Origin of the sequence: Bradyrhizobium vignae, assembly GCF_004114425.1 — a bacterium.
Taxonomy (GTDB): Bacteria; Pseudomonadota; Alphaproteobacteria; order Rhizobiales; family Xanthobacteraceae; genus Bradyrhizobium; species Bradyrhizobium vignae.
The window spans coordinates 114,478-171,217 of the sequence record NZ_RDQF01000012.1 but is presented as its reverse complement, the minus strand read 5'-3'; the positions used below and the strand labels follow the sequence as shown (position 1 = coordinate 171,217).

Genomic DNA, 56,740 nt, shown 5'->3' with positions numbered 1-56,740 from the left:
ATGTTTTGCCGCCTCAAGGACTTCAGGCGGATTGCGACCCGCTACGACAAGCGAGCCGACAACTTCCTCTCGGCCATCCTCTTGGTCGCCGCCGTTACTTGGTGGATCAATTGAGTCCGGACCCTAGATCAAAGTTTCGAATGCATCAGAGTTTGCCCTCTCGATTGAGAGAAAGAGGACGAGGCGAAGAATCCGCTCCTAGCCATCGCGTCGTTCCGCCTCTGTGCGGGATTCAATCGCTACCAGGGCGTAACGGACATTTGGCAAGCCTACTGCTATCGGCCGCCGCCGCCCTGCGATCTTCCGACGCAGGCAGGTTCAAGAGAAATCCTGCGTCAGGGTGGTGGCGAGCCGTTCCAGCGCCCAATCGACCTGGTCGCTTGTGATCACCAGCGGCGGAGCGATGCGGATCGTTTGCTCATGAGTATCCTTGGCGAGGATGCCTTTGCTCTGAAGCGCCTCGCAGTAGCGGCGGGCGCGGCCGGCCTCGGGATGCAGCTCGACCGCCAGCATCAGGCCGCGCCCGCGCACCTCGCGAATCGTATTGGCACGAATGTCTTTCAGGCCTTCGAGAAAGCGCGCGCCCTGCTTGGCCGCGTTCTCGACCATGCCTTCCTCGACCAGCACGCGCAGCGCCGCGCGCGCCACTGCGCAGGCAAGCGGGTTGCCGCCGAACGTCGAGCCATGCTGCCCGGGTCTCAAGGTCCCGAGCACGTCGTTGTTCGAGAGCACGGCCGAGACCGGGTAGAAGCCGCCGGACAGCGCCTTGCCGAGCAGCGTCACGTCCGCCTCTATGCCCTCGTGCTGTTCAGCGAGCAGCTTGCCGGTGCGGCCGAGCCCGGTCTGGATCTCGTCGAGCACCAGCATCACGTTATTGGCGGTGCAGAGCTGGCGCACCTTCGTGAAATAGCCGGCTGGAGGAATGATGACACCGGCTTCGCCCTGGATCGGCTCGACCAGGAAGGCGACCGTATTTGGCGTGATTGCCTGCTCCAGCGCCGCGGCGTCGCCGAACGGGATGATCTTGAAGCCCGGCGCGAACGGCCCGAAATGTGCGCGGGTCTCGGGATCGGTCGAAAAGCCGACAATGGCCAGCGTGCGCCCGTGAAAATTGTTGGCGCAGACGATGATCTCGGCCTGGCCGTCCGGCACGCCCTTGACCTCATAGCCCCATTTGCGCACCGACTTGATCGCGCTTTCGACTGCCTCCGCGCCGCTGTTCATCGGCAGCACCTTGTGGGATCCGGTGAGTGCCGCGATCTCCTCGTAGAACAGGGCGAGCTGGTCGTTGTGGAAGGCCCGCGAGGTGAGCGTCAGCCGGCGCGCCTGTTCGACCATGGCGGCCAGGATCTTGGGGTGGCAGTGGCCCTGGCTGACCGCCGAATAGGCCGACAGGCAATCGAGATAACGGTTGCCTTCGGTATCCCAGACCCAGACACCTTCGCCGCGCGACAGAACGACCCCGATCGGCTCGTAATTGCGGGCCCCAAAGCGTGCTTCCGTTGCGATGAAATCAATGACCGACGAGCTCATTTGTCGTCACTCCATTGCCGCGCACGGGGCGTCAACCGACGGCACCAGCGGCCTTCAGCTTGATTTGGGTATCAACCTGCCGCCTTGGAAGCCTGCATTCACCAATGGCGTGGTGCGGCCCGATTTATCCTTGATGTCAGATAGTTCTGCCGAACCGCAGGGCCTCGTCCGTCGACCCGGCCTCTACTGTGCATGGGGTTGTTTTCGCAATTTTTGTTTTGAGGCTTCATCCGATCGAGCAGGGCACGCTCGAGAACCCACGAAACCGCACCCGTCCGCCCCGCACCGGCTGGCCGCTGACGGCATAGTTCGGGAAGCGCGCCAGGAAGCGCCAGATCGCGATCGCCCCTTCCAGCCGCGCCAGCGCCATGCCGGCGCATTGATGTGCGCCTGTGGCGAAGGCGAGGTGCCGGTTCGGCGTGCGCGCGATGTCGAAACGTTCAGGATCGGGAAACTGCGCGGGATCCCGGTTGGCTGCCCCGATGCACAGCGTCACCGATGTGCCCGCCTCGAGCATGACGCCGCCGAGCTCGACCTTCTCCGTGGTCATGCGGTTGCCGAGCTGGTTCGAGCTCTCGTAGCGCAGCATCTCCTCGACCGCGGTCTTGATCAGGTCGGGGTTCTCGATCAGCCGCTGCTTCTGGTCGGGATGGCGGTCCAGCGCGACGAGGCCATTGCCGATCAGATTGGTGGTGGTCTCGTGGCCGGCATTGAGCAGGAAGATGCAATTGTGCAGCAGCTCCTTCTCGGTCAGCCGCTCGCCGTTCTCCTCCCCCTGAATGAGTCGCGTCAGCACGTCGCGCTCGGGATTGCCTGGCTTTGCACGCCGCCGCGCGACCAGCGTTTCGAGATAGGCAAGGAAGTCCGTCACCGCCTTGTTGCCGCGCGCAGCCAGGTCAGGCGACACCACGGGTTCGAGCGCGCCGAGGATCGCCAGCGACCAATCGCGCAGCGGCCCGCGTTCGCCATGGGGAACGTCGAGCAGATTGCCAATCACCTCGATCGGAATCGAAGCGGCGAAATCCTCGATCAACTCGCAATCGCCCTTGGCCGCGATGGCATCGAGCAGACTGTCGACGAGCTTGATAAGATCGCTCTCCATCCCCGCGATCGCGCGTGGCGACAGTGCGCCCATGATCAGGCGGCGCACCCGGGTATGAGCGGGCGGGTCGTTGAAGACCAGGCTGGTGGTGTGGTGCTCGTAGAGCGGGGTGTCGCCGTATTTCGGCGCGAACTCGCGCTTCTTGTCCGAGCTGAACGACTTCGTGTTCTTGTAGGTGGTGACGAGATCGTCATAGCGGGTCAGGAACACCGTGCCGTTCGGCAGGCGCTTGACCGGCTCGTTCTCCCGCAGTGCACGATAAGTCGGATAGGGGTTGTCGTAGAATTCCGGCGTCAGCTTCTCGAGGTCGAAGCTTGCCGCCAGCGCCTTCGCATCTGCGTTCATCCCGTTATACTCGCCGGTTAAAGCCGTTATGCCGTTTTTGTTGTTCTGGTCGGCGCGCGCATGCGCCTACAGTCTTTGCACCTTGCTAGCCGACCGGACGGGAAAATGCACGCACGCGCTGACGCTGCCGACACGGCGCCGAACTGGCCCGACGATATCTTCGCGACCTTGCAACGCTTCGACGTGCGACAGGTGCCTTACGTGCCTGACGCCGGTCATTCGAAGCTGATCCAGCGCGTGCTGGATTCCTCCACCATGCGCGGCATTCCGCTGACGACCGAGGAGGAAGGCGTGGCGCTGCTCGCCGGCGCGTGGGCCGGCGGACAGCGTGGCGTGCTGCTGATGCAATCGAGCGGCGTCGGCAATTGCATCAACATGCTTTCGCTGATCCCGATCCTGCGCTTTCCGTTCCTCACGCTGGTGACCATGCGTGGCGAGTGGGGCGAGTTCAATCCCTGGCAGGTGCCCATGGGTTCGACCACGCAAGGCGTGTTCGAGCTCTCCGGCGTCCAGGTATTGCGCGCCTCGCACGCAGCCGAGGTGCCGGCGGTGTTAGAGGCCGCCGCAGCCCAGGCCTACAACGCGCTTACGCCCACCGCCGTCCTTCTGTCGCAGCGCCTGATCGGCGCCAAGGTTTTCACCAAATGAGCAAGGCCAATCTCCTCGACCGCCGACAGGTGGTCTCCACCCTGCTTGCGAACCGCAAAGACGTCGTTGCGATCGGCGGCCTCGGTGCCTCCACCAACGACATGTGCGCGGCCGGCGACCATGCCCGCAACTTCTATCTCTGGGGCGGCATGGGCGGTGCGGCGATGATCGGGCTGGGTCTGGCGCTAGCGCAGCCGAAACTGCCGGTGCTGGTCATCACCGGCGACGGCGAGATGCTGATGGGCTTGGGCAGCCTCGCCACCATCGGGCTGCAGAAGCCCGCCAATCTCTCGATCGCCGTGCTCGACAACGAGGCCTATGGCGAGACCGGCGGCCAGACCAGCCACACCTCGGCTGCCGCCGACCTCGTCGGCGTCGCCCGGGCCTGCGGCATCGATGACAGCCGGGCCGTCACGACCATGGCGGAGGTCGAGGCCTTCGCCAAAGCCATCCATGAGGTGTCGGGGGGCCCGCGATTTGCCAATGTGAAGATCGATAGCGCCAATCTGGAGCGAATTCTGCCGACCCGGGACGGGACCTACGTCGTCAATCGGATCCGCGCCGAGCTGGGCTTCCAGCCGATTTAGGCGGTCCGCCCCATCCTTTGCATCCTCTGCATCCTTTGGCATCTGTCCTGCACGCGTGCCGTGCAGGCTGGATATTCTCCACTAGCTTCACACCGCATGCAGGTTGCGATGCAACATAGTGCTTGACTTCTGCGTGGGTGAGTGCTTACTCACCCAGCATGAGCTCATTGCGTATGACGAGCGACCTGAGGCGTCAATTGATCCTCGGCGCCGCAAAGCGCTGCTTTGCCCGACACGGCTATAACGGCACCACGACGAAGAGCGTGGCGGCCGCCGCTGCCATTTCCGAGGCGTTGCTGTTCAAGCATTTCCCGTCCAAGGCGGCGCTCTACGCCGAAATCCTCAGCGACGAATGCGAGGCGGATCCGGCTTTGATCGAGCTGCTCGAGCGGGAGCCGTCGACCGCCACCCTCGTCGAAGTGATCCGTGGCATGGTCGAGCATTTCCTCGAGATCGTCGAGGGGCCGGACCAGGAAGAGGCGCAGCGCCTGCGACTGATGGCCACGAGTCATTTGGATGATGGCGAATTCGCCCGTCTGCTATATGCCAAGATCGAGAAGCTGATCGGGGCTGTCTTCGTCGCCTCGCTCGAGCGTGCGGTCGCCAGCGGTGACGCGCGGCCATTCAGCGGCGATCCGCTCAACCTGTTCTGGTTTGCACATCACACGGTGATGACGGCTGCGCTGACCAGGCTGCCGGCCACGCCTTGCCTCGCGTACGGCAAGGCTGGCGACCTCGAGCGGCAGCTCTGTGAGTTTCTCCTGAGGGGTATCGGACTTAACGACGCCGCAATTGCTTCGCATCTGGGCCGCAATCAGGCCGCAGGTGCTGGCAAGGCCGCGATTGCAGAAAGTGCATGACATGAACATCGTAGCCGAACACAAGATTTCGGGCGAACCGATCGACAACAAGGCTCCCAAGCGTCCGGTCCGGCCGGTGCGCTGGTTCATCATCGTCGGCACGCTGCTGGCCGTGCTCGTCGGTGGCCTCGTCTGGTTCAATTACTTCCGCGGCCAGATGATCAAGCAGTTCTTCGCCAACAACAAGCCGCCGCCGACGGCCGTCAGCGCAGCCGAGGCGAAGTCCGAGGTGGTGCCGAACCTGCTCACTGCGGTCGGCAGCCTTGTCGCGGTGCACCAGGTCGACGTCAGCGCCGACGTCAACGGTCGCGTCACCGAGATCAAGTTCGAGCCGGGCACGCATGTCGAGGCCGGCACGCCGCTGGTGCAGCTGTTCGACACGCCCGAGCAGGGCGACCTAGCCAGTTACAAGGCGCAGGCGACCGTCGCGCAGCTCTCGCTCGACCGCGCCAAGCAGCTGGCCTCTCGCCAGTTCGGCCCGCAGGCGACCGTCGACCAGGCGCAGGCCGCTTACGACCAGGCGCAGGCGGGCATTGCCAAAACCGAGGCGCTGATCTCGCAGAAGTTGGTGCGCGCGCCGTTCTCCGGCGATCTCGGCATGCGCAAGGTCGAGGTCGGCCAGTATCTGACGGCCGGCACGGCGATCGTCTCGTTGACCGACCTGTCGGAGCTGTGGGCCAACTTCACGGTGACCGAAAAGGATTCCGGCAGTCTCAAGGTCGGCCAGACCGTGCGGCTCAAGGTCGACGCCTATCCTGGTCGCACCTTCGAGGGCAAGATCACCACGATCGAGCCGCAGATCGCAGCCGACACCCGCAACATCCGCGTGCAGGCGACGATCGCCAATCCGGAGAAGATCCTGAAGCCCGGCATGTTCGTGACCACCACGGTGGTGCTGCCGGACAAGCCGGCGGTGATCACCGTGCCTGAAACCGCGGTCGACTACACGCTCTACGGCGACTCCGTGTTCGTGATCACCGAGAAGAAGGAAGCGGACGGCAAGACCAGCCTCTCGGCGGTACGCACCTTCGTGCAGACCGGCAACCGGGTCGAAGGCCGCGTCGAAATCGTCAAGGGCTTGAAGGCGGGCGACAAGGTCGTCGCCGTCGGTCAGCTCAAGCTGCAATCGGGCGCGCCGGTGTCGATCTCGACTGACCCGACCCCGGCAATCCCGGCGCAGGCGCCGCGGTACTGACACCTAACATTCGCGTGATCCGGCCAAGCCGGATCACGCTTCTTGAGACATAGAAATCGAGATCGCCGCGATGGCCTTTACCGATATTTTCATCAAGCGCCCGGTCCTGTCGGTCGTCGTCAGCCTGCTGATCCTGCTGATCGGACTGCGCGCGGCCATGGTGCTGCCGATCCGGCAATATCCGAAACTGTCGAACACGGTCATCAACATCACGACCGTCTATCCCGGCGCGTCCGCGGACCTGATCCAGGGCTTCATCACCACGCCGATCGAGCAGGCGGTCGCCTCTGCCGAGGGCGTCGACTACATCACCTCGTCCTCGGTGCTCGGCACCTCGACGATTCAGGTCTACATCAAGCTGAATTTCGATCCGAACCAGGCGCTCACCGAGGTGCTGGCGAAGACGAATTCGGTGAAGTACCTGATCCCGAAGGAGTCGAACGATCCGATCGTCACCAAGACAACGGGTCAGACCACGGCCGTGATGTATCTCGGCTTTTCGTCCGAGGAGCTGTCGGGCTCGGCCATTTCCGACTATCTGACGCGCGTGGTGCAGCCGGTGCTGTCGACCGTCGACGGCGTCGCCTCGGCCGACATTTTGGGCGGCCAGACGTTTGCGATGCGGCTGTGGCTCGATCCCGTGAAGATGGCCGGCCGCAACGTGTCGCCGGCCGACGTTGCCGCTGCCATTCAGGCCAACAACTTCCAGTCTGCGGCGGGTCAGACCAAGGGCTATCTGATCGTCTCGAACGTCTCGACCAATACGGGCCTGACCAATGTCGATCAGTTCAAGAAGATGATCGTGAAGGCCAAGGACGGCGGCTTCGTGCGGATGGAAGACATCGCCACCGTCGAGCTCGCGGCCCAGAGCACGGATGCCAGCGTCGCCTTCAACGGCGAGCACGCGATCTTCATCGGCGTGCAGGCAACGCCGCAGGGCAACCCGCTGACGCTGGTCAAGGGCGTTCGCGCGCTGTTCCCCGAGCTGGAGCGCAATTTGCCGCCCTCGATGAAGATGAAGGTCGCCTATGACTCGACCAAATTCATCCAGTCCTCGATCGACGAGGTGGAGAAGACGCTTGGCGAAGCCGTGATCATCGTGATCGTGGTCATCTTCCTGTTCCTGGCCTCGCTTCGCTCGGTCATCATTCCCGTCGTCACCATCCCGCTGTCGATGATCGGCGTCTGCACACTCATGCTGGCGCTGGGTTTCAGCTTCAACCTGTTGACGCTGCTCGCGATGGTGCTCGCGATCGGCCTCGTGGTCGACGACGCCATCGTGGTGGTGGAGAACATCCACCGCCATCTGGAGGAGGGCAAGTCGCCGGTCCAGGCCTCGCTGCAAGGCGCGCGCGAAATCGTGGGACCGGTCATCTCGATGACCATCACGCTCGCGGCGGTGTACGCACCGATCGGGTTCCTCGGCGGCCTCACCGGTTCGCTGTTCCGCGAATTCGCTTTCACGCTCGCGGGCTCGGTGATCGTGTCGGGCGTGATCGCGCTGACGCTGTCGCCGATGATGTGCTCGGTGCTGCTGAAGAACACCGAAGAGGGGCGCTTCGCCAAGCTCGTGAACCGGGTGTTCGGCGCGATCACGCGCTGGTACGGGCGCAAGCTCGATCGCTCGCTCGACTACAAGGCCATCACCGGCCTGTTCGCGATCACGATCCTCGGCCTCGTCGGCTTCCTCTACATGCACACATCGAAGGAGCTGGCGCCTGAGGAAGACCAGGGCATCGTGTTCGCGGTGACCAAGGCGCCGAAATACGCCAACATCGACTATCTCGATTTCTATGGCGAGAAGCTCGACAAGGAATTCGCAAAGTTCCCCGAGACCGATCTGCGCTTCGTGCTGAACGGCATCAACGGTCCGCAGGGCGGTATCGCCGGCATGCTGCTCAAACCGTGGGACGAGCGCAAGCGCTCGTCGATCCAGCTGAAGCCGCTGGTGCAGGCCGAGCTCTCCAAGATCGAGGGCGTGCAGGCCTTCGCGTTCAACCTGCCGCCGCTGCCGGGCGGACCGGGCGGCCTGCCGATCCAAATGGTGATCAACTCCACGGCCGGGTTCCAGACGGTCTATGAACAGATGGAGAAGCTGAGGGACGCCGCGCGCAAGAGCGGCATGTTCATCGTCTCCGACAGCGATCTCAACTTCAACCAGCCGAACGTGAAGGTGACGATCGACCGCACCAAGGCGCAGGACCTCGGCGTCAACATGCAGAACCTCGGCTCGACGCTCGCGGTGCTGCTCGGCGGCAATTACATCAACCGCTTCAATCTCGAGGGCCGGTCCTACCAGGTGATCCCGCAGGTGCCGCGCGCCAAGCGGCTGTCGCCGGAATCGCTCGGCGGCTACTACGTGACGACCAATACCGGTCAGCAGCTTCCGCTGTCGACCGTGGTGTCCATCGAGACCAAGACCGACCCGAATTCGCTGACCCACTTCAACCAGCTCAATTCGGCGACGTTCTCGGCCGTGCCGATGCCCGGTGTGACCGTCGGCGCCGCGGTGGACTTCCTCGAAGGCGAGGCCAAGAAGCTGCCGCAGGGCTTCAGCCACGACTATCTGGCGGACAGCCGTCAATACGTGCAGGAAGGCAACCAACTCGCGATCACCTTCGGTTTCGCCCTGATCATCATCTTCCTGGTGCTGGCGGCGCAGTTCGAGAGTTTGCGCGATCCGCTGGTCATCATGATCTCGGTGCCGATGGCGATCGTCGGCGCGCTGATCCCGCTGTTCTTCGGCGTGGCGACCATGAACATCTACACCCAGGTCGGTCTGCTCACTCTGGTCGGCCTGATCACCAAGCACGGCATCCTGATGGTGGAGTTCGCCAACGAGCTCCAGGTCAATGAACGGCTCGACCGCCGCTCGGCCATCGAGATGTCGGCCCGCATCCGCCTGCGGCCGATCCTGATGACCACGGCCGCGATGGTGACCGGCCTGATCCCACTCCTGACTGCAACCGGCGCGGGCGCCGCCAGCCGATTCTCGATCGGCCTCGTGGTTGTCGCCGGCATGTCGATCGGCACGCTGTTCACGCTGTTCGTGCTGCCGGCAGTCTACGTGGTGCTGGCGACCGACCATCGCGCGGCGGCCGATTCCGAGCGGAACAAACAGGTCAACGAACTCGACCTTGGCACAAAGGTGTTGCGGCCGACCTGAGGCGCAACGCAAACCGGTCCCGAGGGCGGCAGCGGTCATCCGCTGCCGCCCTTTTCGTCGTGTCCCTGTATGGGCGGCATGCGGCTGCAGCCTCAGCCGCGGGACGGTTCCTTAGCCCGCTTGCGAGAGGGAGCGGTTCTTCTTGCTGAAGCGCGAGATTAGGGTGAGTCGTCATTCGCGCTTTAGGTTATTGTCTTGGACATGGTCTTTTCGGAGAACCGCTGCGCACTTTTCGGGGGCATGCTCTAGGCTCACCGCGGACGTGAACACCAAGGCAGGTGTAGTTTCCAAATCATGACGCTGCCGCGCATGATCGCGGCGGGCCGAACTACTGGAGGCAAGACTTGAACGTTTACATCCTGGTCGTCGACGACGAGCCGGACGTCGAAGCGCTGTTCCGGCAGCAGTTCCGGCGCGACCTGCGCGCCGGCCGCTTCCAGATGGAGTTCGCGCTCTCGGCCCCCGACGCGCTCAAGCGCGCCGCCGAGGTCCGCGATCCCTCGCTGATCCTGATCCTGTCGGACGTCAACATGCCCGGCATGAGCGGGCTCGACATGCTGCCGAAGGTGCGCGCCGCGCATCCGGACGTACCCGTCATCATGATTACGGCCTATGGCGACGCCGAGACGCGCCGAAAGGCGATCGAGCGCGGCGCCGTCGGCCTTCTTACCAAGCCGATCGACTTCGCGCTGCTGCGACAGGAGATCGACACGAGGCTCGAGCAAGCCGCATGACTGCGACCATCCTTTTCGTCGACGACGAGCCGGACCTCGAGGCGCTGATCCTGCAGAAATTCCGCAGGCAGATTCGCGATGGGCAGCTCGCGCTCATCTTCGCGCGCGACGGCCTGGAGGCGCTGGAATCGCTCGAGGAGAACCCGCATGTCGACATGGTGGTCTCCGACATCAACATGCCGCGGATGGACGGGCTGTCGCTGCTGGCAAAGCTCCAGGAGACCGAGGACAAGAAATCGACCGTCATCGTCTCCGCCTATGGCGACATGAGCAACATCCGCACAGCCATGAACCGCGGCGCGTTCGACTTCCTGACCAAGCCCATCGATTTCGCCGATCTGGAAGCGACGATCGATAAAACCATTCGCCACGTGGAGATGCTGCGAGAGGTGCGGCGCCGCCAGGTGGCGGCAGAGCGCGCCCATGCTGCGCTGTCGCGTCATTTTTCGCCTGAGCTCGCCAAGCGCCTGGCGGCCGGTGGCGAAGGTGAGGGGATCGAAGTGCAGTGGCGCAACGTCGCGACCATCTTCACGGATATCACCGGCTTCACCTCGCTCGTCGAAAGCGCGCCGCCCGAGACGCTGGGCGAGCTTCTCAACGAGTATGTCGGCGGGATGACCGAGATCGTCTTCGCGCACGAGGGGACCGTTGCCAAGATCATCGGCGATGCGATCCAGGTGCTGTTCAATGCGCCCGGCGATCAGCCGGACTATGCGACGCGCGCGGTTGCCTGCGCCCATGATCTCGACGCCTGGGCACAGGATTTTTGCGCGCGGCAGAAGGCCAAGAGTGTGAACATCGGCACGACGCGCATCGGCATTCACGCCGGGCCGGCGCTGGTCGGCAATTTCGGCGGCAACCGCTTCTTCGACTACACGGCCTATGGGGACTCCATCAACATCGCGGCGCGTCTCGAAGCAGCCAACAAACATCTGGGCACCCGCATTTGCGTCAGCGCCAGCGTGGCCGAAGCGGCCGAGAATTTTCAAGGGCGTCCCGTGGGCGACCTGATACTCCGTGGCCGCAGCGAACCGCTGCGCGCGTTCGAACCGCTGCCGCGGGCCAAGTTCGAAGCGCCGGAAACCGCGCTTTATTCCGAGGCTTTCGCCAAGATGGAGGCGGGCGATGCCGGTGCCATGCCGGCCTTTGCCGCACTGGTCGGCATGCACGCCGACGATCCGCTGGCCGGTTTTCACCTGAAGCGCCTGCTCAACGGCGCCAAGGGCACTCGCATGCAATTGGAATAGGAGTCCGTCATGACGCGCGAATTCTCCGCCGGCAACTACCGTTTCATTCCTTCCGTGTTCCAGTATTCCGCGGGCGCCGTCGCGGATGAGGGCTACGAGATCGAGCGCGTCCGCTTCGATCGCCTGGTGCCGCTCGCGGAAGGTTTTGCGCTGGCCGCAAAATTCATCCAGGAGGCGGGGCGTCCGCTGACGGCGTTCTGCGCCTGCGAGCTGCGCTCACCGGCGGCCTTCAGCGAGGAAGGCTTCCGCGCGTTCAACCTGCACTATGTGAAGACGCTGTCGGAATGGGGTATCTTCGATGGTACCAGCAATCCGGTTGCGCGCAGCAATGTCTGTCCGGAAATCGATCCACCATCCGAGCCGTCCTTCTATGCGTTCTCCTTCACGCGCCCGACGCGGTCAAACTTGCCGAGCTTCGTCATCGCCGGCGGCGCGGAGGCACGCGAGGGCAGCGGCACCTATGTCGAGCGCACGGTGCGCTACCGCGACCTCAGCCCCGAGGGGCTGCGGGAGAAGGTGCGCTTCACCACGACGTCGCAGATGGAAAACCGGATGGCGGCCTTCGGCTTCGGCTGGAAGGACACGACCGGCGTGCAGGCCTATTCCGTGCACGACTTCCACCATGCGCTGGTGGACGAACTGGTCCGCCGCGGCGCGCTCCGCTCCGGCCTGACCTGGCACTTTGCGCGGCCGCCGGTGGTCGATCTCGAATACGAGATGGATTGCCGCCGCGTGATGCGCGAGTTGGTGATCTAGCGCTGCCTCGGGTCGAGCGCGTCGCGCAGGCCGTCGCCGAGCAGGTTCAGCGACAGCACGACAAGGAAGATCGCGAGGCCCGGCCAGATCGCCATCCAAGGCGCCTGGGTCAGGAAGCGTTGTGCCGCATTGAGCATGCTGCCCCAGGACGGCGCCGGCGGCTGCTGGCCGAGACCAAGGAAGGAGAGGGCGGCTTCGGCAATGATGGCGGCGGCGATCGAGAGCGTCGCCTGCACCAGCAGCGACGGCAGGATGTTCGGCAGGATGTGCGAGAACGCGATCCGCCAGGGCGGGTTGCCGAGCGCTCGCGCGGCCTCGACATAGTCTTCCGCCTTGACGCTCAGCACCTGGCCGCGGGTCAGCCGGATGAAGATCGGAGTTGCGGAGATGCCGATCGCAATCATGGCATTGCCGAGGCTCGGGCCGAGGAAGGCGGCGAGCGCGATCGCCAAAATCAGGAACGGGCAGGCCAGCATGGCATCGGTGATGCGGCTGATCAGCGCATCGGTGAAGCCGCCGCGATAGCCGGCGAGCAGGCCCAGCGGCACGCCGATGCCGAGCGCGATCGCGACCGAGATGAGACCCGCGAGCAGCGAGGCGCGCGCGCCGTAGACGACGCGGCTCAGGATGTCGCGGCCGAGCTCGTCGGTGCCGAACCAGTGCGCCGCGGTCGGCGGCTTGCGTACCAGGCTCCAGCTCGTCGCGATGGGATCGTAGGGCACAACGATGGGCGCAAAGACGGCAAGCGCGATGAACATCGCGATCACGACAAGCCCGAACACGGCTGCCTTGCGCTTGAACAGCCGCCGCCGCGCGCGGCGCGCCGGGCTGTCCAGCTCATAGACTGGCGTGGTGGGGTTGGCTGGGAGCGTTGTGTCCGTCATCGCCTAGCCCCTCAGCCGCGGGTTGACGAGGATATAGGCGACGTCGGCGACGAGGTTCAGCGTGATGTAGACGGTGGCGGTCACCAGCACCACGCCCTGGACCACGGCGTAGTCACGGTTGAAGACGGCATCCACGATCAGCTTGCCGAAGCCGGGAATGGAGAAGATCTGCTCGGTCAGCACCGCGCCGGACAACAAGGTGCCGAGCTCGAGCGCGCCGAGCGTGATGATGGGCGTGAGCGCGTTGCGCATGGCGTGCTTGAGGATCACCACGCGCTCGGAAAGCCCTTTCGCGCGAGCCGTGCGGACGTAGTCGCTTTCCAGCACCTGGAGCATCGCGCTGCGGGTATGTCGCATCAGGATCGCGGAGATCGCGTTGCCGAGCACGAAGGCCGGCATGATGGTGGCGGCGAGACTCGCGCGCCAGTCCTCGGTGAGCGGCACATAGCCCGACGCCGGCAGCCAGCCGAGCTTGATCGAGAACAGGAAGATCAGGAGGATTCCCAGCCAGAAATTCGGCGTCGAGATGCCCCAGAGGGCGAACAGATTGGCACCATAATCCCATGCCGTTCCCTTCTTCACGGCGGAGACGATGCCGGCGGAAATGCCGATGAAGAACGCGATCAGGATCGCCATCGAGCCGAGCTGCAGCGTCACCGGCAGCTTCTGCGCGATCAGCTCGCGCACCGGCATCTTGTTGCGCAGCGACTCGCCGAAATCGCCCGACAGAACGCCCTTGAGCCAGTAGACGTACTGCACGGGAATTGGCTGGTCCAGCCGGTGTTGCCGGCGGATTTGCTCGATCACGGCGGGATCGCGCTCCTCGCCGGCCATCACCAAAGCGGGGTCGCCGGGCAGCAATTGTTGCAGCGAGAAGATCAGCACCGACACGAAGAACAGTGTCGGCACGATCTGCGCAATCCGGCGAGCGAGGAAGTTCAGCATGATGCCCCACGTGTGCCGGGCGCCGCGCAACATGCCATGTTGCGCCGCTGAACCGGGACCCAGCGGCCGCGGTTCGCCGTCGCCATGGGCCCTGGCTCACCGGTGCAGCGCTTGTGCGCTGCGCCGCGTCCGGGACGCGCGCACATCGCCAGCTCCATCACTTGAACTTCAGCCCGACCACGCGCACCAGCCCGTCGGGCATCTGCCGGTAGCGCTCGAGCTTCTTCGTGTGCGCGATCAGGAGTTTGCGGTGATAGATGTAGATGATCGGCAAGTCGTCGAGCAGGATTTTCGCCAGCTTCTCGTAGATCGCCTTCCGCTCCTCGACATTGGACGTCATGCGTCCGTCTTCCATGAGCTTGTCGGCGTCCGGGTTCGAATACACGCCGTCGTTCTGCGGCGCCTTGCTGCGCATGAAGATGTAGGAATTGCCGTCGGGATCGATGCGGCCGCTCCAGTTGATCTGGAATATCTGGAACTCACCGGCCTGCGCCTGCTTGAACGTGGTCGCGAACTCGACGGCGCGGATCTTGATGTCGAAGCCCGCTTCCGCAGCCATCGACTGGATGACCTGTGCGACGGCCTCGTTCTCCGCCCCCTTGGGAATCATGTAGTCCACCGTCACAGGCGTGGTCACGCCGGCTTCCTTCAACAGTGCCTTTGCCTTCGCGATGTCGCGACCGTGGACCGGAAATGCCTTCTGATAATATGGATGCGTTGGGCTGACCCATTGATTGCCGGGCGTGAATTCGCCGTTGAAGACCACCTGATTGAGCGCTTCGCGGTCGATCGACAGATCGAGTGCCTGGCGGACCTTGGCCGACTGGCTCAGCGGTCCCTTGCTCTTGTCGTTGCCGATGTTGACGGTGAGGCCGTAATAGCCGAGCTCGGGCGCGGTCGACAGCACGAGCCGGGAATCGGCGCGCACGTCCTTGATGTCGGTGGCGAGCACGCGCTCGATCAGATCAAGCGCACCGGATTTCAGATTGGCGAGGCGCACCGTCGCGTCGACGATCGGCAGGAAGACGACGCGGTCGATATGAATGTTGTCCTTGTTCCAATAGTCGGCGAATTTCTCGAAGACCATGCGGTCCTGCTGGACGCGCTCGACGAATTTGTACGGGCCCGCGCAGACCGGATGCAGGCCGAACTTGTCGCCGGCTTCCTTCGCCGCTTTGGGCGACACCATCATGCCGGACCGATCGGTGAGCTGGGCGATCAGGGGCGAGTAGGGAGTCTTGAGCACCAGCTTGATCGTGAGGGGATCGACCAGCTCGACATGGTCGACGCTGGCAAGCTCCGACTTGCGGAACGAGGTCGGCAGCGTCATGTGCCGCTCGAGCGAGAATTTTGCGGCCTCCGCATCCAGCGGCTCGCCGTCGTGGAATTTGACCCCCGGGCGGAGCTTGATCGTCATCTCCTTGCCGTCGGCCGAGGTCTCATGGGAGAGCGCGAGCTGCGGCACGATGTTCAGCTTCTCGTCGATGTCGAACAGCTTGTCGCAGACCGCGGAGAACACGATGCGACCGACATAGGTGCGGCCGACACTCGGATCGAGGATGTCGGGGTCCTCGGCGATGCCGATGCGAAGCGTTGTCTGCGCCTGGGCCGTGCCCACGAGCGACGTCAGCAAAGCCGACGCCAGGATTGTCAAACGCATGAAGCTCATCGCTCTCAACCTCTGTTCTATGGCTGCCGGGTCTCGTCCTCTACGAACTAACCCCGCCGCTGCGTGCTGCTTCCGGGCCGCTGCTGAACGCGGCGACCAATTTTTCCAGAACCGGCGAGAAGCCGCCGTCGGACGGGACGATCGCCGCGGAAGACGGCAGTTCCGACGTTCGGTGGCAGGCCGTTGCATGTCCGGTGCCATCCGGTACGAGCTGCGGCATTTGAGTGCGGCAACGCTCGATCACATAGGGGCAGCGGGTGTGAAAGCGGCATCCCGTCGGCGGATTGAGCGCGCTGGGAATCTCCCCCTGCAGCACAATCCGGCTGCTCTTTGCCCGCGGTTTGGGCACGGGGATCGCGGACAGCAGTGCGCGGCTGTAGGGATGGCGCGGCGCGGCGAACAATGCGTCCGCCTCCGCGGTCTCGACGATCTGACCGAGATTCATCACCGCGACATGGTCGGCGATGTGCTTGACCACGGCGAGATCATGCGAGACGAAGATGTAGGCGAGACCAAGCCGGTCCTGCAGCGTGCGCAGCAGGTTGAGAATCTGCGAGCGGATCGAGACGTCGAGTGCCGAGACCGGCTCGTCGCAGATAATGAGCTTGGGTTCAACGGCGAGGGCGCGGGCAATCGCGATGCGCTGCCGTTGACCGCCGGAGAATTCATGCGGATAGCGCCGCGCCAGCCGCGGCTCCAGCCCGACCAGCCGCAGCAGCTCGGCGACCCGCGCGGCCCGCCGCGCCGCTGGAACGAGATCGTGCAGTACCAGCGGCTCGGTCAGGATCTGGCCGACGGTCATGCGTGGATTGAGCGAGGCGTAAGGATCCTGGAAGATGATCTGCGCTTCGCGGCGGAAGGCGCGCAAGCCGCCCGCGTCGAGCGAGAGCAGATCGCGGCCGCCGAAGCGAATCTTGCCGGCATCCGGCTCGATCAGCCGCAGCACCAGCCGGCTGACGGTCGACTTGCCGCAACCGGATTCGCCGACGAGCGCCAGCGTCTTGCCGGCTTCCAGCGAGAAGGACACGCCATCGACCGCTTTGACATGCGCCAGTGCCCGGCCGAACAGCGAGCGCTCGGCGACGAAATGCTTGACCAGGCTCTCGACCTCGAGCAGCGCGGTCATCGCGTCTGCTCCTTGCGGACCCAGGTCTCGTGTCCCGGGCGCGGCGCAACACGCCTGGAGATGCGAAGCATCGTCCAGTGTGTTGCGACGCTGAACCGGTACCCAGCCTGCCGCGACGTGGGCCCCGGTTCAGCAGCGCACCACGGCGCTTCGCTTGTGCTGCGCTGCGCCCGGCGCACGAGAGGAGAGAGCCGCGCCATCACGACACCAACGGTTCGAGCGGCGCGCGGATGCAGCGCGAGAGATGGCCCGGGCTGATCTCCACGAGCGGCGGCGGCGCCTTGGTGCAGGCGTCCAGCATGAAGGGACAACGCGCGGCGAAGCGGCAACCGGCGGGCGGCTGGGCCATGTTCGGCACCATGCCCTCGATCGTTGCCAGCTGCTCGGCGCGATGGTCGAGCCGCGGGATCGAGCCGAGCAGGCCGACCGTGTAGGGATGCTGCGGCGCGGAGAACAATTCATCCACCGGTGCGCGTTCGACGATCTCGCCGGCATACATCACCGCGACCTCGTCGCAGACCTCGGCGACGACGCCGAGATCGTGGGTGATCAGGATGATCGCAGCACCGCTTGCCGCCTTCAGCTCGCGCATCAGCTCCAGGATCTGGGCCTGCAGGGTGACGTCGAGCGCGGTGGTGGGCTCGTCGGCGATGAGGAGGCGAGGGTCGCAGGCGAGTGCCATCGCGATCATCACGCGTTGGCGCATGCCGCCGGAGAGCTTGTGCGGATATTCGTCGATGCGCCGCTCGGGCGAAGGGATGTGGACCCGGCGCAGCAGCTCGATTGCCCGCTCGCGTGCGCTCTTCCGCGACCCGCCACGATGACGCAAAATGGTCTCGATGATCTGGTCGCCGATCGTGAAGCTCGGATTGAGCGAGGTCATCGGCTCCTGGAAGATCATCGCCAGCCGATTGCCGCGCAGGTCGCGCAGCGTCTCGTCGGGCGTCGTCAGCAGGTCGAAGCCGTCAAAGCGGATCGCGCCTGATATCTCGGCGCTCTGTTTCGGCAGCAGGCCCATGATCGCGAGCGACGTCACGCTCTTGCCGCAGCCGGATTCGCCGACGAGACCGAGCGTCGCGCCATTGGCGACGCTGAGATCGACGCCGTCCACCGCGTGAGTGACGCGGCCGTCGTCGCCATGAAAGCGAATGCGCAGATCGCTGATCTCGATGAGAGGGCTGGCGCTCATGATCCTCTCGCGCGCGCCGCAGCGATGCTGGCGTCGATGACACTGCGATCGGTATTGCCCCCGGGATTCCGGCGCGTCGGCAGCGAGTCGCGAAAATGCACCCAGAGCTCGTGGCTGACGCGCTCGAGCCGTTCGAGCTCGCCGAGCGGATCGGGATGGTCGTCGGCGCGAATGTCGAGGGCCGGCCATTCCTCCTCGCGATGGATCACGAGCGCGGCCGATTGCTTGCCGCGCTTGTCGCCGCCGGCGGATTCGCCCGCGCGCATCGCCGCGAGCAGGCGGCGCGGGAAGGGCAGGCTGTCATTGGCGATATAGGTCTTCGCGGTCTCGTCCAGGACATCGGCGCCGGCGAGCATGTTGCCGGCGATCGAAAAGCCGCTGCCGGCGATATGGCCGCACCAGTCGATGCAGTCGCGCCCGGTGTGAGCCGCGATCTCGCCGCTCGCATCCATGATGTGGATTTGGCGGCTTTCGCGGCCGTCGTCGGTCGTCAGGAGCGTGGCGAGCACGTCGTGTGCGTTGAGGCCCTCGCGCAAGAGCTTGACGCCATCAATGCCGTAGTAGGGATTGACGAAGGCCTGCGTCGCGATCGCGCCGAGGCCGGCGGCGATGTAGGGCACACGCGCGCCGACCGCGAAGAACCGGGTCGCAACGGCGATGCCGAACTGGCCGGTGGCAGGATCGCGCGCGATGATCGACCAGGTCATGTGTTGCCTTCAGCGTCCCGCGGCGTAGCCCTGCATGCCGCGCGGATTGGCGGCAGCGCGGCGGCGGACCCCGACGCGCGAGGCCGCGGTGAGGCGGCCTTCCGACCAATCGGGGCCGACCTCGACGATATGCCCGCGCTCGCGCAGATTCTCGATCGTCGCCTTCGGCACGCGATTCTCGACCACGAGCACGCCGGGGCGCGCGGTGCGCGGCCAGAACGAGATCGGGAAATGCTCGGAATGCCAGGCCGGTGCGTCGATGGCTTCCTGAAGATTGAGGTTGCAATGGACGTGGCGCAGGAAGAACTGCGTGATCCACTGGTCCTGCTGATCGCCGCCGGGCGAACCCCAGGCGAGATAGGGCTCGCCGTCGCGTAGCGCCATGCTCGGCGACAGTGTCGTGCGCGGCCGCTTGCCCGGCGCGAGCGCGGCGGGATGGCCTTCCTCCAGCCAGAACATCTGGGCGCGGCTGCCCAGGCAAAAGCCGAGCTCGGGAATGATCGGCGAGGATTGCAGCCACCCGCCGGACGGTGTTGACGAGACCATATTGCCGGCCTTGTCGATGATGTCGAAATGCACGGTGTCGCCGCGCACCTCGCCAAAACGTCCCACGGTGGGCTCGCCGGCGCCGAGCGCGCCGACGGCCTCGCGTTGGCCTTCGGCACGGCGCAGCTTGATCTCGCCGCCAAAGCCCTCGACAGAGCCGGGCCGGAAATCGAGCGAAGCCTTGTCGGTGACGAGCTTGCGCCGCTCGTCGTTATAGGCATCAGACAATAGCGTTCCGATCGGAATCTCGGTGAACTTGGGATCGCCGTAGAACTTTTCGCGGTCGGCGAAGGCGAGCTTGGCGCATTCGATCTGGAGGTGGATGAACTCCGGTCCGGTCGGATCGAGCCCGTCGAGGGCAAAGCCCTTGAGCAGCGCGAGCTGCTGCAGGGTCACCGGCCCCTGGCTCCAGACGCCGGCCTTGCAGACGGTGTAGCGGCCATAGTCGTAGGTGAGCGGGGCCTCGATCGTCGGCTGCCAGCGTGCCATGTCGTCGGCGGAAAGCACGCCGCGATGCGGGGAGCCACTGACGTCCATCACCTCCTGGGTGCGGCAGAACTTGTCGATGGCTTCTGCGACAAAACCTTGCGACCAGGCTTTTCGCGCACGCTCGATCTCGGCGTCGCGGCCACCGCCGCCGCTCTCGGCTTCGCTGAGGATGCGGGCGTAGGTCGCAGCCAGCGTCTTGTTGGTGAAGAGAGTGCCGGGCTTCGGCACCTCGCCGTTCGGAAGGTACACCGCAGCCGAGGTCGGCCAGTGCTTGCGGAACAGCTGCTCGACGGTCTGGATCGTGGCGCAGGCGCGCTCGACCAGCGGATAGCCATCGCGCGCATAGGAGATCGCGGGCTCCAGCACGTCGCGCACCCGCATGGTGCCGTAGTCGCGCAGCAGCATCATCCAGGATTCGAACGTGCCGGGGACGCAGGCGGCGAGCAGGCCGGTGCCCGGCACCATGTCGAGACCCTCGCTCTTGTAATGCGCGATGGTGGCGCGTGCCGGTGCGGGGCCCTGGCCGCAGATCACCTCGGTGCGGCCACGCTTCACGTCGTGCACGATGATAGGCACATCGCCGCCGGGGCCGTTCAGATGCGGCTCGACCACCTGAAGCGTGAAGGCGGTCGCGACACCGGCATCGAAGGCGTTGCCGCCCTTTTCCAGAATGCCCATGCCGACGGCCGTCGCGATCCAGTGCGTGGTGGCGACGACCCCGAACGTGCCCTCGATCTCGGGCCTCGTCGTGAACGGATCGGGATTGATATTGCTGCCCATGGGACTTTCACCACCTTATTTTCGGCGCGCGCAATTGATCACAGCCGATGCGTCGCCGCCAATGCGCAGGTTGCATGGCACGCGCGCGTCACGCCGTGACCGGCGCGGTGTTGACCGCGTGGCAGGCAACGCCGTCGATCAGTTCCGGCGTCTCCTTGCGACAGAGATCGAACGCCAGCGGACAGCGCGGATTGAAGGCACAGCCGGAGGGCGGATTGATCGGGTTCGGAATCTCGCCCTTGACCGGAATGCGCTGGCGGCCAGACATCGCGAGGTCAGGCACGGCTCCCAGCAGCATCTTGGTGTAGGGCATGCGCGGGCGGGAAAACAGCTCGCGTCCCTCCGCGATCTCGACGATGCGGCCGAGATACATCACGCCGACGCGGCTCGCCATGTGGCGGACTACGGCGAGGTTGTGGCTGATGAACATGTAAGTCAGGCCGAACTTGTCCTGGAGGTCGCGCATCAGATTCAGGATCTGCGCCTGCACGGAGACGTCGAGGGCCGAAGTCGGCTCGTCACAGACGATGAACTCGGCATCCGATGCGAGCGCGCGTGCGATCGCGATGCGTTGGCGCTGACCGCCGGAGAATTCGTGCGGATATTTCAGCCGGTCGTCGGGGTGCAGGCCGACGAGGCTGAGCAGCTCGCCGACGCGGGCCTCGATGTCGCGCTCGCCCTGGATCAGGTCGAAGGCGCGGATCGGCTCGGAGATGATGGCGTCCACACGGAAGCGCGGGTTCAGGCTCGCATAGGGGTCCTGAAAGATCATCTGGATGCGACGGCGCAGCTTTCGCCGCGCTGGGGCCTGCCGCGGATCGGTCATGGAGATGCCGTCGATCAGGACGTCGCCGGAGCTCGGCGGCAACAGGCCGACGACCATACGCGCCACCGTGGTCTTGCCGGAGCCGGACTCGCCGACCAGAGCAAACGTCTCGCCCTTCCGGATATCGAAGGTGACGTGATCGACCGCCTTCAGATATTCGAGCTGCCCGCCTTCCAGCACACGGTTGAGCCACGGTTTCGAGACATCGAAGACACGGCGCAGATTCTTGGCCTGGACGAAGGGAACGCTCATGCCGCGCTCTCCGCCGGCACGGTGTCATAGAGATGACAGGCGACCGATTGCGCGCCGCGCGGCAGCGGCTCCGGCCGTTCGACACGGCAACGATCGAAAGCGAAGGCGCAGCGCGGATTGAACGAGCAGCCGCGCGGGATGGCCGACAGCCGCGGCATGGAGCCGGGAATCTGCACGAGGCGCTTGTCGTCTCCGGCGAGCGTCGGGATCGCGCCCATCAAACCTTTGGCGTAGGGATGCAGCGGGTTCTTCACGACGTCCTGCACCGGGCCGATCTCGGCGACGCGGCCGGCGTACATCACCGCCACCCGATCCGACGTCTCCGCGATCACGCCCATGTCGTGGGTCACCAGCATCACGGCGGTGCCGTGGTCGCGGCCGAGACGCTTGATCAGGGAGATGATCTGCGCCTGCACGGAGACGTCGAGTGCGGTGGTCGGCTCGTCCGCGATGATCAGCTCGGGCTCGGCGCAGATCGCGAGCGCGATCACCACGCGCTGGCGCATGCCGCCGGAAAACTCGTGGGGATAGCCGTCGATGCGCTTTTCCGGCGCGGGAATTCCAACCTCGGCCAAGAGGTCGATGGCGCGGCGCCGCGCGGCCGCTTCGGATAGATTGAGATGGGTCCGGATCGTCTCCACGATCTGGTCGCCGACCTTGTACAGCGGATTGAGCGAGGTCAGGGGATCCTGGAAGATCATTCCGATCCGCTTGCCCCTGACGCGGCGCATCTCCTCGGGCGGCAGATTGTCGATACGCAGGCCCGCCAGACGAACCTCGCCGCCGGCGATACGCCCGGGTGGATCGATAAGGCCGATGACCGAGAGGCCGGTCACGGATTTGCCCGCCCCGGATTCGCCGACCACGCCGAGCACCTCGCCCTTGGCGATATCGAAGGAGACGTCGTTGATGGCGCGCAGCGTGCCGCGGCGGGAGGCGAACTCAACCTGGAGATTGCGCACGGAAAGGACGGGTTCGGTCATGGGCGAGGCATACTCATCGAAGCTTCGGGTTGAGCGCGTCGCGCAGCCAGTCGCCGAGCAGATTGATCGACAGGATCAGCGCCGCGAGCGCGAGCCCTGGAAAGGCGACGATCCACCATTCGCCTGCGAAAAGATAGCCGTTGCCGATGCGGATCAGCGTGCCGAGCGAGGGCATGGTCTCGGGCATGCCGGAGCCGAGGAACGACAGCGTTGCCTCGGTGATGATGGCAAGAGCGAGGTTGATGGTGGCGATCACGAGGATTGGGCCCGTGGTGTTCGGCAGCACGTGGCGCAGCATGATCACGGGTGCGGGCAGGCCAATCAATTGGGCGGCGGCGACGTAATCTTTGTTCTTCTCGACCAGGACCGAGCCACGCACTGTGCGCGCATACTGCACCCAAAAGCTCAGACCGATCGCAAAGACCAGGACCGCCAGCATGCTCATCTCGTCGAGCTTGTTGCCAAAGACCGACTTGGCGATGCCGTTGATCAAAAGCGCAATGAGGATAGCCGGGAAGGAGAGCTGCACGTCGGCGATGCGCATGATCAATCCATCAACGGCTCCGCCGAAATAGCCGGCCGTCAGTCCAAGCAGGATGCCGATCGCACCGGAGAGCACGACGCCGAGCACGCCGACGAGAAGCGAGATGCGCAAGCCGTAAAGAATTGCGGATAGGACGTCACGGCCCTGCTCGTCGGTGCCGAGCAGGAAGGGGCTCTGACCGTCGGCGGTCCAGAGCGGGGAGATGCGAGAATTCATCAACTGAAGCTGCGCCGGGTCGAATGGATTTTGCGCCGACAGCACCGAGGCGAAGATCGCGAGCAGAAAGAACAGCAGCGTCACGCCGGCCGCGATCATGGTGACCTTGGAGCGGCGGAACGAATAGAACAGGTCGCTGTCGAGCGCACGCCTGAACCGGCCAGGCGCGGCCGCAGCCCGCTTCTCAGTCGTATGTGGAACGACGGCTTCGCTCATGTCAGTGCGCCCGGCTAACCGTCGAGCGCAGCCGCGGATCGACGATGGTGTAGAGAATATCAACCACGAGATTGATGGTGACGAAGATCAGGGACACCATCATCAGATAAGCCGCCATGATCGGGATATCGACGTTCTGAACGGCCTGCACGAACAGGAGCCCCATGCCCGGCCACTGGAAAACGGTCTCGGTGATGATCGCGAAAGCAATGACCGATCCAAACTGCAGGCCGGCCACGGTGATCACGGGAACCAGCGTGTTGCGCAGCGCGTGGCCGAAATGGATCGCGCGCGTGGTCAGCCCGCGGGCGCGGGCGAATCGGATGTAGTCGGTCCGCATCACTTCCAGCATCTCGGCGCGCACCAGCCGCATGATCAGCGTCATCTGGAATAGTCCCAGCGTGATCGAGGGCATGATCAGGGCTTTCAACCCGGAGAGTGTCAGCAGGCCCGTCGTCCACCAGCCGATATGCACGACATCGCCGCGACCGAACGAGGGCAGCCAGCCGAGTGTCACCGAGAAGAGATAGATCATCAGAATGCCGATCAGGAAGGTCGGCAACGAGATGCCGATCAGTGAGACGGCCTGGAATACGTGCGCGAGCCAACTGTCGCGGCGCAGTGCCGAATAAACTCCCATCATGATGCCGCTGATCATCGCGAAAATGGTAGCGCAGATCGCGAGTTCCAGCGTTGCAGGCATCCGCTCCATCAACAGATTGGTGACCGGCAGACGGAATTGGTAGGATACGCCGAACTTGAACTGTGCGGCGTTGCCGACATAGCGGCCGAACTGCACGATCACGGGATCGTCGAGTCCGAGAGACTTGCGGATCGCGGCGCGTTCGGCGCCCGACGTATCCATTCCGACCATCTGGTTCACGGGATCGCCGGCAAAGCGGAACATCGAGAACGCGATGATCCCGACGGCGATCATGACGCCTATGGCCTGAATGGCCCGGCGCAGTGTGAAAGCGAGCATCTGTTCCTTTCACATGTCTTCAGCAGCACGCATCATCGCGTTAGCCCGAAACGGCAAGTCCCGGAAGCCAAATCCCGTAATGGCTTCCGGGACTTCACAACTTGTCGACACCTACTCTTCCTGCTTGGTCGCCCAGTAGAGCATGACCATGTTGTCCGCACGCTGGGTCAGCTTCACTTTCTTCGACACCCCCCAGGCGAGCGCCTGCTGGTGCAGCGGGATATAGGCCCAATCCTTCATCGAGAGTTCGAAGGCCTGCTTGATCAGGAGATCGCGCTTGGACGAGTCGGATTCAACGAGGACCTTGTCGGCGAGCTCGTCGAACTGCTTGTTGCAATAGCCGGCGAGATTGGCTTCGCCGCGGTTCGGATCCTTCGGATCGTCCCGGCAGCCCATGATGTCGTGCAGCACGTTCTGGGAATCGAGCGTATCCGGAGTCCAACCCAGCATGAACAGCGAGGTCTTGTAGCCGCCGGGCTTCAGCACCTTGGCGAAATACTGGGCCTTGGGTTGCGCCAGCAGGTCCACCTTGATGTTGATGCGGGCGAGCATTCCGACGATGGCCTGACAGATCGCGGCGTCATTGACGTAGCGATCGTTCGGGCAGTCCATCGTCACTTCGAAACCGTCCGCATAACCGGCGTCTGCCAGAAGCTTCTTGGCGGCGTCGGGATCGAACTTCGGCCGGGCGAAATCCTTCGAGGGAAAGATCTCTGGTGCGACCATCAATGCGGACGGCGTGGAGAGCCCGCGCATGACGCGATTCTTGATCAGGTCGACGTCGATTGCCCGGTAGACGGCTTCGCGGACGCGAACGTCCTTGAACGGGTTCTTGCCCTTGACGTTGGAGTACAGGAGCTCGTCGCGCGCCTGATCCATGCCAACGAAGATGGTGCGGAGCTCAGGTCCCGTCAGCGCAGTGGCGTTGGGGCTCGCTTTAACGCGCTCGATGTCTTGGACTGGAACCGGCTCGATCACGTCGACCTCACCCGACAGTAGGGCTGCGACACGCGTGGCCGGGTTTGCAATCGGCGTGAAGATGATCTCCTTCAGATTATGCTCCGGCTTGCGCCACCAGTTCGGGTTGACCTTGAAGACGGTCTTCACGCCCGGCTGATGGCTCTCGATGATGAAGGGGCCGGTGCCGTTTTCATGAAGCGAGGCGTAGCTCGGGGTCGTTGCGGCGGCGGGCGTCGGTGCCACCGCATCGTTCGCCTCTGCCCATTTCTTGTCCATGATGTACCAGGTCGCCCACAGCGCCGTCAGGATGGGATTGGGCGAGGTCAAGATGAAATCGACGGTGTAATCGTCGATCTTGACGACCTTGGCATCGGCGGGAATGCGGCTCTGGAAATTCGAGCCCTTTGCCCGGACGCGCTCGGCCGAGAACACCACGTCGTCAGCGGTGAAGGGGTCGCCGTTGTGGAACTTCACACCTTTGCGCAGGTGAAAGCGCCAGCGCGTCGGCTCTGGCGTCTCCCAGCTTTCGGCGAGCGCTGGGATGATCTTCAGGTCCTTGCCGCGGGCAACCAGGCCCTCATAGACATGGCCGAGATGGGCACTGGTGGTGGATTCGTTCAGCGTGTAGGGATCGAGCGACTTGAGCTCACCCTGATTGGCGTAGCGCAGCGTCTGGCTCGACGCTGGCGAAACTGCCAACGCAAGCACACCGGCGAGCGTCGCCGCAAAAAGACTTCGTCCGACTGACATTCTTGACCCTCTCCACTTGCCCGCACCGTGATTTTTGATTGTTCGGCGGGGCCGATCGATCCATGTTGCCCAGAGTTCTCGACCCGTGCAAGCGCCATTCCAGCAAGGAACGCGCCAACTTGCACCGCTGTGCAGCAATGCTGCCCGGCAATCCAGGGAGGCCGCCGCCGCCAACGACATCTTTGACCTGTGAAGTCTCGGGAAGAAGGGAGACTGGCCCTGCCGGCCCTCTGCGTTTCGGCCGTCCGCCTGCGGCCTCGACCGGGCGATTTGATTGACCATATCGGTCGATTGCCGAAGCGGCCCCCCGCGGCTTCCCCTCAGGTCGCTTGCGTTGCACGCCGCGTCGCGGTGATACTTGGGCAGGCCGCTCGAATCTCATCAGGAGGGGACATGAAAGTTAACATCGAAATAGACTGCACTCCCCTCGAGGCCCGCCAGTTCTTCGGATTGCCGGATGTCTCGCCGATGCAGATTGCCGTCATGGACAAGCTGCAGCAGCAGGTCTTGAGCAATATCGACAAGGTCTCGCCGGAATCGCTGATCCAGAGCTGGTTCACCTTCGATCCCAAAATCGCAGAGCGGTTTCAGGACATGTTCGTTGCGATGGCCGGCCTCGGTAGCACGCGCAGCGGCGACAAGAAGAAATAGTGCGAGCCGGACGGAACGGGGAGCAGGATCCAGGCCGGCTTCGGCCGCCAGCTCTCGGCCTCCTGCTGGCCGAAGCCCGTGGACTGTTCGAGTTCAACGCGAGCCTGCTGCTCTCGCCGCTCCTGATGCGCGCACCGAGGGGCGACGGCCATCCGGTGCTGGCGCTGCCCGGCTTCCTCGCCAGCGATCTCTCGATGGTGCCGCTGCGGCGTTATCTCAGCGAGCTCGGTTATGAGGCACATGCCTGGCGGATGGGCCGCAATCTCGGCGGGCTCGGACGGATGCGGGATTCGCTGCGCGCCCGCTTGACCGAAATCCATGCCGCCTCGGGACGCAAGGTCAGCCTGATCGGATGGAGCCTCGGGGGCGTCTATGCCCGCGATCTCGCGCTTTGGGCGCCCGATAAGGTCCGCTACGTCATCACGCTCGGCAGCCCCTTTGCCAACGATGTGCGGGCGACCAACGCCACGCGGCTCTACGAGGCGCTGTCCGGCGAGAGGGTGGAGGATTTTGCGGAAGCGCGTGAGGCGATTGCCGGCGATCTGCCGGTGCCGGCGACATCCATCTTTTCGCGGGCCGACGGCGTCGTGAACTGGCGGACCTGTCTGCTCGGCCCATCCGAGCGAGCCGAGAACATCGAGGTGCATCTGGCGAGCCATGTCGGGCTCGGCGTGAACCCCGCGGTGCTGTGGGCCGTGGCGGACCGCCTGGCGCAACCGGAGGGAGAGTTCTGGCCATTTGACCGGGCAGGGCCGTTTGCCATTGCATATGCCCCTCCGGACCGGGCAGTATCGGCCTGACGAGAAGCGCCGCCAAGGCGCCCGTCACATCTTGTGGGAGGGAATTATGGCTGACGGTAAGAAGTTGTCGTCGCTGGACGCATCGTTTCTCTATCTGGAAACGCCTGAGATGCCGATGCATGTCGGGAGCATGGCGATCTTTCGCCTGCCCGACGACTACAAGGGCGACTTCTTCGAAGACTTCAAGGCGATGATCGTCTCTCGCCTGCACATCGCGCCGATCCTCAAGGCGCGGCTGGAGAAGGCGCCGCTCGACATCGACCATCCCTCCTGGGTGGAGGACGATCAGTTCGACATCGACCGTCACATCTTCCGTGCCAGCCTGCCGCAGCCGCGCGACCGCGCCACGCTCGAGCGCATCGTCGGTTGGATGCATGCCAAGCTCCTCAACCGCGCTCGTCCGCTCTGGGAGTTCTACGTGTTCGAGGGCATGAAGGACAACGAGGTCGGCCTCTATTCCAAGATGCACCACGCCGCGATCGATGGCGGTGCCGGCGCAGCGCTGACCAACATGATCTACGACATCTCGCCGATCCCACGAAAGGTGGAGCCGCCGACGGGCGGAGCCAAGCCCGGGCAGGAGCCGCGCGACATCGCCGCCAACCTGCTCGATTCCTATCAGCAGCTGTTCAGCCAGCCGCTCGAGGCTTCGCAAGCGGCGAAGAACCTGCAACTGCCCCGCACGGGCAAGAGCGACATCGGCTCGATCCTGTTCGATAATGCGATGTACCAGATCGAGAGCGCCGTGCGTTTCGCCGGCAACATCCCGACCGTGCTCAAGAGCGTGTCAGACGTGCTCGGCAAGATCGCCGATCCGAAGTCGCGCGAGAGTCTCGCCAGCATGGTGTCACCGCCGACCATGCTCAACAGGACCATCTCGTCCGAGCGCAGCTTTGCCGGCGTGTCGATCTCGCTGTCGCGGGCGAAGGCGCTGGCCAAGCAGGCCGGCGGCAAGCTCAACGATGTGGTGCTGGCGCTCGCCTCCGGCGTGGTCCGCCGCTACCTCCTGCAATATGGCACGCTTCCGGCGAAATCCCTGACCGCCGCCGTGCCGATCTCGCTGCGCGAGGAAGGCAACACCGAGGCCAACAACCAGGTGTTCGGCATGATCTGTTCGATCGCGACCAACATCGCCGATCCCAAGGCGCGGCTGGAGGCGATCATCGCGCAATCGACCAAGTCCAAGGAGATGTCGCATCCGTTGCGCGCCTTGATGCCGCAGGTCTCCAACATCTCGATGCTGGGCGCGCCGATCATGGTGCAGATCCTGGCGCTGCTCTACAGCCGCTCGAATCTCTCCGACGTGCTGCCGCCGGCCGCCAACATCACCGTGTCCAACGTGCCCGGGCCGCGGCAGACGCTCTATGCCGCGGGTGCCGAGCTACTGCACATCTTCCCGGTGTCGATCGCGACGCATGGGCAGGCGCTCAACATCACGGTGCAGAGCTATCGCGACCAGCTTGATTTCGGCTTCATCGTCGGTGCCAACATCATCCCGCATGTGCAGGTGATGTGCGACATGTTGCCGGAGGAGTTCGCCGCACTGGAGGCCGCCTTTGCGCCACCGGCAACTGACGTCAAAGGCGCCGCGGAATAGGAAATTCGCCATGATCGAGATGCCGCCGCTGAAGTTCGTGCAGACGAACGGAATCCGTATGGGCTATTACGAGGCCGGCCCGCAGAGCGACAAGCCGCCGATGGTGCTGTGCCATGGCTGGCCCGAGCTTGCCTTCTCCTGGCGCCACCAGATCAAGGCGCTGAGCGAAGCCGGCATCCGCGTGATCGCGCCCGACCAGCGCGGCTATGGCGCGTCAGACCGGCCCGAGCCGGTCGAGGCCTACGACATCGAACATCTGACGGGTGACCTGGTCGGCCTGCTGGATCATCTGAAAATCGACAAGGCGATCTTCGTCGGTCACGATTGGGGCGGCTTCGTCGTCTGGCAAATGCCGTTGCGGCACATCGACCGGGTCGCCGGCGTGGTCGGCATCAACACGCCCCACACCAATCGTGCCTGGGCCGATCCGATCGAGCTGCTGCGTGCGCGCTTCGGCGACAAGATGTACATCGTGCAATTCCAGGATCCCGCGCGGGAGCCGGACAGGATCTTCGGCAGCCGCGTCGAACAGACCTTCGATGCATTCATGCGTAAGCCGGTGCCGCGGCCGGCCGACGCTCCGCCGGAGGAGGTGGTTGCGGGTGTCGGCGCTTCGCCGCGGCTCAATCTGGCATTTCCCCAGATGATTGCCGGTTATGACGCGAAGCATGATCCGCGTGCGCCGATTCTGTCGCCGGAAGAGAAGAAAGTCTTCGTCGATACTTTCACCAGAACCGGCTTCACCGGAGGCATCAACTGGTACCGCAACATGTCGCGCAACTGGAGGCGTGCCGAAGGGCTCGATCATACGGTCCGCGTACCGTCGCTGATGATCATGGCCGAGAATGACGCGGTGTTGCCGCCGTCCTCCGCTGATGGCATGGAGAAGCTGATTCCCGACCTCGAGAAACATCTGGTGAAAGACAGCGGCCATTGGACGCAGCAGGAGAAGCCGGAAGAGGTCAGCGCCAAGCTGATCGAATGGCGTAGAAGGCGGTTTGGTTAGCTCGTCATTGCGAGCGACTCGTCCGCCGTAGCTCGAAGAGCGAAGGCGGAAGCGAAGCAATCCAGGAAGGTGTCGGCGGAGACACTCTGGATTGCTTCGTCGCAAGAGCTCCTCGCAATGACGAGGGTTATTGAGGGGGAAGCGCTTTTCATGTCATCCAAGAACCGTCTGGACCCGATTCCGCAGCCGCCGACCAAGCCGGTGGTCGGCAACATGCTGTCGCTGGACTCGACGGCTCCGGTGCAGCACCTGACGCGGCTCGCCAAGGAGCTCGGACCGATCTTCTGGCTCGACATGATGGGTTCGCCGATCGTCATCGTCTCCGGCCACGATCTCGTCGACGAACTGTCGGACGAGAAGCGCTTCGACAAGACGGTACGCGGCGCGCTGCGGCGCGTGCGTGCGGTTGGCGGTGACGGCTTGTTCACGGCCGACACGCGTGAGCCGAACTGGAGCAAGGCGCACAACATCCTGCTCCAGCCGTTCGGCAACCGCGCCATGCAGTCCTATCACGCAAGCATGGTCGACATCGCCGAGCAGCTCGTCCAGAAATGGGAGCGGCTCAATGCCGACGACGAGATCGACGTCGTTCATGACATGACGGCGCTGACGCTGGATACGATCGGGCTGTGCGGCTTCGACTACCGCTTCAATTCGTTCTACCGGCGCGACTACCATCCTTTCGTCGAGTCGCTGGTGCGGTCGCTCGAAACCATCATGATGACGCGCGGCCTGCCGTTCGAGCAGTTCTGGATGCAGAAGCGGCGCAAGACGCTGGCCGAGGACGTCGCCTTCATGAACAAGATGGTCGACGAGATCATCGCCGAGCGCCGCAAGAACGCGGAAGGCGCCGACGACAAGAAGGACATGCTCGCCGCAATGATGACCGGCGTCGACCGCTCCACCGGCGAACAGCTCGACGACGTCAACATTCGCTACCAGATCAACACGTTTTTGATCGCGGGTCACGAGACGACCAGCGGCCTGTTGTCCTACACGCTCTATGCACTGCTCAAGCATCCGGACATTCTCAAGAAGGCCTATGACGAAGTCGACCGCGTCTTCGGCCCCGATGTCAACGCGAAGCCCACCTACCAGCAGGTGACGCAGCTCACCTACATCACCCAGATTCTCAAGGAGGCGTTGCGGCTGTGGCCGCCGGCGCCTGCCTATGGCATCTCGCCGCTTGCGGACGAGACCATTGGCGGCGGCAAGTACAAGCTCCGGAAGGGCACGTTCGTCACCATCCTAGTGACGGCGCTGCACCGTGATCCCTCGGTTTGGGGGCCGACCCCGGATGCCTTCGATCCCGAGAACTTCAGCCGCGAGGCCGAAGCGAAGCGGCCGATCAATGCCTGGAAGCCGTTCGGCAACGGGCAGCGCGCCTGCATTGGCCGTGGGTTCGCCATGCACGAGGCGGCGCTGGCGCTCGGCATGATCCTGCAGCGCTTCAAGCTGATCGACCACCAGCGCTACCAGATGCATCTGAAGGAAACCCTGACCATGAAGCCGGAGGGCTTCAAGATCAAGGTGCGTCCGCGCGCGGATCGCGAGCGCGGCGCCTTTGGCGGGCCCATTGCGGCTTCATCCTCAGCGCCCAAGACGCAGCGCAAGCCCACCACGCGGCCCGGCCACAACACGCCGATGCTGGTGCTCTACGGCTCCAATCTCGGTACCGCCGAGGAGCTTGCGACGCGCATGGCCGATCTTGCCGAGATCAACGGTTTTGCCGTGCATCTCGGCGCGCTCGACGATTACGTCGGTAAGTTGCCGCAGGAGGGCGGTGTGCTCATCATTTGCGCCTCCTATAATGGCGCGCCGCCCGACAATGCGACGCAGTTCGTCAAATGGCTCGGTGACGACCTGCCGAAGGATGCGTTCGCCGGCGTGCGCTACGCCGTGTTCGGTTGCGGTAACAGCGACTGGGCAGCGACCTATCAGTCGGTGCCGCGCTATATCGACGAGCAATTGTCGGCGCATGGTGCACGCGCGGTCTATCCGCGCGGCGAAGGCGATGCGCGCAGCGATCTCGACGGCCAGTTCCAGAAATGGTTCCCCGCGGCCGCGCAAGTCGCGACCAAGGAATTCGGCATCGACTGGAATTTCACCCGCACGGCGGAGGACGATCCGCTTTATGCGATCGAGCCCGTGGCGGTGGCCGCCGTCAACACCATCGTCGCCCAGGGCGGCGCGGTGGCGATGAAGGTGCTGGCCAATGACGAGCTGCAGAACAAGAGCGGGCCCAATCCGTCGGAGCGCTCGACGCGCCACATCGAGGTGCAGCTGCCGTCCAACATCAGCTATCGCGTCGGAGATCATTTGAGCGTGGTCCCGCGCAACGATCCGACGCTGGTGGATTCCGTTGCCCGCCGCTTCGGCTTCCTGCCGGCCGACCAGATCAGGCTTCGGGTCGCCGAAGGCCGGCGCGCGCAGTTGCCGGTCGGCGAGGCCGTGTCGGTCGGCCGCCTGCTCAGCGAATTCGTGGAGCTTCAGCAGGTGGCGACCCGCAAGCAGATCCAGATCATGGCCGAGCACACCCGCTGCCCGGTCACCAAGCCGAAGCTGCTGGGCTTCGTCGGCGAGGAATCCGAGCCGCTCGAGCGCTATCGCACCGAGATCCTGTCCAGGCGCAAATCGGTATTCGACCTGCTCCTCGAATATCCCGCCTGCGAATTGCCGTTTCACGCCTATCTGGAAATGCTCTCGCTGCTGGCGCCGCGCTATTACTCGATCTCGTCGTCCCCCTCGGTCGACCCGGCGCGATGCAGCATCACGGTCGGCGTGGTCGAGGGACCGGCCGCCTCCGGGCGCGGTGTCTACAAGGGCATCTGCTCGAACTATCTGGCCAACCGCCGCGCCGGCGATACGATCTACGCCACCGTGCGCGAGACCAAGGCAGGCTTCCGGCTGCCCGATGATCCATCCGTGCCGATCATCATGATCGGCCCCGGCACCGGACTCGCACCGTTCCGTGGCTTCCTGCAGGAGCGCGCGGCGCGGAAGGCCAGGGGCGCCACGCTCGGCCCGGCCATGCTGTTCTTCGGCTGCCGCCACCCCGACCAGGATTTTCTCTACGCCGAGGAGCTGAAGGCATTGGCGGCGAGCGGTATCACCGAGCTGTTCACGGCGTTCTCGCGCGCGGACGGACCGAAGACTTATGTGCAACACATGCTCGCCGCGCAGAAGGACAAGGTCTGGCCGCTGATCGAGCAGGGCGCGATCATCTATGTCTGCGGCGATGGCGGCAAGATGGAGCCCGACGTGAAGGCGGCGCTGGTCGCGATCCACCGCGAGAAGAGCGGCAGCGATGCCGCCGCCGGTGCCCGGTGGATCGAGGAGATGGGCACGAAGGACCGCTATGTGCTCGACGTGTGGGCGGGCGGGTAGCCCGAGGCGCGTTCTTGTAGCCCGGACGGAGCGCAGCGAAATCCGGGGCGCAAATCGTGCTAAAGCTCGCGCATGATTCCCTGGGAAAAACTCGACACCGCCAGAATCCCCGGCTCCGACGAGGAGCTCCGCCTGATGCGGCGGGGCAAAGAGTTCTCCATCAAGCTCGGCAGCAACGAGCTGATGAACAGCCGTCTTTCGGGCTCGGAAGCGGCGCTGGCAACGCTCGCGGCGAAGCAGATCGAGAAGGTCGCAAAGCCCGTCATCCTGATCGGCGGCCTCGGCATGGGCTTTACGCTGCGCGCGGCGCTCGCCGTGCTCGGACCCAAGGCGACGATCATCGTCTCCGAACTCGTGCCGGCGGTGGTCGCCTGGGCGCGAGGTCCGATGGCGGAGGTCTTCGGCGACAGCCTCGATGACCTCCGGGTGACTGTCCGGGAAATCGACGTGGGCGAGATCATTCGGGCGCAGCGGTCGGCCTTCGACGCCATTCTCCTCGACGTCGACAACGGACCCGAGGGGCTGACCCGGAAGGGCAATGACGCGCTCTATGATGTGAGCGGATTGGCGGCGGCCAGGGCAGCGCTGCGGCGAGGTGGTGTGCTCGCCGTCTGGTCGTCGGGACCCAATCCGGCGTTCACCAAGCGCCTTCGCAGCGCCGATTTCGACGTCAGCGAGGTCAATGTCCGTGCCACCGGCAGAGGCGGTGGCGCACGCCATATGATCTGGATCGCACGGAAGATCTAAGCCGCCTGCGCCGCTGCGCCATGCGCGTGCTTGTCGATGGCGTCGATGATCTCCGGCCAGAAGCGCATCGGCAAAGCATGGCCCATACCCTCGATCATCAACAGCTTCGCGTTCGGGATTGAAGCCGCCGTGTCCTTGCCGCCTTCGGGATGGACCAGCGGATCGACGGTGCCGTGAATGACGAGCGTCGGGGTCTTCACGGCGTGCAGCCGCTCCTTGCGGCTGCCGGAGGCAAGCACGGCGCGAAGCTGGCGGCCGACGCCGGCCGGATTGAGCCCGCGCGCGAACACGCGCTCGGCGCGGCCAGGATCGAGCGCTTCCTCTTCCGGGAAAGACCCGGCGCGCAGCAGCTTCCAGGTCTGACCGAAGCGGACGATGAACTCTTCCTTGCTGCGCGGCGGCGGTGCCATCAGCATGGCCGCGGCCTCGCGTGTCGGCGGCGGTATGCGCGGATTGCCCGTGGTCGACATGATCGAGGTCAGTGAGCGCACGCGGTGCGGAAACGACAGCGCCACCTCTTGCGCGATCATGCCGCCCATGGATGCCCCGACCAGATGCGCCGACTTGATGCCGAGCGCATCCATCAGGCCGACCGTGTCCTTGGCCATATCGATCAGCTTGTAGGTGGCGGCCACGGGAATCCGCAAGAAGCGCAACTTCAGCAGCTCGAACGGCGTCAGGCGCTTGCCGCCGGTGAGATGGCTCGACTTGCCGATGTCGCGATTGTCGAAGCGGATCACGCGGAAGCCGCGCGCGGCGAGCTGCTCGCAGAACGCATCGTCCCAATGGATCATCTGCGCCCCAAGGCCCATGATCAGCAGCAGCGGCTCGGCATTGTCGTGGCCGAAGATCTCATAGCAGATGTCGATGCCGTTGGCGCGGACGGTCTGGGGCGGATGATGGGCGGTCACGGATCCCTCCTGCTGATCGATGCTGTATCGCACGGTTTCGTTCCGCGAAGAAGCCGGGTGCGCGACGCTGCGCCCACTGCTTGCCGGTTGACCGGCACCTCGCAACGGTGTGGTATGGCGGGAAAAGAGGGGCGCAAAGCCCTCCACATTGGGAGGACGCTGATGACCGACAAGATCACCGATCCGGTCGCCTTGTGGCAGAAGATGGTTGGCGAGATGGAGAAGGGTTTCAACTCCTTCGCGACCAAGGCGATGGAGACGCCCGAATTCTCGCAAGCCATGAACCGCGCCGGCGGAGTTGCTGCAGGTGCTCAGAAGCAATTCGGCGATCTCATGGAGAAATACCTGCTCTCCATGAACCTGCCGAGCCGCGAGCAGATGACCGGTATCGCGGAGCGGCTCCAGTCGATCGAAGGCCAACTCGGCGAGATCAAGTCGATGTTGAGCCAGATGTCGGCCAACTCGGGTGCGCAGCAGGTCGGCGCCGCTCCGCGACCGCCGCGTACGAAACGTCCGCCGCCCGAAGGCGGAGACCAAAAATGAACGCGCCGGCGGGACTTGATTTCGCTGCGATACCGGAGCGGATCCAATCCGAAGTGCAGCGCGCTATCATGCGGAGCATCAAGGGCGTCGAATATTTCTCGACCTCGGGCCCGTCGCTCGGCTCGACGCCCAAGGACGTGCTGCATTCGCGCGGCACGATGAGCCTTTATCACTACCGTCCGATGTCGGACGAGATCTACCGCGTGCCGGTGCTGATCGTGATGGCGACGACCAACCGCGGCTACATCCTCGATCTCGTGCCCGGTCAGAGCTTCATCGAGTTCCTGCTCAGGCGTGGCTACGACGTCTACATGCTGGACTGGAGCGCGCCGCGGCCGGAGGAGAAGAGCCTGCGCATGGAGGACTATGTCCTCGATTTGATCCCGGACTGCATCCGCCGCGTGCAAGCCGATTCCGGCGAGCAGGACGTTTCCGTCATCGGCTATTGCTTCGGCGGTGTGCTGTCCTTGCTCTACGGCTCGATCCATCAGGACGGGCCGATGAAGAACCTGATCTGCTTCACCACGCCGATCGACTTCCGCGAGATGAAGCTGTTCTCGAATTTCTCCGACCGCCGCTATTTCGACGTCGACCATCTCGTCGACAGCGTCGGCAACGTGCCGCCGGAGATGATCCTGTCCTCGTTCGAGATGCTGCGGCCGGCCTCGCGCACGGTGAGCCAGATCCAGCTCTGGGAGAACATCTGGGACGACGAGTTCGTGAAGTCTTACCGCATGTTCGACCGCTGGGCGACCGATACGCTGCCGCTCGCCGGCGAGTACTTCCGCGCCATCACCAAGGACTTGATGTGGGACAACAAGCTGTTCAACGACACCATGTCGGTGGGCGGTCGTGCCGCGAAGCTCGACAATATCACGGTGCCGATCCTGCATGCGGTCGCCGAGCACGATCACATCGTGCCCTATGACGCCGCCAAGCATCTGATCGCCAAGGTCGGCTCGGCGGACAAGGAAGAGGTGATCCTGAAGGGCGGTCACGTCTCGCTCGTCGCCGGCGCCAACGCGGTGAAGCGGCTGTGGCCGAAATTGGATTCCTGGCTTGGGAAGAGATCGACATGAGTGAGCAGCGTTCCTATCCGCGTCACGTCAAGACCGACGCCGGCGATATCGAGATCCGTCTGATGTCGTCCGCGGACGAAGCCGCGGTACTGGCCTTCGGCAGGGGCCTGCCCACCCACGACCTGCTGTTCCTGCCGCGCAACATCAGCGAGCCCAAGGTATTGGCCGCTTGGGTCAAGGAGATCGAGCGCGGTGCGATCCAGAGCCTGCTCGCGGTGAGAGAGGGTAGGGTTGTCGGCTGCGGCACGCTGGTGCGCGACCCGCACTCCTGGTCACCCCATGTCGGTGAGATCCGCATGGTGATTTCGCCCGAGGTCCGCGGCAAGGGTGTTGGCAAGGCGCTGTCGCAGGAGACCTTTGCCCTCGCGCTCGGGGCGGGCCTGGAAAAGCTCTCGGTTCAGATGACGGTCGACCAGCAGGCGGCGATTGCCCTGTTCGAGAGCCTCGGGTTCAAGGCGGAGGCACTGCTGCGGGATCATGTCCGGGATGTCGACGGCAAGACCCACGACATCGTCGTGCTCGGCCACAACGTCGCGCAGGTCCAGGCCCAGATGGAGGCCTACGGGCTGCCAGGCGCTGTCCAGCACTGAGAGGGCCGTCCAGCACGAGGCCTCGGGGAAATCCTTGGGAACCCAGCTGGTGAGGGAGGCATCATGATGCCTCAAGTTAAGGCTGTTCACGATTTCGTGATATCGCGCTGCAACATGAATATTGCATCGCACAATTAACTCTGCCATATAAGCCGTGCCCCGGGCCAATGCGGACGGGGTGAGCCCATAGCTCAGACCAATGAGGATGGAGAGAACCCCATGACCACTGAAACCAATACCGCTTTCGAGGGCTTCAAGGACGCTTTCAAGAACATCCAGAACCTGGAAGTTCCCGAGGCCGCCCGCGAATTCGTCAAGAAGACTGCCAACACCGCCAAGGACCGTGCCGCCGAAGTGTTCGCTGGCTCCGAGCGCGTGACCGCCGCCGTCGAGAATGCCGTGACCGAGACCGTCACTGAAGCCGGCAAGATCAGCCGTAACATCCAGCAGGCGATCTATGAGGATGCCGAGGCGTTCTTCTCGGGCATCGACAAGCTCGCGTCCGCCAAGTCGATCAGCGAGGCCGTCGAGATCCAGTCGAGCCTGCTCCGCGCCCGCGGTGAAGTGTTCGTCTCGCGCGCCAAGGCGACCGCCGACTATCTCGGCAAGCTCGCCGCCAACGGTGCGAAGTCCGCTCAGGACAACTTTGTCAAGGTCTACAGCAAGACCGCCTGATCCGGCACTGTGAGTACAAACTGAAATTTGAGGCCCGCTTCGGCGGGCCTTTGTTTTTGTTTTGGTTTGCGTTTCCCGGACGCTGTGCAGCGCGCCCTGGCGATGCGAAGCATCGTCCAGACCGGCGTGGTGCACTGCTGATCGGGGTCCATCGTCTTGCTGGGTCCCGGCTTGCGGCGCATCGCTTCGCGCTGCACCTCGTCCGGGACACGCGGAGATCGGGACGCTAAGTTTGCGTCATGAAGATTCAATCCGCCTTCTCCTTCGACACCCCCGGCGATGCCGAACGCGCGGCCGAGCTGCGCCGCGTGAAAGCGCTGGCGACGCTGGTGCTCGCCTCGACGCTTCTGCTCTTCATCGTCGCGAAATGGCTGCTGCCGGTGCATCCCGTGTTCGGGTTCATCGCGGCCTTCGCGGAGGCCGCCACCATCGGCGGACTCGCAGACTGGTACGCCGTGGTCGCCCTGTTCAAGCGGCCGCTCGGCCTGCCGATCCCGCACACCGCCATCATTCAGAGCAATCAGGCCCGCATTGCCGACAAGCTCGGCGAATTCATCCAGGTGCATTTCCTGGAGGCCGGTCCCGTCGAGGCCAAGCTGAGGGAGATCGATTTCGGCTCCTTCGTTGCCGACTGGCTGCGTGACCGCAAGCGCAGTGACGACCTCGCGCGCTTCGCGCTGCGCCTCCTGCCTGAGGCCGTCTCCGCGACCGAGACCTCGGGGCTGATGACGTTCATCATCCGCCGCCTGTCCTCGCAGCTCCAGGCGATCGACCTTGCGCCACTTGCGGCCGGCACTTTGCGCGGCTTCGTCGCGGAGGGCCGGCACCAGATCCTGTTCGACGATCTCTTGCGCGTGATGCACGAGACGCTGAATCAGAAAGAGATGATGGCGATGATCCGCGAGAAGGTCCGGGCGGAGCTGCCGACCCTGCTGCGGCTCTATCGCGCCGACAAGTTTCTGGTGAACAAGATCGTGGCTTCCGCCACCGCCTTCTTCAATGAGGTGCGCAGCGATCCCAAGCATCCGTTCCGCGGCGAGTTCGACCGCATGGTGCTGAGCTTCGTCGACCGCCTCGGCACCGACCAGGCCTATATCGACCGTATCGCCGGGCTGAAGCGCGATCTGCTCGCGCGTCCCGAGCTTGCCGATCTCGCCCGCACCGTCTGGGCCAACACGCGCGCCTTCATCGAGCGCAGTGCGAGCGGTGAGACGCAGGTGTTGCAGCATCATCTCGCCGGCATGTTCGTCGCCGCGGGCGAGGCGCTCGCCGGCGATGCCGAGCTGCGCGGCGAGATCAACCAGGGCCTGGTGACGGTGCTGCGCAGCTTCGTCGCCGACCAGAAGAGCGGCGTGTCGACCTTCATCTCCGACCAGGTCAAGGCGTGGAACATGTCGCAGCTGATTTCGCTGGTCGAAATCAACATCGGCCGCGACCTGCAATACATCCGGTTCAATGGTTCGCTGATCGGTGGGCTCGCCGGGCTTGCGCTTTACTCCCTGGAATTTCTGCTTCGATTGTTGTGAATTTTGCGTCACGGCCGTTAGCATTAACGTGCGGGCCTATTGTCGCCTCGCATCTCTCCCGCTTGAATGTCGGGAACCGGCCGCCTAGTTGATTCATGTTGCGCTGCGGAACGTTCAAGAAGCCGGCGTATTGGAATTCGTGCCCATTTGCCGGCATCGCGGCCGGCGGCTCTCGAGTCTCCCAGGGGAAACATTGATGACCGCAACTGCCCAGACGCTGCGCCCGCCATCCCGCACCCTGATGTTTCTGGAGGGGCGGGCGATCCACGAGTTCGGCGCATTCCTCGGCGCGCTGCCGCTCCTGAGCCTCGCGCCGCGCGGCGACGGACATCCGGTGCTGGTGCTGCCTGGCCTCGTGGCTTCCGATGCGTCGACGCGCGCGCTGCGCGCGTTTCTGGCGAGCAAGGGCTATGCGGTGAGCGGCTGGCGTCAGGGCCGCAATTACGGCCTGCGTCCGGGCGTTCAGCACGCGATGGTGGATCTGGTCCAGGAGCTGAGCGACCAGCACGGCCGCAAGATCAGCCTGGTGGGCTGGAGCCTCGGCGGCCTCTATGCGCGCCAGCTCGCCAAGATGATGCCGGAGCGCGTGCGCCAGGTGATCACGCTCGGCAGCCCCTTCGCGGGCGATCCGCGCTCGACCAACGCTTGGCGCGTCTATGAATGGGCGAGCGGCCGCAAGGCCGACGAGGTCGATCCGCAGTTCGGAGGCGAGCTCGCCGTTCCGCCGCCGGTGCCGACCACCGCCATCTTCAGCCGCACCGACGGCGTCTGCGCCTGGCAGGGCTGCATGGAAAAGACTGGTGCGCAGACAGAGAGCATCGAGGTCGAGAGCAGCCATTGCGGCATGGGCCATCATCCGGCCGTGGTTTATGCGGTCGCCGATCGCCTCGCACAGAAGGAAGGCCAGTGGCGCCCCTTCGACCGCAGCGGCTGGCGCAGCCTCGCCTATCCCGATCCGCACAGGTAGCTTCTTCGCCTCTCCCCGCGCACGGCCGCGCACGGGGAGACGGAGAACCGGCGCGCCTCGCGCGGCATTGTCGCACCCGCACCAAACGCGCTATGCCTCGCGCATGGCGCATCCGCTCTCCCGCATCATCGACCAGCTCAAGCGCGAGCCGTCGCGCACCGGCTCCATCGTCATCACCGTGTTCGGCGATGCCATCGTGCCACGCGGCGGCTCCGTATGGCTCGGTACGCTGCTCGAATTCTTCGAAGGCCTGGACATCGATAGCGGCGTCGTCCGCACGGCGGTGTCGCGCCTCGCGGCCGACGGCTGGCTGACGCGCGAGAAGGTCGGCCGCAACAGTTTTTATCGCTTGGCCGACAAGGGCCGGCAGACGTTTGAAGCGGCCACGCGCCACATCTACGATCCGCCGCCGTCCGACTGGACCGGACGCTTCGAGCTGCTGCTGATCGGCAATGGCGAGGACCGCGACGCCTCGCGCGAGGCACTACGCAATGCCGGCTTCGGCAGTCCGCTGCCGGGTGTATGGGTCGCACCGTCGGGCGTGCCGGTGCCGGATGAGGCTGGGGGCGCCATCCGTCTCGAAGTCTCGGCGGAGGACGACAGCGGACGTCGCCTGCTGAGCGCGAGCTGGCCGCTCGATCGTACCGCGGATGCCTACCTGAAATTCATGAAGACGTTCGAGCCGCTGCGCGCCCAGATCGCGCGCGGTACGGTTCTGTCCGAGGCCGACGCTTTCACCGCACGGATCCTGCTGATCCACTACTACCGCCGCGTCGTGCTGCGCGACCCGCTATTGCCCGAAAGCCTGCTACCGCCGGATTGGCCCGGCCGGGCGGCTCGCAAACTCTGCGGCGAGATTTATCGCGCGCTCCTCGTTCCATCGGAACAATGGCTCGACGGCCATGGAACCAACGAGAGGGGGGCATTACCACCCGCGAGAAAGGCGCTGGAACGGAGGTTCGGCACCTGATCTTTATGTTACAAAAATATCTTGCATGAACTAGCTTCTGTTATATATTCTTCCCCAACAAACGGGAGGATGCGCATGTATACTCAGGCGCTGAACACGGCCGAGACCGACGATCGCGGTCTTGAGGACGCCGCCAGGGCTGCGCAGTTCCAGGCACGCATCGATGCCGAGGAGCGCATCGAGCCGAACGACTGGATGCCGGCGGCCTATCGCAAGACGCTGACGCGCCAGATCTCCCAGCATGCCCATTCCGAAATCGTCGGCATGCTGCCCGAAGGCAATTGGATCACGCGCGCGCCGACCTTGCGCCGCAAGGCCGCGCTGCTCGCCAAGGTGCAGGACGAGTGTGGGCACGGGCTCTATCTCTACGCCGCCGCCGAAACGCTCGGCTCCTCGCGTGAAGAGCTGGTCGACGCGATGCTCGCGGGAAAAGCCAAATATTCCTCGATCTTCAACTATCCGACGCTGACCTGGGCGGACATCGGCACGATCGGCTGGCTGGTCGACGGCGCCGCGATCATGAACCAGATTCCGCTGTGCCGCTGTTCCTACGGCCCCTATGCGCGCGCGATGATACGCGTCTGCAAGGAGGAGTCGTTCCACCAGCGCCAGGGCTACGAGATCATGCTGACGCTCTGCCGCGGCTCCGACGAGCAGAGGGCGATGGCGCAGGATGCGCTGAATCGCTGGTGGTGGCCGGTGCTGATGATGTTCGGTCCGCCCGATGCCACGAGCCAGCACAGCGACGCCTCGACGAAATGGAAGATCAAACGCTTCTCCAACGACGAGCTGCGCCAGAAATTCGTCGATGCGACCGTGCCGCAGGCGCAGTATCTCGGCCTCACCATTCCCGACGCCGGCATGACGCAGGATGCCGACGGGCACTGGCGCTACAGCGAGATCGACTGGACCGAATTCAAGCAGGTGCTTGCGGGCAACGGCCCTTGCAACCGCGACCGCATGGCCGCACGCCGCAAGGCGCATGAGGAGGGTGCCTGGGTGCGCGAGGCGGCAGCCAGCTATGCCGCCAAGCGCGCGCAGCGTCAGACTGCGCAAGCCGCGGAGTAGGGAGATCAATATGGCCACGCCGAACACGCCGCTGTGGGAAGTCTTCATTCGCAGCCGCAACGGGCTCGCGCACAAGCATGTCGGCTCGCTCCATGCGAGCGATGCCACCATGGCGCTGCAAGCCGCTCGCGACATCTACACCCGGCGCGGCGAGGGCCTGTCGATCTGGGTCGTGCCCTCGACCGCGATCACCGCGAGCGATCCGGCCGAGAAGGGCATGATGTTTGAGCCGGCGGAGTCCAAGATCTACCGACATCCGACGTTCTATGAGGTGCCGGAAGAAGTGGGGCACATGTGATGGCAGTCGCCAACATCCAGGTCTCCGAAACGCCACTTGTGCTCTACGCACTGCGCCGCGCCGACGATGCGCTGATCCTTGGCCACAGGCTGTCGGAATGGTGCGGACACGCGCCGATGCTGGAAGAGGACATGGCGCTGTCCAACATTGCGCTCGACCTCATCGGCCAGGCGCGGGAGCTCTACGGCTATGCCGCGAAGGTCGAGGGCAAGGACAATGACGAGGACAAGCTCGCCTATTTGCGCGACGTACGGCAGTATCGGAACCTGCTGCTGGTCGAGCAGCCCAATGGAGACTTTGCCCAAACCCTTGTGCGCCAATTCTTCTATTCCGCCTTCACCGATCTCTACTGGCGCGCGATGATGAATTCGCGCGATGCAACGCTGGCGGCGATTGCCGCCAAATCGGAAAAGGAGAGCGCCTATCATTTGCGCCATGCCTCGGAATGGATCATCCGGCTCGGCGACGGCACGGCCGAGAGCCACGCCCGCGCGCAAGGAGCGATCGAACACCTCTGGGCCTTCACCGGCGAGATGTTCGCCGTTGACGACGGCGAGCGCAGCCTGATTGACGCCGGCATCGCCGTCGATCCCGCGACCTTGCGCGGTCGCTGGTTGAAGACGCTGTCGGATGTCGCCAATGAGGCCACGCTTGCACTGCCGCAGAACGACTGGATGCAGCAAGGTGGCCGCTCCGGCCGCCACAGTGAGCATCTGGGCCATCTCTTGTCCGAGCTGCAATCAATGCAGCGCATCTTCCCGGGGCTGACATGGTGACGGTGCTCGACAGCGAGCTGCGCCAGCGCGCCTGGGACGCCGTCGCGAGCGTGGTCGATCCCGAAATCCCGGTGTTGACCATCGCCGATCTCGGCGTGCTGCGTGATGTCGTTCTCGACGGTGACCAAGTGGAGGTCGCGATCACGCCGACCTATTCGGGTTGCCCGGCGATGAACATGATCGCGCTCGAAATCGAGCTTGCGCTGGAGCGCGCCGGCTTCCATCAGCCCAAGGTGCGCACCGTGTTGTCCCCGGCCTGGACCACGGACTGGATGAGCGAGGAAGGCCGCCGCAAGCTGCGCGCCTACGGCATCGCGCCGCCACAAGCCTCGAGCTCACGCCGTGCGCTATTCGGCGAGCAGGCGGTCGCGTGTCCGCAATGCGGCTCCGATAAAACCGAGCTGCTGTCCGAGTTCGGCTCGACCTCCTGCAAGGCGCTGTGGCGCTGCATGTCCTGCCGCGAACCGTTCGATTACTTCAAGTGTCATTGAGGCGCACGATGCCAGTCCCATCGTCATTGCGAGCGCAGCGAAGCAATCCAGACTACCCCTGCGGAAGCAGTCTGGATTTGCTTCGTCGCAAGGGCTCCTCGCAATGGCGGCGGTGACACCAAGCCAGGGTATTTCTGATGCCATCAGCCGCACCGCGCTTCCACCGCCTGACCGTCAACGATCTCCGCCGCGAGGCGTCCGACGCCATCTCGATGACGTTTGCCATTCCCGGCGAGCTCGCCGGCGACTACGCGTTCATGCCCGGCCAGTACCTCACGCTTCGCACCACGCTCGACGGCGAAGAAGTGCGCCGCTCCTATTCCATCTGCTCCGGCCCTGACGACGGGGAGATCCGCATCGCCGTGAAGAAGATCGATGGCGGCGCGTTTTCGAGCTGGGCCGCGGATGAATTGAAGTGCGGCGATGAGCTCGACGTGATGACGCCGACCGGGCGTTTTGGTGTGGTCCCGCCTGCAGATCGCGCGCGCATCCATGTCGGCTTCGCCGCCGGCTCCGGCATCACGCCGATCCTGTCGATCGTGAAGGGCGTGCTCGCACGCGAGCCCGACAGCCGCTTCTTCCTGTTCTACGGCAACCGCACCACCGACAACATCATGTTTCTCGAGGCGCTCGAGGAGCTGAAGGATCGGTTCATCGATCGTCTCTCGATCTTCCACGTCATCTCCGGCGAGGAGCAGGACATTCCGATCCTGCATGGCCGGCTCGATGGCGACAAGGTGAGGGTGCTGCTCCGCTCGCTGGTGTCGGCGGAAAGCGTCGATCATGTCTTCATCTGCGGTCCCCTTGGCATGAGCGAGGAGATCGAGGCGACCTGCCGCGATCTCGGCGTCGCGGACGAGCGCATCCACGTCGAGCGCTTCGTCTCCGAATTCGGCGGCAAGCCGCGGCCGAAGAAGGTGCTTGCGCCAGACGCGCCGCCGAAGGCGATCGCCTCGCTGATCATCGACGGCAAGCGTCGCGACGTGCCGGTCGCCGAGGATGAGGCGATCCTCGATGCCGCGCTGCGCGCCGGTGTCGATCTGCCCTTCGCCTGCAAGGGCGGCATGTGCTCGACCTGCCGCGCCAAGCTGGTCGAGGGCGAGGCGCCGATGGACATCAACTATTCGCTGGAACCGTGGGAGCTCAAGGCCGGCTTCGTCCTGACTTGCCAAGCCAAGCCATCGTCGGAGCGGGTCGTGGTCGATTATGATCATGTCTGATCGGCAGATCAGACCCGATGAATGCAAATGCGTCGCATTATTTGACAGCTTGCGGCAACCAGCAGAACATCATGAGCAAACGTCTGGCCCCGGGAGAAGCGCGTGAACGTCAAAGCCGCCCTGTCGCCTGAGGATATTGCCCGCGCCTGTGCCGAGGCGATGTGGGCCGAGGACGATGCCTCCAAGGGCCTCGGCATGGAGATCGTCGAAATCGGCCCGGGCTTTGCGACGCTCGCCATGACGGTGCGGCCGGACATGGTCAACGGCCAGCGCATCGCCCATGGCGGCTTCATCTTCACGCTGGCCGATTCCGCCTTTGCGTTTGCCTGCAACTCGCACAATGAGCGCGTGGTGGCCGCGCAAGGCCAGATCACCTTCATCAAGCCCGGCAGGCTTGGCGACCGACTCGTCGCTAAGGCGCGGGAGATCACCCGCGGCGGCCGCTCCGGCATCTACGACGTGCGTGTCACCGTGGGCGACACCGTTATCGCGGAATTCCGCGGGCATTCGCGTGTCATTCCCGGCACGTGGCTGCCGCAGCAAGACAAATAAAATGAACAAACCAATGTGGGGAAACGAGGATGGCTCTGACGAAACTCAAGGAAGGTGCCAGCACTTATAGTGCCGAGATGGACGCGCAGGAGCGTGCCTCGCGCGACGAGATCATGGCGTTGCAGACGCAGCGACTGGCCTGGTCGCTGAAGCATGCCTACGACAATGTCGCGCATTATCGCAAAGCCTTCGACAAGGCCGGCGTGCATCCGTCCGATTTTCACGAGCTGTCCGATCTCGCAAAATTTCCGTTCACGGTGAAGACGGACCTGCGCGACAACTATCCCTTCAACATGTTCGCCGTACCGCGCGAAAAGCTGGTGCGTGTGCATGCCTCCTCCGGCACCACGGGCAAGCCGATCGTGGTCGGCTATACCCAACGCGACATCGACACCTGGTCCGAGGTGATGGCGCGCTCGATCCGTGCGGCGGGCGGCCGCACCGGCATGATCATCCACAACGCCTATGGCTACGGCCTCTTCACCGGCGGGTTAGGGGTGCACTACGGCGCGGAAAGGCTCGGCTGCACGGTGGTGCCGATCTCCGGCGGCATGACCGAGCGGCAGGTGCAGCTCATCAACGATTTCAGGCCCGATATCATCACGGTGACGCCGAGCTACATGCTGGCGATTCTCGACGAGTTCAAACGCCAGAAGCTCGATCCCCGCCAGTGCTCGCTCAAGATCGGCATCTTTGGCGCCGAGCCCTGGACCAACGCGATGCGCGCCGAGATCGAGGATGCCTTCGACATGGATGCGACCGACATCTACGGCCTCTCAGAGGTGATCGGCCCCGGCGTCGCACAGGAGTGCATCGAGACCAAGGACGGCCTGCACATCTGGGAGGATCATTTCTATCCCGAAGTGATCGATCCCCAGACCGGTGCGGTGCTGCCGGACGGCGAGAAGGGCGAGCTCGTGTTCACCTCGCTCACCAAGGAAGCCTTTCCTGTGATCCGCTATCGCACGCGCGACCTGACGCGGCTGCTACCGGGGACGGCGCGGCCGGGCATGCGGCGGATGGAGAAGGTGACGGGCCGCTCGGACGACATGATCATCCTGCGCGGCGTCAACCTGTTCCCGACCCAGATCGAGGAAGTGCTGCTCGCGACCGACTGGTGCTGCGGCCACTTCATCCTCGAGCTCACCCGCGAAGGCCGCATGGACGAGCTCACCATCATCGCCGAGGCGCGGCCCGAAAGCTGGGACGGAAGGGGTCTCGTCGATCAAGCGGATCGGATCTCGACCCATATCAAGAACACCATCGGCATCAGTTCGAAGGTCCAGGTGGTCGCGCCGGCCACGCTGGAGCGCTCGCTGGGCAAGGCCAAACGGCTCTACGACAAGCGGCCCAAGGACTGACGGATTGACTTGACCGGCGCCAGAGGCGACAAGGCCCGCGAGAAATCGCGGGTCTTTTCATGTCACCAGCCGATGCCAGGACGGTCGAAGCGCGCTGCGTGCGCCTCAACGCCAAAGCTGAAAGCGCCGCTGTGCTTGCCCCTGTGGTCGAGCGTCAGACGCTTGCGCGCGGGCCGAACGATCTTCTGGTCGAGGTGAAGGCCGCTGCGGTCAATCCGTCCGACGTCAAGGCTGCGACCGGGCTGATGCCCTATGCCGTGTTCCCCCGGACCCCCGGCCGTGACTATGCCGGCGTGGTGATCGACGGGCCCGCCGGGACGATCGGCCGCGAGGTGTTCGGCTCTTCCGGCGATCTCGGCATCCGCCGCGACGGCACCCACGCCAGCCATCTCGTGGTCGACGCCGATGCGGTCGTGGAGAAACCCAGGGCGGTGTCGTGGGAAGAGGCCGCCGGCGTCGGCGTGCCCTTCGTCACCGCGATGGAAGGTTTTCGCCGCGCAGGTGTGCCGAAGAGCGGCGAGACCGTGCTGGTGTTCGGCGTCAACGGCAAGGTCGGCCAGGCCGCGGTGCAGATCGCGACCTGGCAGGGCGCGCGCGTCATCGGAGTGGTGCGCAAGGCGGAACCCTATGAAGGTCACGCCCGTGCGCCCATCGAGGTGATTGACGCCTCCGCCTCCGACGTCGCCGCGCGCGTGCGCGAATTGACCGGCGGCAAGGGCGCCGACATCGTCTTCAATACGGTCGGCGATCCCTATTTCCAAGCGGCGCACAAGTCACTCGCCTTGCGCGGCCGCCAGATCCTGATCGCCGCGATCGACCGCATCGTGCAGTTCAACATCCTCGAATTCTACCGGGGACAGCACACTTATGTCGGCATCGACACGCTCGGCCTGTCCTCCGCCGCCACAGGCGCGGTGCTGCGCGACCTCGGGCCCGGCTTTGCGAGCGGCCATCTGAAACCGTTCCCGATCAAGACGAATGCGGTCTATCCACTGGAGCGCGCGAAAGAAGCGTATGTTGCGGTCGCCGGCTCGTCGCGAGATCGCGTGATCCTGAAGCCATAACACACCGTCATTGCGAGCGTACCGAAGCAATCCAGAAATGCACCCGCGGAGACAGGCTGGATTGCTTCGCTGCGCTCGCAATGACGGAGAACGTCGAGAGATCTGAGAACAATCGATGGAAGCTGCCCAGCTCGTCATCCTCGCCGGCCTCGTCATCGGCCTCGTCTACGGTGTCGCCGGCCTGCTCAGCGGCTTCTGCCTGATGAGCAGTATGCGCGGCTTTCTGACGGATGGCGACGGGCGGCTGGTGCGGACCTACGCGCTGGCGATCGCTGTCGCGATCGTCGCGAGCCAGTTCCTCGCCGGCAACGGCTTGGTCGATTTCGGTAAGTCGATCTATTTGCAGCAATCCTTTTCCGCCCCAGTGCTCTTCCTTGGTGGCCTGCTGTTCGGCTACGGCATGGTGCTGTCGAATGGCTGCGGCTCGCGGGCCCTGGTGCTGCTCGGCCGCGGCAATCTCCGCTCCTCCGTCGTCGTGATCGTTCTTGCGATTGCCGCGCAGATGACGCTCAAGGGCCTGATCGCGCCGGCGCGTATCGCGCTGGTCCAGGCTTCGCAAATGACCGTCAGCGCAAATTCGCTGCCGTCCTTGCTGAGGATGATCGGTGTCACGGAATCGCTGTCGCGCGCGCTTGCCGCCGCCGCGACCGTCATCGCGCTCGTCCTGTTCGCCTTCGCGCACCCGGCGTTCCGCCGTTCGCCGGGGCAGATCGCGGCAGGTGGCATTGTGGGACTGCTCGTTGCCGCCGGCTGGTACGTCACCGGCTATCTCGGCGCCGACGACTTCAATCCAGTCCCAGTGACCTCGCTCACCTTCGTCGCGCCGATCGCTGATAGCCTGCAATACGCCATGCTCTCGACCGGGCTGACGCCGAACTTCGGCGTTGCGACGGTTGCCGGCGTCTTCGCCGGTAGTCTGGTGACGGCGCTCGCTACCGGTCGCTTCAAGCTCGAAGGCTACTCCTCACCACGCCACATGCTGCGCTCGGGCACCGGGGCTGCGCTAATGGGGATCGGCGGCGTGATGGCGTTCGGCTGCTCGATCGGTCAGGGGCTCACGGGCGTCTCGACGCTCGCTCTTGGCTCCTTCGTCGCGGTTGCCGGCATCCTGCTCGGCACCGCGGCGGGCCTGCGCGGAAGCTTGCGCGTTCAGCCGCTCGCAGTGGCCTGACTGCGCAACAACCGATCGCCTAGCGTCGCAAGACCGATGCCGGTGACGATCAGTCCGGCCGCGACCGCAAGGCTCGCGTCGATCGGCTCACTCAGGAGGATCGCGGCACTGGCGATGCCGACCAGCGGCGTTCCTGTGGTGCCCAGCGCCGTCGTCAGCACCGAGATGCTCTTGTTGACCATTGACATCGCCCAATAGGCCAGCGCCGTCCCGATCAGGCCGGAATACAGGAACAGCAGGGCGAGCCTCCACGACCATTCCACGTGCGGCAGGCCATCCGTGACCAGCGCCGATCCTGTCAGCACGATCGTCGCGACCAGCACCTGCCAGATCAGGAGCTGGAGCGGCGACGCGATCCAGCGGTGCGCGCGGATATAGATGATGTTGGCGGCCCACGAGATCGCGGCCAGGATGACCATGCCGGCGCCGAGCACGACGTTCGCATTGGCCCAGTCAATGGACGTAGGGTTCAGGATCACGGCAAGGCCGATCAGCCCGAGCAGGGCGCCGGCGAGCTTTGGCGCGGTCAGCGTATCCTTCCCCAGTAGCGGCGCGGCGATCGCGACCCAAAGCGGCGTGGTGTAACCGAGCACGATGGCCTTGCTCGCGGGCAGGAAGCGCACACCAGCCGCAACCAGGACCGAGAACAGCGTCATGTGCAACAGCGCCACGCTCAGGACGACAGGAATGTCGCGCCGCTCCGGGATGACCATATTGTTGCTGAGGCCAAGGATCACGAACAATCCAGCCAGCGCGATCCAGCTCCGGATCGCCGACGTCCATAGGGGTGGAAGGAATTGGACGAGCTGCTTCGTCACCGACCAGTTCACGCCCCAGGCCAGCACGACGATGAGGAACAGGCCGACGGCGGCGCGAGGCGACAGCGAATTCATCTGGAGGTCCTTGAAGCAATCCAGCTCGGCGCATAGCATCTCATCTGGCACTTGAAAAAGGACCAGATGGGAGAAAAACAAGGTGCCAGTTTCGGAAGAAGTGATCCCGGCTCTGATCGACTTGAAACGGTCGGACGACGAGGGGCTGATGGCGCAGCTGACGAGCCAGCTTAGAGAGCTGATCGCGAGCGGCCGCCTCGGTAAAGGCCGCATGCTGCCATCCAGCCGTCGGCTCGCGCGCGATCTCGGCGTCTCCCGGAACACCGTCACCTATGCGTTCGAGCAGCTTGCTGCCGAAGGATATGTCGAGGCCTCGCACGGCCGCCGTCCGGTGGTCGCGGTCGACGGCCACGAGCATATCGAACGGACCGGCACCGCTACGTCGAGCGTACGTTCTGCCAGGCCGCGGCTCTCCCCCTGGGCTTCGGGGCTGAAGCAGACCGACTGGCCGATGTCCTATCAGGCGCAGCTGAAGCCGTTGCGTCCGGGGCACGCCGATTTCAGGGAGTTTCCGAACGAGGTCTGGGCGCGCTGTCTGCGCCGCAGTGCCGTAGGTGCGGCCAAGCGCGGGCTCGGATCAGTGAATCGAACACGCCTGTGCGAGGCGCTGGCGCATTATCTCGTCACCAGCAGAGGCGTTCGCGCCACGGCGGAGCAGATCATGATCCTGCCGAGCGCGCAGGCCGCACTAACCTTGATCGCGGCAGCGCTGATTTCGCCCGGCGACGACGTCTGGGTCGAGGATCCCGGTTATCCCGGTGCCGCGGCCGCCTTCCGGGCCTCCGGCGCGCGCGTCACCGGTATCGGTCTGGACGAGCAGGGCATGCAACCGATGCGGGGCCGTGCGGCGCCAAAGCTGATCTTCATGACACCCTCGCATCAGCATCCGACCGGGCGGCTGATGTCGCTGGCGCGCCGTACCGAATTTCTTGGCCTGAGCAGGCCCGGCAAGACCTGGATTGTCGAGGACGATTACGACGGCGAATTCCATTATGACAGCCGGCCGGTGCCGGCCTTGCAAGGGCTCGATGCCCACGGTCGCGTGTTCTATGTCGGCACCTTCTCGAAGGTGATGACGTCGGATATCCGGCTCGGCTATCTCGTCGCGCCCCCGGCGTTGGTCAGCACGCTGGAGATCGCGCAGCGGCACATCGGGCTGATCGCGTCCAGCCACATTCAGGAGGCGCTGGCCGAATTCATCGCCGACGGCCATTTCCTCGCGCATTTGCGCCGGATGCGCCGGCTCTATCGCGCGCGCCGCGATCACCTTGTCGAGGAACTGGAGCGGCAGCTGGGCGGGATGCTCTCGGTCGAAGTGCCTCCGGGCGGCATCCAGCTCATTGCCCGTCTCCAGCGCGGTCGCACTGATCGGGCGGTAAAGCGGTTGGTCGCGGCGGGCGTCGAAACGCGCGCCTTGTCGAGTCTGGCGCTCGGTCAGCCGCGCGATCACGGCCTGCTGCTCGGCTTCGCGGCCTGGCGCGAAAGCGAGATCAGCGCGGCCGTGCGGACGATGGCGTCGTGCTTGTAGCGACGGCGTGCTAGTCCGCGGACTTCGTCACGATGCGGATCTCCGATGTCAGCGTGCGGTGCACCGGGCACTTGTCGGCGATCTCCATCAGCTTCTTGCGCTGCTCGGCATCGAGCGCGCCATCCATCGCGATGTCGCGTTCGATCTGGTCGAGCATGCCCTCGCGTGTCTCGCACTCGGCACAATCCTTGGCGTAGATCTTCGAATGTTTCAGCATAACCGTGACGCGGTCGAGCGGCAGCGATTTGCGGTCGGCATAAAGGCGCATGGTCATGGAGGTGCAGGCGCCGAGGCCGGCGAGCAGGAAATCATAGGGGCCGGGGCCGGCATCCTCGCCGCCGGCCGCGACCGGCTCGTCCGCCACCAGATGATGCGGGCCGATGGTGATGATCTGGTTGAACTTGCTCTTGCGCGTCTCCTGCACCACAACCCGGCGCGGCGCCTCAGGGAGATCGACCACCTTGGCGGGCTTTGCGATCTCGATATAGCGGCTCGCCCAGGCGGCGATGACGTCGGCCGCGTAGAGCGCGTCAGTGGGCTTCGTCAGCAGATGATCGGCATGATCTAGCGAGACGAAGCTCTTGGGATGCCTGGCCGCAACGAAGATCTTCGTCGCGTTGTCGATACTGACGGTATCGTCGACCGGCGAGTGCATCACCAGCAGCGCCTTGTGCAGGCCGGTGACGTCCTTCATCAGCTCGTGCTCGACGATGTCGTCGAGGAATTCACGCCTGATCCGGAATGGGCGGCCCGCAAGCGACACTTCGATCTCGCCCTGCGTGCGGATGTTGTCGATATGCTCTTTGAACAGATTGGTGACGTGGGCGGGATCGGAGGGCGCCGCAATGGTCGCGACCGCCTTGGCTTCGGGAATTCGTCCTGCAGCCGCGAGGATCGCTGCGCCGCCGAGGCTGTGGCCGATCAGGATCGACGGCGCCCTGCGGGCACTGCGCAGATGATCGGCGGCCCGGACGAGATCGGCGACATTGGAGGAAAAGGTCGAATTGGCGAAATCGCCTTCGCTGGAGCCGAGACCGGTGAAGTCGAAGCGCAGCACCGCGATGCCCCTGGCCGCCAGTGCCACAGAAATCCGCTTGGCCGCCAGCGTGTCCTTGCCGCATGTGAAGCAGTGCGCGAACAGCGCGAAAGCTGCGGGCTCGCCGTCGGGCAGCTCCAGCGCGGCCGCGAGCTGATGGCCGCCTTCGCCAGTGAATTGAAAGCGCTCCGTCGGCATGGGCTTCCCCCGTTCTTGCTTGAACCTAATCCCCCGAGTAGCGCTGCTCGGCCCAGGGATCGCCGCGGTTATGATAGCCGCGGACTTCCCAGAAGCCCGGCGCATCCTCGGTCAGGAATTCGATGGCCTGCAGCCATTTCGCGCTCTTCCAGAAATACAGATGCGGCACGACCAGCCGCACGGGGCCGCCATGCTCCTCCGTGAGCGGCTGGCCGGACCAGCTGTGGGCGAGCAGCGCGTCCTCGGCGGCAAAGTCCTCCAGCGCGAGATTGGTGGTGTAACCGTCATAGGAATGCAGCACGACGAAGCGCGCATCCTCGCGCGGCTGGCAGGCCGCGAGCAGCTCACGCGTCGCGAGCCCCTCCCACTCATTGTCGTAGCGCGACCAGGTCGTCACGCAGTGGATATCGGAGGTGAAGCGGGCCTGTTTCTGCGCGGTGAATTCGTCGAAGGCCCAAAACACGGGACGCTCGACCGCGCCGTAGACGTCCAGCCGCCAACGTTCGCGCGACACCGGCGGCACGACGCCGAGATCAAGCACCGGCCAGTCTTTGGTCAGATGCTGGCCGGGCGGCAGCCGCTGATCGTCCGGGCGCGTAATCTTGCCGGTGAGGAACCGGCCCTCGCGCGCCCATCTCTCCTTGGTGCGCGTCAGCTTGCTGTCGGATGGCGTCTCGTCGGTCATGGCCTACTCGTGGCGATGCATTGCGGAGGCGTGTTTCGTGTCGCGCATGGTGGAATAGATGATCAGCGACAGGCAGATGATGCCGGCAAGATAGAAATAGAACCAGTCCTCGTGCCCGATGCTCTTGAAGTAGAGCGCGATCGCCGGCGCCGTGCCGCCGAAGATCGAGACCGTGATCGCATAGGGCAGGCCGACGCCGAGCGCGCGGACATTGGTGGGAAACAGCTCGGCCTTCACCACCGCGTTGATCGAGGTGTAGCCGGCGACGAACAGCCAGGCGCAGCAGATCAGGATGAAGGCCATGAAGGGCGACTTGGTCTCCTTCAGGGTCATCAGCAGCGGAACGGTCGCGAGCGTGCCGGCGATACCGAAGAAGATCAGCAGCGGCTTGCGGCCGATCTTGTCGGAGATCGCGCCGTAGATCGGCTGCAGGATGGTCGCGAAGATCAGCGAGCCGAAGATCACGAACGTGGTCTGATCCTCAGTCAGCCCGACCGAGAGCTTGACGAAAGTCTGCATGTAGGTGGTGAAGGTGTAGAACGCCGCGGTGCCGCCGGCGGTGAGGCCGACGACCAGCAAGAGCTCGCGCGGATAGCGCAGCAGATTGGTGATCGAGCCGGTCGGCTTCACCACCTTCTTGGCCTCCTCGAACGCCTCGGTCTCGTGCAGGCCGCGCCGCATCACCGCGGCGAAGATCGCGAGCCCCGCGCCGATCGCGAACGGGATGCGCCAACCCCAGGCCTTCAGCTCCTCCGGCGTCAGGAAGACCTTTTGCAGGAGCAGCAGCACGATAATCGCCGTGAGCTGGCCGCCGATCAAGGTGACGTACTGGAAGCTGGAATAGAAGCCGCGATGCTTGGGGTCGGCGACCTCGCTGAGATACGTGGCGCTGGCGCCGTATTCGCCGCCGAGGCTCAGGCCCTCGATGACACGGGCGAGGGCCAGGATGACAGGCGCGGCAAAGCCGATCGTGGCATAGGTCGGCGTCAGCGCGATGATCAGCGAGCCGAAGCACATGAAGACGACGGACAGCGTCAGGGAGATGCGCCGGCCGAAATGGTCGGCGAGATAGCCGAAGAACCAGCCGCCGAGGGGACGCATCAGGAAGGTCGCCGCGAACACCACGGCGGCGTTCAATTGCTGCACGACAGGATCGTTACCGGGGAAGAAGGCAGGGGCGAAGTAGAGCGCAAACGCCGTATAGGCGTAGAAATCGTACCATTCGACGAGGTTGCCGACGGAGCCGATGAAGATCGCCTTGATCCGCCGCTCGGCGTCGGCGACGTCAAAATGCTCAGAGGCCGGCTTGGTTGCTTGCACTGTCACGTCCGGCCTCTCCGTATCTCTGCTGGAGGGGCCTACATCGCCTTTCCGAGCAGAAATGGCAACTGGCGGGGGCCTCTCACCGTGCCCTGTGACCAGGTCACGGTGCCTGCCGGATCCAGCCGGAAGTCCGGAATCCGCTTCAGCCATTCCTCCAGCGCAACCTGCATTTCCATGCGCGCCAGGTTGGAACCGACACAACGGTGAATGCCGAGGCCGAAGGCCGCGTGCCGATTCTCGCGGCGGTCGATCACGACTTTGTCAGCGTCCGGAAACATTTTGGGGTCGCGGTTCGCGGCCGGAAAGGACAGCAGCACCATGTTGCCCGGCTTGACCGGACAGCCTGAAATCGTCGTCTCCTTGACCACCTCGCGCGCCATCGTCACCGGGGAATAGGCGCGCAGCAGCTCCTCCACCGCGGTCGGGATCAGCCCGGGCTCGGCGATCAGCCGCTCGCGATCGGCGGGCGTTTTCGCAAGATGCCAGAGCGAGGAGCCGATCGCGCTCCAGGTGGTGTCGATGCCGGCGATCAGCAGCAGGCGCAACGACCCCAGCACGTGAGTGTCCTCGAGCGGATTGCCGTCCTTGTCCCTGGCATTCATCAGGTAGGAGATCAGGTCGTCGGTGGGCTTGTTCTTGCGCGCTTCGATGTGGCCGCTGAAATAGGCGCTCATCTCCTGCACGGCCTGGAGCAGCTTACTCTCATCCGTGATGCCGAGCTCCAGGATCATGTGGATCCAGTTGATGAAGAGCTCGCTGTCGCTCTCGGGAATGCCGAGCATGTGCGCGATCGCGCGCACCGGAATGTGCTTCGTGTAGCGCGCCGCAGCGTCCACGCTCTTCTCGGCAATGAAGTCGTCGATCAGCTCGTTGCAGATGGCGCGGACCCGCGGCTCGAGCTTCTTCATCGCGTCCGGCGTGAACGGCGGCAGCAGCAATTGCTTGGCCGGCTTGTGCACGGGCGGATCGGAGGTGATGGGCGGAGCGGCGTTCTTGCTGGTGATTTCCGGCCGCACGTCACGGACGATGATGCGGCGGGAGGAGAAATGCTCGGTATCGTTGGCGATCTCGCGCACCGCCTCATAGGTCGTCGGCAGGTAGCAGCCGAGGAAGCGTTGCGTGTGCACGACCGGACTCGCGGCGCGCAGCTCGTCCCAGATCGGGAACGGGTTCTCCGTCCATTGTGGGTCGGTGTGGTCGAAATCATGGACCCAGTCGGTCACGGGCGGATGGGCGGCGGGCTGGTTGACGTCGGACATGGCAGGCAATCCCTTGGCTCGTGTTCGCTGAAAGCACGCGGGGCGGTCGCGGCCGCGCTACTCCTCGATCACATCGATCGCGATTTCCGGGCAGTTGGATTTCGCCAGCCAGGCCTTGTCCTCGAGCCCCG

Annotated in this window: 53 protein-coding genes and 1 pseudogene (1 of these 54 cut by a window edge); 32 read left to right on the top strand and 22 right to left on the bottom strand. The window is 64.4% G+C overall.

Translation table 11 applies throughout. The features are described from left to right. A pseudogene (locus tag EAV90_RS13420) lies at positions 1 to 114 on the top strand (IS5/IS1182 family transposase); the annotation flags it as partial. 204 nt (positions 115 to 318) lie between these two features. Here the strand turns inward: EAV90_RS13420 and rocD are convergent. After that, positions 319 to 1,533 (bottom strand): ornithine--oxo-acid transaminase, encoded by a 1,215-nt coding sequence (rocD, locus tag EAV90_RS13415; protein WP_122404335.1) that lies wholly within the window; start codon positions 1,531 to 1,533, stop codon positions 319 to 321. A gap of 226 nt (positions 1,534 to 1,759) precedes the next feature. Continuing rightward, on the bottom strand, positions 1,760 to 2,980 hold the full coding sequence (locus tag EAV90_RS13410; protein ID WP_122404334.1) for a cytochrome P450: 1,221 nt from the start codon (positions 2,978 to 2,980) through the stop codon (positions 1,760 to 1,762). 105 nt (positions 2,981 to 3,085) lie between these two features. On the opposite strand from EAV90_RS13410, the gene EAV90_RS13405 reads away from it, so the two are divergent. The 8 genes from EAV90_RS13405 (at position 3,086) to cnbZ (ending at position 12,173) form a co-directional block, all read left to right on the top strand. Further along, on the top strand, positions 3,086 to 3,628 hold the full coding sequence (locus tag EAV90_RS13405) for a phosphonopyruvate decarboxylase (RefSeq protein ID WP_162500376.1): 543 nt from the start codon (positions 3,086 to 3,088) through the stop codon (positions 3,626 to 3,628). Beyond that, positions 3,625 to 4,215, top strand: coding sequence for a thiamine pyrophosphate-dependent enzyme (locus EAV90_RS13400; RefSeq protein ID WP_129143590.1), 591 nt, complete (start codon positions 3,625 to 3,627; stop codon positions 4,213 to 4,215). The genes EAV90_RS13405 and EAV90_RS13400 overlap by 4 nt, the downstream gene beginning before the upstream one ends. 158 nt (positions 4,216 to 4,373) lie before the next feature. Continuing rightward, a complete protein-coding gene (locus EAV90_RS13395; protein ID WP_122404331.1) occupies positions 4,374 to 5,075 on the top strand; it encodes a TetR/AcrR family transcriptional regulator in 702 nt (233 codons plus the stop codon). A 1-nt stretch (position 5,076) separates the two neighbouring features. Then, complete coding sequence (locus EAV90_RS13390; protein ID WP_122404330.1) at positions 5,077 to 6,270, top strand: efflux RND transporter periplasmic adaptor subunit; 1,194 nt, start codon at positions 5,077 to 5,079, stop codon at positions 6,268 to 6,270. 70 nt (positions 6,271 to 6,340) lie between these two features. Continuing rightward, positions 6,341 to 9,436, top strand: a complete 3,096-nt coding sequence (locus EAV90_RS13385; RefSeq protein WP_129143589.1) for a MexW/MexI family multidrug efflux RND transporter permease subunit — start codon at positions 6,341 to 6,343, stop codon at positions 9,434 to 9,436. Positions 9,437 to 9,780: 344 nt separating this feature from the next. Continuing rightward, the gene (locus tag EAV90_RS13380; protein ID WP_122404328.1) at positions 9,781 to 10,170 is read left to right on the top strand and encodes a response regulator; all 390 of its coding nucleotides are present in this window, start codon (positions 9,781 to 9,783) and stop codon (positions 10,168 to 10,170) included. Continuing rightward, a complete protein-coding gene (locus EAV90_RS13375) occupies positions 10,167 to 11,417 on the top strand; it encodes an adenylate/guanylate cyclase domain-containing protein (protein WP_122404327.1) in 1,251 nt (416 codons plus the stop codon). Before EAV90_RS13380 ends, EAV90_RS13375 begins: the two co-directional genes overlap by 4 nt. Before the next feature lie 9 nt (positions 11,418 to 11,426). Then, positions 11,427 to 12,173 (top strand): 2-amino-5-chloromuconate deaminase CnbZ, encoded by a 747-nt coding sequence (cnbZ, locus tag EAV90_RS13370; RefSeq protein WP_122404326.1) that lies wholly within the window; start codon positions 11,427 to 11,429, stop codon positions 12,171 to 12,173. Here the strand turns inward: cnbZ and EAV90_RS13365 are convergent. From EAV90_RS13365 to EAV90_RS13310, 12 genes are all read right to left on the bottom strand, one after another. Further along, a complete protein-coding gene (locus EAV90_RS13365; protein WP_122404325.1) occupies positions 12,170 to 13,057 on the bottom strand; it encodes an ABC transporter permease in 888 nt (295 codons plus the stop codon). The two genes, cnbZ and EAV90_RS13365, sit on opposite strands and share 4 nt — an antisense overlap. A gap of 3 nt (positions 13,058 to 13,060) precedes the next feature. Next, entirely contained in the window at positions 13,061 to 14,002 is a 942-nt protein-coding gene (locus EAV90_RS13360) for an ABC transporter permease (protein WP_122406767.1), read from the bottom strand. A gap of 157 nt (positions 14,003 to 14,159) precedes the next feature. Beyond that, positions 14,160 to 15,671 carry an ABC transporter substrate-binding protein gene (locus EAV90_RS13355; RefSeq protein ID WP_164936900.1) on the bottom strand — a complete coding sequence of 504 codons (1,512 nt, stop codon included), beginning with the start codon at positions 15,669 to 15,671 and terminating at the stop codon, positions 14,160 to 14,162. A 40-nt stretch (positions 15,672 to 15,711) separates the two neighbouring features. Then, positions 15,712 to 16,797 carry an ABC transporter ATP-binding protein gene (locus EAV90_RS13350; protein WP_122406765.1) on the bottom strand — a complete coding sequence of 362 codons (1,086 nt, stop codon included), beginning with the start codon at positions 16,795 to 16,797 and terminating at the stop codon, positions 15,712 to 15,714. Between the two features lie 199 nt (positions 16,798 to 16,996). Beyond that, on the bottom strand, positions 16,997 to 17,986 hold the full coding sequence (locus EAV90_RS13345; RefSeq protein WP_122404324.1) for an ABC transporter ATP-binding protein: 990 nt from the start codon (positions 17,984 to 17,986) through the stop codon (positions 16,997 to 16,999). Then, on the bottom strand, positions 17,983 to 18,693 hold the full coding sequence (locus EAV90_RS13340) for a DUF1028 domain-containing protein (RefSeq protein WP_129143588.1): 711 nt from the start codon (positions 18,691 to 18,693) through the stop codon (positions 17,983 to 17,985). Before EAV90_RS13340 ends, EAV90_RS13345 begins: the two co-directional genes overlap by 4 nt. A gap of 9 nt (positions 18,694 to 18,702) precedes the next feature. After that, the gene (locus EAV90_RS13335; RefSeq protein WP_122404322.1) at positions 18,703 to 20,508 is read right to left on the bottom strand and encodes a gamma-glutamyltransferase family protein; all 1,806 of its coding nucleotides are present in this window, start codon (positions 20,506 to 20,508) and stop codon (positions 18,703 to 18,705) included. 88 nt (positions 20,509 to 20,596) lie between these two features. Then, complete coding sequence (locus tag EAV90_RS13330) at positions 20,597 to 21,586, bottom strand: ABC transporter ATP-binding protein (protein ID WP_122404321.1); 990 nt, start codon at positions 21,584 to 21,586, stop codon at positions 20,597 to 20,599. Then, positions 21,583 to 22,569 (bottom strand): ABC transporter ATP-binding protein, encoded by a 987-nt coding sequence (locus tag EAV90_RS13325; protein ID WP_122404320.1) that lies wholly within the window; start codon positions 22,567 to 22,569, stop codon positions 21,583 to 21,585. Before EAV90_RS13325 ends, EAV90_RS13330 begins: the two co-directional genes overlap by 4 nt. Positions 22,570 to 22,582: 13 nt before the next feature. After that, entirely contained in the window at positions 22,583 to 23,545 is a 963-nt protein-coding gene (locus tag EAV90_RS13320; RefSeq protein ID WP_122404319.1) for an ABC transporter permease, read from the bottom strand. Between the two features lies 1 nt (position 23,546). Then, positions 23,547 to 24,527, bottom strand: a complete 981-nt coding sequence (locus EAV90_RS13315) for an ABC transporter permease (protein WP_122404318.1) — start codon at positions 24,525 to 24,527, stop codon at positions 23,547 to 23,549. 111 nt (positions 24,528 to 24,638) lie between these two features. Further along, positions 24,639 to 26,237, bottom strand: a complete 1,599-nt coding sequence (locus EAV90_RS13310; protein ID WP_122404317.1) for an ABC transporter substrate-binding protein — start codon at positions 26,235 to 26,237, stop codon at positions 24,639 to 24,641. 393 nt (positions 26,238 to 26,630) lie between these two features. Here EAV90_RS13310 and EAV90_RS13305 point away from each other — a divergent pair, with 393 nt between their 5' ends. The 6 genes from EAV90_RS13305 to EAV90_RS13280 all read left to right on the top strand — a co-directional run bounded on the left by EAV90_RS13305 (position 26,631) and on the right by EAV90_RS13280 (position 34,425). Then, positions 26,631 to 26,888, top strand: a complete 258-nt coding sequence (locus tag EAV90_RS13305; protein ID WP_122404316.1) for a DUF6489 family protein — start codon at positions 26,631 to 26,633, stop codon at positions 26,886 to 26,888. After that, positions 26,888 to 27,688, top strand: coding sequence for an esterase/lipase family protein (locus EAV90_RS13300; RefSeq protein WP_122404315.1), 801 nt, complete (start codon positions 26,888 to 26,890; stop codon positions 27,686 to 27,688). Before EAV90_RS13305 ends, EAV90_RS13300 begins: the two co-directional genes overlap by 1 nt. A 46-nt stretch (positions 27,689 to 27,734) precedes the next feature. After that, positions 27,735 to 29,285 (top strand): wax ester/triacylglycerol synthase family O-acyltransferase, encoded by a 1,551-nt coding sequence (locus EAV90_RS13295; RefSeq protein WP_129143587.1) that lies wholly within the window; start codon positions 27,735 to 27,737, stop codon positions 29,283 to 29,285. A gap of 10 nt (positions 29,286 to 29,295) precedes the next feature. Further along, entirely contained in the window at positions 29,296 to 30,291 is a 996-nt protein-coding gene (locus EAV90_RS13290; protein ID WP_164936899.1) for an alpha/beta fold hydrolase, read from the top strand. Between the two features lie 150 nt (positions 30,292 to 30,441). Beyond that, positions 30,442 to 33,678: a bifunctional cytochrome P450/NADPH--P450 reductase gene (locus EAV90_RS13285; protein ID WP_129143585.1), complete on the top strand. Its 3,237-nt coding sequence runs from the start codon at positions 30,442 to 30,444 to the stop codon at positions 33,676 to 33,678. Between the two features lie 72 nt (positions 33,679 to 33,750). Further along, positions 33,751 to 34,425, top strand: a complete 675-nt coding sequence (locus EAV90_RS13280) for a polyamine aminopropyltransferase (RefSeq protein WP_129143584.1) — start codon at positions 33,751 to 33,753, stop codon at positions 34,423 to 34,425. Here EAV90_RS13280 and EAV90_RS13275 read toward each other — a convergent pair. After that, complete coding sequence (locus EAV90_RS13275) at positions 34,422 to 35,336, bottom strand: alpha/beta fold hydrolase (protein ID WP_129143583.1); 915 nt, start codon at positions 35,334 to 35,336, stop codon at positions 34,422 to 34,424. The genes EAV90_RS13280 and EAV90_RS13275 overlap by 4 nt on opposite strands. Positions 35,337 to 35,498: 162 nt before the next feature. Between EAV90_RS13275 and EAV90_RS13270 the strand changes: the two genes are divergently transcribed. The 4 genes from EAV90_RS13270 to EAV90_RS13255 all read left to right on the top strand — a co-directional run bounded on the left by EAV90_RS13270 (position 35,499) and on the right by EAV90_RS13255 (position 38,223). Further along, the gene (locus EAV90_RS13270; protein WP_122404310.1) at positions 35,499 to 35,879 is read left to right on the top strand and encodes a hypothetical protein; all 381 of its coding nucleotides are present in this window, start codon (positions 35,499 to 35,501) and stop codon (positions 35,877 to 35,879) included. Further along, the gene (locus EAV90_RS13265) at positions 35,876 to 36,958 is read left to right on the top strand and encodes an alpha/beta fold hydrolase (protein WP_129143582.1); all 1,083 of its coding nucleotides are present in this window, start codon (positions 35,876 to 35,878) and stop codon (positions 36,956 to 36,958) included. Before EAV90_RS13270 ends, EAV90_RS13265 begins: the two co-directional genes overlap by 4 nt. Further along, a complete protein-coding gene (locus EAV90_RS13260) occupies positions 36,955 to 37,548 on the top strand; it encodes a GNAT family N-acetyltransferase (RefSeq protein ID WP_164936898.1) in 594 nt (197 codons plus the stop codon). Before EAV90_RS13265 ends, EAV90_RS13260 begins: the two co-directional genes overlap by 4 nt. Positions 37,549 to 37,767: 219 nt before the next feature. Then, the gene (locus EAV90_RS13255; RefSeq protein WP_129143580.1) at positions 37,768 to 38,223 is read left to right on the top strand and encodes a phasin; all 456 of its coding nucleotides are present in this window, start codon (positions 37,768 to 37,770) and stop codon (positions 38,221 to 38,223) included. Here EAV90_RS13255 and EAV90_RS13250 read toward each other — a convergent pair. Next, positions 38,205 to 38,474 (bottom strand): hypothetical protein, encoded by a 270-nt coding sequence (locus EAV90_RS13250; protein WP_129143579.1) that lies wholly within the window; start codon positions 38,472 to 38,474, stop codon positions 38,205 to 38,207. The genes EAV90_RS13255 and EAV90_RS13250 overlap by 19 nt on opposite strands. On the opposite strand from EAV90_RS13250, the gene EAV90_RS13245 reads away from it, so the two are divergent. From EAV90_RS13245 to EAV90_RS13190, 12 genes are all read left to right on the top strand, one after another. After that, on the top strand, positions 38,463 to 39,749 hold the full coding sequence (locus EAV90_RS13245) for a DUF445 domain-containing protein (RefSeq protein ID WP_129143578.1): 1,287 nt from the start codon (positions 38,463 to 38,465) through the stop codon (positions 39,747 to 39,749). The genes EAV90_RS13250 and EAV90_RS13245 overlap by 12 nt on opposite strands. 196 nt (positions 39,750 to 39,945) lie before the next feature. After that, entirely contained in the window at positions 39,946 to 40,716 is a 771-nt protein-coding gene (locus tag EAV90_RS13240; protein WP_129143577.1) for an esterase/lipase family protein, read from the top strand. Positions 40,717 to 40,819: 103 nt separating this feature from the next. Beyond that, positions 40,820 to 41,686 carry a phenylacetic acid degradation operon negative regulatory protein PaaX gene (gene paaX / locus EAV90_RS13235; protein WP_122404304.1) on the top strand — a complete coding sequence of 289 codons (867 nt, stop codon included), beginning with the start codon at positions 40,820 to 40,822 and terminating at the stop codon, positions 41,684 to 41,686. 75 nt (positions 41,687 to 41,761) lie between these two features. Continuing rightward, positions 41,762 to 42,754: a 1,2-phenylacetyl-CoA epoxidase subunit PaaA gene (gene paaA, locus EAV90_RS13230; protein WP_164936897.1), complete on the top strand. Its 993-nt coding sequence runs from the start codon at positions 41,762 to 41,764 to the stop codon at positions 42,752 to 42,754. 10 nt (positions 42,755 to 42,764) lie between these two features. Next, positions 42,765 to 43,052, top strand: coding sequence for a 1,2-phenylacetyl-CoA epoxidase subunit PaaB (paaB, locus tag EAV90_RS13225; RefSeq protein WP_008136594.1), 288 nt, complete (start codon positions 42,765 to 42,767; stop codon positions 43,050 to 43,052). Next, on the top strand, positions 43,052 to 43,828 hold the full coding sequence (gene paaC / locus EAV90_RS13220) for a 1,2-phenylacetyl-CoA epoxidase subunit PaaC (RefSeq protein ID WP_164936896.1): 777 nt from the start codon (positions 43,052 to 43,054) through the stop codon (positions 43,826 to 43,828). Before paaB ends, paaC begins: the two co-directional genes overlap by 1 nt. Further along, on the top strand, positions 43,822 to 44,319 hold the full coding sequence (gene paaD, locus EAV90_RS13215; protein WP_129143574.1) for a 1,2-phenylacetyl-CoA epoxidase subunit PaaD: 498 nt from the start codon (positions 43,822 to 43,824) through the stop codon (positions 44,317 to 44,319). Before paaC ends, paaD begins: the two co-directional genes overlap by 7 nt. Before the next feature lie 137 nt (positions 44,320 to 44,456). Then, positions 44,457 to 45,539 carry a 1,2-phenylacetyl-CoA epoxidase subunit PaaE gene (gene paaE / locus EAV90_RS13210; protein ID WP_129143573.1) on the top strand — a complete coding sequence of 361 codons (1,083 nt, stop codon included), beginning with the start codon at positions 44,457 to 44,459 and terminating at the stop codon, positions 45,537 to 45,539. Between the two features lie 102 nt (positions 45,540 to 45,641). Continuing rightward, positions 45,642 to 46,091: a hydroxyphenylacetyl-CoA thioesterase PaaI gene (gene paaI / locus EAV90_RS13205; RefSeq protein WP_122404299.1), complete on the top strand. Its 450-nt coding sequence runs from the start codon at positions 45,642 to 45,644 to the stop codon at positions 46,089 to 46,091. Positions 46,092 to 46,120: 29 nt separating this feature from the next. After that, positions 46,121 to 47,452: a phenylacetate--CoA ligase PaaK gene (gene paaK, locus EAV90_RS13200; RefSeq protein WP_129143572.1), complete on the top strand. Its 1,332-nt coding sequence runs from the start codon at positions 46,121 to 46,123 to the stop codon at positions 47,450 to 47,452. A gap of 59 nt (positions 47,453 to 47,511) precedes the next feature. Next, positions 47,512 to 48,516 (top strand): quinone oxidoreductase family protein, encoded by a 1,005-nt coding sequence (locus EAV90_RS13195; RefSeq protein ID WP_129143571.1) that lies wholly within the window; start codon positions 47,512 to 47,514, stop codon positions 48,514 to 48,516. Between the two features lie 115 nt (positions 48,517 to 48,631). After that, positions 48,632 to 49,687 carry a YeeE/YedE family protein gene (locus EAV90_RS13190; RefSeq protein ID WP_129143570.1) on the top strand — a complete coding sequence of 352 codons (1,056 nt, stop codon included), beginning with the start codon at positions 48,632 to 48,634 and terminating at the stop codon, positions 49,685 to 49,687. Here EAV90_RS13190 and EAV90_RS13185 read toward each other — a convergent pair. Beyond that, a complete protein-coding gene (locus EAV90_RS13185; RefSeq protein WP_129143569.1) occupies positions 49,666 to 50,580 on the bottom strand; it encodes a DMT family transporter in 915 nt (304 codons plus the stop codon). The two genes, EAV90_RS13190 and EAV90_RS13185, sit on opposite strands and share 22 nt — an antisense overlap. An 82-nt stretch (positions 50,581 to 50,662) precedes the next feature. On the opposite strand from EAV90_RS13185, the gene pdxR reads away from it, so the two are divergent. Continuing rightward, complete coding sequence (pdxR, locus tag EAV90_RS13180; RefSeq protein ID WP_129143568.1) at positions 50,663 to 52,108, top strand: MocR-like pyridoxine biosynthesis transcription factor PdxR; 1,446 nt, start codon at positions 50,663 to 50,665, stop codon at positions 52,106 to 52,108. 10 nt (positions 52,109 to 52,118) lie between these two features. Here pdxR and EAV90_RS13175 read toward each other — a convergent pair whose 3' ends face one another. The 5 genes in view from EAV90_RS13175 to EAV90_RS13155 are tightly spaced (at most 57 nt apart) and all read right to left on the bottom strand, a layout consistent with a single transcriptional unit that may run on beyond the window. Then, positions 52,119 to 53,342 carry a bifunctional alpha/beta hydrolase/OsmC family protein gene (locus tag EAV90_RS13175; protein ID WP_129143567.1) on the bottom strand — a complete coding sequence of 408 codons (1,224 nt, stop codon included), beginning with the start codon at positions 53,340 to 53,342 and terminating at the stop codon, positions 52,119 to 52,121. A gap of 25 nt (positions 53,343 to 53,367) precedes the next feature. Then, positions 53,368 to 54,027: a sulfite oxidase-like oxidoreductase gene (locus tag EAV90_RS13170; protein WP_122404294.1), complete on the bottom strand. Its 660-nt coding sequence runs from the start codon at positions 54,025 to 54,027 to the stop codon at positions 53,368 to 53,370. A gap of 3 nt (positions 54,028 to 54,030) precedes the next feature. Then, positions 54,031 to 55,353, bottom strand: a complete 1,323-nt coding sequence (locus tag EAV90_RS13165; RefSeq protein ID WP_122404293.1) for an MFS transporter — start codon at positions 55,351 to 55,353, stop codon at positions 54,031 to 54,033. A 32-nt stretch (positions 55,354 to 55,385) separates the two neighbouring features. Beyond that, the gene (locus tag EAV90_RS13160; RefSeq protein WP_129143566.1) at positions 55,386 to 56,609 is read right to left on the bottom strand and encodes a cytochrome P450; all 1,224 of its coding nucleotides are present in this window, start codon (positions 56,607 to 56,609) and stop codon (positions 55,386 to 55,388) included. Positions 56,610 to 56,666: 57 nt separating this feature from the next. After that, positions 56,667 to 56,740, bottom strand: partial view of a ferredoxin gene (locus EAV90_RS13155; protein ID WP_129143565.1) — the end only. 136 nt of this gene lie beyond the right edge of the window; 74 of the gene's 210 nt are visible here — the last part of the coding sequence; its start codon lies beyond the right edge, outside the window — the gene reads right to left on this strand; it ends in the stop codon at positions 56,667 to 56,669.

Bases quoted from the DNA above. Each gene is read 5' to 3' on its own strand.
- rocD (WP_122404335.1), bottom strand. From the start codon at position 1,533: ATGAGCTCGTCGGTCATTGATTTCATCGCAACGGAAGCACGCTTTGGG.
- EAV90_RS13410 (WP_122404334.1), bottom strand. From the start codon at position 2,980: ATGAACGCAGATGCGAAGGCGCTGGCGGCAAGCTTCGACCTCGAGAAG.
- EAV90_RS13405 (WP_162500376.1), top strand. From the start codon at position 3,086: ATGCACGCACGCGCTGACGCTGCCGACACGGCGCCGAACTGGCCCGAC.
- EAV90_RS13400 (WP_129143590.1), top strand. From the start codon at position 3,625: ATGAGCAAGGCCAATCTCCTCGACCGCCGACAGGTGGTCTCCACCCTG.
- EAV90_RS13395 (WP_122404331.1), top strand. From the start codon at position 4,374: ATGAGCTCATTGCGTATGACGAGCGACCTGAGGCGTCAATTGATCCTC.
- EAV90_RS13390 (WP_122404330.1), top strand. From the start codon at position 5,077: ATGAACATCGTAGCCGAACACAAGATTTCGGGCGAACCGATCGACAAC.
- EAV90_RS13385 (WP_129143589.1), top strand. From the start codon at position 6,341: ATGGCCTTTACCGATATTTTCATCAAGCGCCCGGTCCTGTCGGTCGTC.
- EAV90_RS13375 (WP_122404327.1), top strand. From the start codon at position 10,167: ATGACTGCGACCATCCTTTTCGTCGACGACGAGCCGGACCTCGAGGCG.
- cnbZ (WP_122404326.1), top strand. From the start codon at position 11,427: ATGACGCGCGAATTCTCCGCCGGCAACTACCGTTTCATTCCTTCCGTG.
- EAV90_RS13365 (WP_122404325.1), bottom strand. From the start codon at position 13,057: ATGACGGACACAACGCTCCCAGCCAACCCCACCACGCCAGTCTATGAG.
- EAV90_RS13360 (WP_122406767.1), bottom strand. From the start codon at position 14,002: ATGCTGAACTTCCTCGCTCGCCGGATTGCGCAGATCGTGCCGACACTG.
- EAV90_RS13355 (WP_164936900.1), bottom strand. From the start codon at position 15,671: ATGAGCTTCATGCGTTTGACAATCCTGGCGTCGGCTTTGCTGACGTCG.
- EAV90_RS13350 (WP_122406765.1), bottom strand. From the start codon at position 16,797: ATGACCGCGCTGCTCGAGGTCGAGAGCCTGGTCAAGCATTTCGTCGCC.
- EAV90_RS13345 (WP_122404324.1), bottom strand. From the start codon at position 17,986: ATGAGCGCCAGCCCTCTCATCGAGATCAGCGATCTGCGCATTCGCTTT.
- EAV90_RS13340 (WP_129143588.1), bottom strand. From the start codon at position 18,693: ATGACCTGGTCGATCATCGCGCGCGATCCTGCCACCGGCCAGTTCGGC.
- EAV90_RS13335 (WP_122404322.1), bottom strand. From the start codon at position 20,508: ATGGGCAGCAATATCAATCCCGATCCGTTCACGACGAGGCCCGAGATC.
- EAV90_RS13330 (WP_122404321.1), bottom strand. From the start codon at position 21,586: ATGAGCGTTCCCTTCGTCCAGGCCAAGAATCTGCGCCGTGTCTTCGAT.
- EAV90_RS13325 (WP_122404320.1), bottom strand. From the start codon at position 22,569: ATGACCGAACCCGTCCTTTCCGTGCGCAATCTCCAGGTTGAGTTCGCC.
- EAV90_RS13320 (WP_122404319.1), bottom strand. From the start codon at position 23,545: ATGAGCGAAGCCGTCGTTCCACATACGACTGAGAAGCGGGCTGCGGCC.
- EAV90_RS13315 (WP_122404318.1), bottom strand. From the start codon at position 24,527: ATGCTCGCTTTCACACTGCGCCGGGCCATTCAGGCCATAGGCGTCATG.
- EAV90_RS13310 (WP_122404317.1), bottom strand. From the start codon at position 26,237: ATGTCAGTCGGACGAAGTCTTTTTGCGGCGACGCTCGCCGGTGTGCTT.
- EAV90_RS13305 (WP_122404316.1), top strand. From the start codon at position 26,631: ATGAAAGTTAACATCGAAATAGACTGCACTCCCCTCGAGGCCCGCCAG.
- EAV90_RS13295 (WP_129143587.1), top strand. From the start codon at position 27,735: ATGGCTGACGGTAAGAAGTTGTCGTCGCTGGACGCATCGTTTCTCTAT.
- EAV90_RS13290 (WP_164936899.1), top strand. From the start codon at position 29,296: ATGATCGAGATGCCGCCGCTGAAGTTCGTGCAGACGAACGGAATCCGT.
- EAV90_RS13285 (WP_129143585.1), top strand. From the start codon at position 30,442: ATGTCATCCAAGAACCGTCTGGACCCGATTCCGCAGCCGCCGACCAAG.
- EAV90_RS13280 (WP_129143584.1), top strand. From the start codon at position 33,751: ATGATTCCCTGGGAAAAACTCGACACCGCCAGAATCCCCGGCTCCGAC.
- EAV90_RS13270 (WP_122404310.1), top strand. From the start codon at position 35,499: ATGACCGACAAGATCACCGATCCGGTCGCCTTGTGGCAGAAGATGGTT.
- EAV90_RS13265 (WP_129143582.1), top strand. From the start codon at position 35,876: ATGAACGCGCCGGCGGGACTTGATTTCGCTGCGATACCGGAGCGGATC.
- EAV90_RS13260 (WP_164936898.1), top strand. From the start codon at position 36,955: ATGAGTGAGCAGCGTTCCTATCCGCGTCACGTCAAGACCGACGCCGGC.
- EAV90_RS13255 (WP_129143580.1), top strand. From the start codon at position 37,768: ATGACCACTGAAACCAATACCGCTTTCGAGGGCTTCAAGGACGCTTTC.
- EAV90_RS13245 (WP_129143578.1), top strand. From the start codon at position 38,463: ATGAAGATTCAATCCGCCTTCTCCTTCGACACCCCCGGCGATGCCGAA.
- EAV90_RS13240 (WP_129143577.1), top strand. From the start codon at position 39,946: ATGACCGCAACTGCCCAGACGCTGCGCCCGCCATCCCGCACCCTGATG.
- paaX (WP_122404304.1), top strand. From the start codon at position 40,820: ATGGCGCATCCGCTCTCCCGCATCATCGACCAGCTCAAGCGCGAGCCG.
- paaA (WP_164936897.1), top strand. From the start codon at position 41,762: ATGTATACTCAGGCGCTGAACACGGCCGAGACCGACGATCGCGGTCTT.
- paaB (WP_008136594.1), top strand. From the start codon at position 42,765: ATGGCCACGCCGAACACGCCGCTGTGGGAAGTCTTCATTCGCAGCCGC.
- paaC (WP_164936896.1), top strand. From the start codon at position 43,052: ATGGCAGTCGCCAACATCCAGGTCTCCGAAACGCCACTTGTGCTCTAC.
- paaD (WP_129143574.1), top strand. From the start codon at position 43,822: ATGGTGACGGTGCTCGACAGCGAGCTGCGCCAGCGCGCCTGGGACGCC.
- paaE (WP_129143573.1), top strand. From the start codon at position 44,457: ATGCCATCAGCCGCACCGCGCTTCCACCGCCTGACCGTCAACGATCTC.
- paaK (WP_129143572.1), top strand. From the start codon at position 46,121: ATGGCTCTGACGAAACTCAAGGAAGGTGCCAGCACTTATAGTGCCGAG.
- EAV90_RS13195 (WP_129143571.1), top strand. From the start codon at position 47,512: ATGTCACCAGCCGATGCCAGGACGGTCGAAGCGCGCTGCGTGCGCCTC.
- EAV90_RS13190 (WP_129143570.1), top strand. From the start codon at position 48,632: ATGGAAGCTGCCCAGCTCGTCATCCTCGCCGGCCTCGTCATCGGCCTC.
- EAV90_RS13185 (WP_129143569.1), bottom strand. From the start codon at position 50,580: ATGAATTCGCTGTCGCCTCGCGCCGCCGTCGGCCTGTTCCTCATCGTC.
- EAV90_RS13175 (WP_129143567.1), bottom strand. From the start codon at position 53,342: ATGCCGACGGAGCGCTTTCAATTCACTGGCGAAGGCGGCCATCAGCTC.
- EAV90_RS13170 (WP_122404294.1), bottom strand. From the start codon at position 54,027: ATGACCGACGAGACGCCATCCGACAGCAAGCTGACGCGCACCAAGGAG.
- EAV90_RS13160 (WP_129143566.1), bottom strand. From the start codon at position 56,609: ATGTCCGACGTCAACCAGCCCGCCGCCCATCCGCCCGTGACCGACTGG.